This window comes from Pseudomonas psychrophila HA-4, assembly GCF_000282975.1.
In the GTDB taxonomy this organism is placed as follows: Bacteria; Pseudomonadota; Gammaproteobacteria; order Pseudomonadales; family Pseudomonadaceae; genus Aquipseudomonas; species Aquipseudomonas psychrophila_A.
Genome location: NZ_ALJC01000062.1, coordinates 1 through 55,749, shown reverse-complemented (window position 1 = coordinate 55,749; position 55,749 = coordinate 1). Strand labels below are relative to the sequence as shown.

Sequence of the window (55,749 nt, the reverse complement as noted above, 5' to 3'; positions counted from 1 at the left end):
GCAGTGAGCAAGCATGAGTTCGTGCATCACCTGGCGGCACGCGCCGCAGGGGGAAATGAGCGCCACTTTGGGTGCGTACACCAATATGGCCTTGAAGCTGCCAGGCTTATGCCCTTGGGCAATGGCGCTGAACAAGGCGCTGCGTTCAGCGCAATTGGTCAGGCCGTAGGACGCGTTTTCGACATTGCAGCCGCGAATGATTTGGTCATCTGCCGTGAGTAAGGCCGCACCGACAGGGAAGTCTGAGTGCGGGCACCAAGCGGCTTTCGAGGCGGCGATGGCCTCGGGTAGCAATCGATCGTAGAGCGCTTGCGCTTGCGGTGTACGGCTCATGGCAGGGTGCTCGCAGCGGCATTAGTCAGGCGGGTTTCGACCTGTTGGATGCGTTTTTGCGGCTGCAACTGGCCAACCGGCTCCCCGGCACGGTCGTTGACTTGCAGGTAGTCGATCAGTGCGTCGAGGTCGTTGAGCCCGGTGTCCAAGCGCTCGCTGGCATCCTTGAAGACGGTGAAGTTGTCGCCACCGCCTGCCATGAACGAGTTAACGGTGACCTGGTAGGTCATTTCAGGCACCACCTGCATGCCATCAATGTGCATGCTGCTGGCGATGATTCGCTGGCCTTGAGGCATGCTTGGGTCCCAGCGATAGGTCAGTGAAGAGGACGGCTGTAAGGGGTAGAAACCGAAGCCGTTGTTTTGCCATTGCTGTTCGAGCAGCTGTTTCAGTTGCGCGCCGCTCAAGGTCAGGATGTTTAGCGTGTTGTTGAACGGCTGCACCGAGGCCACCTGGCTGTAGGTCAATTGCTCTTGGCCGGGTTCGAGAATCAGGTCGGCACGAATCCCGCCCAAGTTAATGAACGCCACTTGTGCACCCAGTGAGCGGGTAGCTTTGAGTTGTGCGTCAGACACCAGATCGCCCATGGCTGATTCGCCTGCGGCATTGAGGGTCCGTTTCACTTCTGTATCGGCCATCCGCGCGATGGGTTTGCTCAGGTGTTCATGGCTGCGGGCTTCGACTTCGGCCTGTTGCGCGGCGATTTGCGGCAGCGGCGGATAGCGGTTGGGGTCGGCCACAATGTTCTGCGCCTTGGCATCCAGCAGTTGGTGTTTGACCGGGTCGACCGTCAAGGTGAGGTGAGTCACTAGACGCCCGAACGAACTGCCTTGAGTGACCAACTTGTCACCGAGGCGGCACAGGTAGCCCTGGTGAGTGTGAGCGGTAATGACCACTTTGATTTCTGGCGCTAGGCGATTCGCCACGTCGATGATGTCGCCTTTTAGCTGGCTGCAATCAGTCTGGTCGTAAGGTTCAACGGTTTCGCCGCCCTGGTGAATCACCGCGACGATGGCATCGACCCCCAGTTTATGCAGCGCTGGCAATTGCGCATTGATGGCCTCGGCTTCGTCGATGGCGTACAGGCCGTTCATGCTTTGGGTGCTGACATAGGCCGAGACATTGTTCAGCACGGCGCCCACGAATGCGATTTTCGCGCCGTTAGCCTCTTCGATTCGATAGGCCGGGAACAGTGGCTTGCCGGTTTGCGCATCCATCAGGTTAGCGGCCACATAGGGGAAGCGCGTGCCTGTGTAGTCTTTGCTGTACAGACAGGCTTTGTCGGGGCGCGGTGATTCGCAGCCGCCATTGATCTGGCGTTGCAGTTCGATCGTGCCCTGATCGAGTTCATGGTTACCGATCACACTGAATTTAAGCCCCAGTGTGCCGAGTGCTGTCAGGGTCGGTTCATCCGCCCACATGGCTGACATCGGCGGGCTGCCCCCAATCATGTCTCCCGCGCCGACCAGCAGTAGGTGCGGGTCGCTTTTGCGCAACTCGCCGACCACGCCGCTGAGGGCGTTGATGCCACCGGCCTTGAGTGTCACCTTGCCGCCCGGCGCCGATGCATCCGCGTAGGTAAACGGGGTGGCGGTGAGGTTGCCGTGAAAATCGTTGATTGCGGCAATGTTGACCTCGACCGGTTTACCGGGCGGGTGACAGGCGCCCAGCGCGAGCGCCACCGCACTCACCAGACTAGCGTTGCGCAGGCGCAAGAATACATTCGACATGGGGGCTCCTCGGGGTGGCTCAGGCGGTGCGTGGCTGACCAGCGATTGCAGCGCCAGGCGCAGCAGCCGGGATGTACTGAGTGCCTAGGCCTGCGCGCAGCAGAAGCATTTTCAGGTTGTCATTGATCGTTTCCAGACGGTCTTGCAGGTGGCTGTTGAACACCATGCCCACGAGTGCGATGGCAATCCCTAGAGCGGTGGCGTATAGCGCAGTGCCGATGCCGCGAGACACTTCGCCCGGATCCGAAACACCGGCTTCGGCTAGGGCCTTGAAGGTATCAATAATGCCCATGATGGTGCCGAGCAGGCCTAGCAACGGCGCACCGGCGACCACCGCTTCGAGGATCCACAAGCTGTGTGACAGCTTGCCGCGAATCGAAATGTAAATAGCTTGGCCCAGGTCTTCGAGTTCTTGGTGCGAGTGCAGTTGACGGCGGCCATCATAGATTTGCGAGAGCAGTTGCAGTGGCAGGCTGTCACGTTCGGTCAAGGCGGCTGGCAGGTCTTCGACGCTGCGGATTTTGCCGTTGATGGCCGGTAACAACTGACGTGCCTTGCGCAGCGAGTAACTGAAGAAAATGCAACGTTCAACGACCACAAACGCGGCCAGTGCAGCAGCGCCGTACATGACGTAGAAAGTGATGTCGTGCAGCAGGTTCATGTTCATCAGGTTCATCCTTTATGAGGGCACAGCCCAGGCCCGCTGTTCAGGCGGGCCTGGCTTACAGGGTCAAGTCAGAGGGTTAAAAGCTGGCTTCGAAAGAAACCATGGCGGTGCGTTCTTCACCGACGTTGTAGAACGGGGTGGCCGCGCTCACACCGTTGGCGGGTGCAGCGTTAACCACCACGGTGCGTGCCGATGACAGGTATTCCTTGTCGAAAACGTTGAGCATCGAGACGCGAATGGCAGCAGATTTGAGGATCTTCTTATCGACCGGCAGGCGTACACCGGCGTTAAGGTCGACGGTGGTGCGGCCAGCGATCTTCTGGTCGTTGGTCAAGTCGCCGAAGTAGCTGCCGACGTATTTGCCGGCGACGTTGGCGTAGTAGCGTTTGTCGTCCCAGCCGATGCTGGCGTTGAGCATGTTTTTGGGCACGTTAGCCAGTTGCTTGCCCGCGGTAGGCATGTCTTTGTTGCGGAAGACGATGTCGTCTTTTTGCTCGGACTCGGTGTAGGTGTACGAGGTGTAGTAGTTGAAGTTGTACGGCAGCAAGCCGCTCCACTCCAGTTCCAGACCTTTGTTGACGACGCTGCCGACGTTGAGCATTTCATAGTCGCCATCTGCGTTGGTGGTCGACAGTTGACGGTCGGTGTACGAGATACGGAACAGGGTTGCGCTCAGCGCCATGTTTTCTTGGGTGTAGCGCCAGCCCAGTTCCTGGTTCCAGCTCAGTTCAGGTGCGGTGCTGATCGAGTCACCCGCGTTGTACAGCACGTAGTTAGGCGGGGTACGCATGTTACGGGTGACGTTGTAAAACGCCTGGTTGGTATCGTTGACCTGGTAGCGCGCGCTGAAGCTTGGCAAGAACTGGTGGTACTTGGCATCACGCTTTTCAGGTTTGTTGTACAGGTCGCCGAGGTTGTCACCATCGCGCTCGACGTACTGATAGGCGATACCGCCCGTCAGGGTCAGGTCCGGGGTAAAGGACCACGTGTCCTGAATCCAGAGTTTTTGTGCCGGGGTTACGGTGTATTGATGGCGGCCCTGCACGGTGACGCCATTGTTGTCCTTAACCTGATCGCTTGAGTTGTAGTCGCCCCAGATATCAGACGGTGCGCCATTTGAGTCGATGCTGATAAACGGCTGGGTCTGACGCTGACGAGCACGCTCGTACCAGTAGCCAACGTCGACACTGTGGAACTCGTTCAAGTCCCACTTGAATTTGGTGTTGACGCCCGAGCGCCAGGTTTCGGTCCATGACGGCCGGTAATACGTGTCGTACGCCATGCCCTTGAGGTCGTAGTTGCCCGCTTTGCTCGTGGTAGACGACAAACCACTGGCCGTTTGGCCGCTGAAGCTGCCGCCGTTGGCCCAGAGGTAGTAAGGCGCAACGGTCAACGCCAAGTCGTCGCGCAGTTGGAAGCGCTGGGTCAGGGTGGCGGATACGTTTTCAAAAGGGTTGCGGTTAATTTTGTAGTACGAGTTCAACTTGCCGCTGCTGTTGTAGGTCGGTGTTTCTGCGTAGTCCAGGCGGCGGCCGGACTTCTCGAACTGGGCTTTGCTCAGCGTGTTGTAGTTATAGTTGTCTTGGCGGTTGTATTTGATGATGGCATTGGTCGAGTTGCCATTGCCGTCTTCAAATAATGTGTTCCATTCAACTTTGTCGGCACGCACAACGCCTTTGCCACGCCATTTGTCACCTTCGGTGTGGGACGCCGACACGTAACTTTTAAAACCATTTATATCGCCGGTATTAATACGGATAAATGATTTGTCCAAGCTGTTCGAACCGACCGATTGTTTAACAAAGACACCAAAGTCTTTGGTCGGGCGCATGGTCACCAAGCCAATGTTGCCACCGCTGGAGCCAATATGCGGGCCGTCAATTTCCGAAGAGCCCTGAGTGGCGAATACTTCACTGTAGTTCTCAGGGTCACCGAGCAAGTTTGGATAGATGTTGTAATCGCCCGAGTCGTTGATCGGGATACCGTCCGCAGAGACACCGATCTGGTCGGAGTTCATGCCGCGCATAGTGAAACTAGTGCCGCTGAGGCCCGAGGCGTCGGTGCTGGAGACGTTGATGCCCGGTGTGTACTTGAGCTTATCGAGGGCGTTGGCCGTAGGCGACATTTCCTCCATCGCTTCTTTGGTGACCGTCGAGCGGCCCTTGGGCGATTCTTCCTGAATCATGTGGCCATTACCTAGACTTTGCCCGGTTACTTTAACGTCGCCCATATCAACTGTATCGTCCGCCAGGGTCGATAAAGTCCAGCCGCCAACCCCAACGGCCAGCAACGTTGCAAATAAAGTATTCAGTTTCAAAACGCGTTCCCCCTAAACATCATGAGTGGAGCTGAAGTGGCTTTAGTTATTGCTCTATGTTGTATACAAGCGTGGCGCTGAAGCGGTATTTGTCCTTGCCCGAGAAACTTTCTTCAGGAAAAGGAACCACTTGATCGAGGCGTTTCAAACTGGTTTGTGCTGCGCGATTGAGCAGCATGTTTGTCGCCTTCTTTTCAATGCCCGAATCGAGCACCTTGCCGCTTCGGTCAACCAGCAACCACACCACCACATTGCCTTCCGGGCGTTGTAATGAAGCTTCGCGACCTCGCGGGTATTGCTTGTACTTTTCTAGCTCCGCCAACAGGCGAGCGATGTAACGGCTCTCCAGATCAGCCGGATTGGCACGTGGCGCCTGGGCGACAGGCTTGGCCACTGCAACAGGTGCTTGCGGCGCCGCTGTCGGGGCAGGCGCGGGTGCCTGGACCACGGGTTGTGGTTTGGGCGGTGTCGGGGCGGCCTTGACCACTTGTGGCTTGGGCTTGGGCGGCTGCGGCTTGGGGGCCGGTGGCTTGGGCTTAGGCGGTGGGGGTGGCTCAATAACGTGCTCTTCGACCACTTCCACGTCGGGCGGTGGCGGCGGCTCGTCGACAACAGGCTCGGGTTCGGGCTCCGGTGGTGGCGGTTGTAACTCTTCAGGATCAATCAGGGCGATTTCGACAGTGCTGTCGTCGTACTTGGGCGTGATCTTCAGGGGCGAATCCATGGCACTGTGCACGGCCACGGCCAGCAGGCAGATCGCTGGCAGACACGCGATGGCTCTGCGGGATTTGAAAAGAACCGACATGGCTTACAGCTTCCGGGTCGCGATGGAAACGGAGGAGAAACCGCTGCTTTTAAGCACGTCCATCACACTCACCAAGCGCGCTACCTCAACACCTTCATCGCTGTTGAGGATGATCACCATTTTTTGTTCAGGGTTTTCCATGGCCTTGAGTTGAACCACCAGTTCGGTCTGGTCCAGGTCTTTACCGTCCAGTTGCAGGCGATCGTCCAGGCCCAACGTGATCACGGCTTTGTTCTGCGGCTTGAGTTGTTGTGCGTGGGTAGCGCCTGGCAATTGAGTCTTGATCCCCAGCGCAGGAATAACGTTGAGACTGATCAACACGAAAAACACCAGCAGAAACATCATCACGTCGATCATCGGAATGATCTCGATGTGCAGGCGCTTTTTCTTAGGTTCTTCCCAGCTTCGCATCACACGTACTCCAGTCCACAGCGGCGATCAAAAGGCTGATCGCCCATTCAGATTCTCACTTGAGGTTTGCTGGGCACAGGGCATGCATAACCTGTCACAAGTGTCAGGTTGCAGAGACTAAGGGAGTGGTGTTTCAGAATGGTTGCAGAAAAAAGTATTTTTAAACGTGTTTCTAGTTTTGTTTTGGCGTGGTTTTTTTTGAATTTATAGGGGTTTAAGCCTGTAATTGATGGCTTTTACACGATTATTTCGAGAGGCGATGCGTAGCGCGTCATAGTTGAGCGAATCTTAATAAAACTGACATCTGTGACAGTTTTTTGATTATTGGCTCAAGGCCTGCTTGGATGCTGCGGGCAAACTCTCGACAAAGGCGGCAATCTGCCGGCTACCGCGCAAATGCACAGTGGGTACTTGAGGGCCTGTGGCCAAGCGTGCCGTTTCAATGCCTGGCCGGTCATTGCGGTCAAAGCAAGCACGCTTCCACAGGGGCTGAAGTGCTTATACAGCGCTGCTGTTTTGTGCCAACAAGATATTGATCAAGGTTCGGATTACCGTGGGCAGCGCTTCCAAGTCTCGTACCAGAACGCTTCGCTCTCGGACCCGCCAAGGTTCGTCGAGTTCGATAATCGACAAGCCCATGGTGCGTTGATGCCGGCGGGCTGATGATTCCGGCACGATGGCCAAGCCCACGCCCGCTTCGACCATTCGACACATCGCCTCGAAGCTGTAGACCTTGATACGCATGTTCAATGTTTGGCCGTGCAGGGCGACTTGTTCATTCAAGAAACGCAGCAGGGTGGTGCCTTCGTGCAAGCCAATGTGCGGGTAAGCCAGGGTTTCTGCCAGCTTGACCTTCTTGCGCCGGGCCAGCGGATGTTCAAGGGGGGTGACCAGCATCAGTTGGTCTGTGCTGAAGTGGATGACCTGCAAGCCCTCAGCCTTGACCGGGCCTGCAATGATTCCCATGTCGGTTGAGCCGTCCATGACCCCGCGCACGATATCCCGACTCAAACGTTCTTGCAGGTCGACGGTAACTCCCGGTCGTTCGGCGAGAAAACCGGCCAGCATTTCAGGCAAAAATTCGGTGGCTGCGGTGGTATTGGCAAAAATCTTGATATGCCCCGAGGCCTCGGTAGCGTATTCGGTGAACTCGTTTTTCATGTAGTCCACTTGGCGCATGATCACCCGCGCATGCTGCAAGAACAGCTTGCCTGAAGGGGTCAATTCGACGCCCCGGCTGTCACGGTATAACAGGCGATTGGCGAAGCTTTCCTCAAGGTGTTTGATCCTCGCACTGGCCGCTGCGGCGGACATGCAGGCTTTGCGCGCACCCTGGGTCAGGCTCGGGGATTCGGCGATGTGGATGAACAGTCGCAGGTCGACTAAATCGAAGTGCATGGCTGATTTCCGTTGAGCATGACGGCTGCTGTGTGGCGCCGGTGTTAAGCAAAGCCGAACGCCCCCTTACGAAAACGCAGATTCACAGACCGCCGGGCATTTGGCAATCATGGCCAAAATAACAAGCCACGGGGACATCACCGATGAGCGATAACGCACTGTCCGTCTGGGTCGGTCGCACTGAAGAAGTTCATGATCATTTGAGTCTGAATCTGGTCACTCGCATCGCCGCCACGCTGGGCGAAACTGCTCCACAAACCGGTGAGCCGTTGCCTGCGTTATGGCAATGGTGTTTCTTCCAACCGACGGTTGAAGCCGCAGGTCTGGGGGGTGATGGGCATCCGGCTCGCGGGGGCTTCCTGCCACCGGCCGACAACCGTAATCGCATGTGGGCGGGCGGCCGTGTTGAGTTCCACACAGCGCTTAAGGTGGGCGCTGAAGCGACGCGTATTTCCACCATCACCGATGTTCAGCAAAAGCAGGGCAAGACCGGTTTATTGCTGTTTGTCACGGTCCAGCATGACTATCTGCAGGACGGGCAACTGGCGATCCGTGAAGAGCAAGACATCGTTTATCGCGAACCCAGCCCTCCCAAACTGACGGGCAGCGGCCCCTTGCCTGAAGGCACCTGGCAGGCGCGCGTCACGCCCACTGCGACTCTACTGTTCCGCTACTCGGCAGTGACGTTCAATGGGCACCGGATTCACTACGACTGGCCCTACGCGACTGACGTCGAGGGCTATCCGGGCTTGGTGGTGCATGGGCCGTTAATCGCCACCCTGGCCCTCCGTGCGTTCTGCCGTGCGAACCCTGACGCGCGTCCTAGGCACTTCTCTTATCGCGGCGTTCGCCCATTGATTGCTCCGCATCCGTTCGAGGTGGGAGGCCGTGTGACGGCTCCTGGCAAAGCTGAACTGTGGGCCGGTAACGCAGACGGTGTCGCCCAGCAGGCCGAAGTGAGTTTCGACTGATCGCTGCATGGCGCCATTGAAGACGATAAATACAATAAGGATCTGCAATGAATCCGTATCTAAACGAAGACTACAACGCCATTCGCGAGGGCGTGCGTGCCCTGTGTGCGGAGTTTCCTGCTGAATATTGGCGCAAGATCGACGAGCAAAAGGGTTTTCCTGAAGCCTTTGTCACGGCCATGACTGAGGCGGGCTGGCTGTCGGCGATGATCCCTCTGGAATACGGCGGCTCGGGCCTGGGCTTGGCCGAGGCCTCGGTCATTCTCGAAGAGGTGAACCATTGCGGCGGCAATTCCGGCACGGTGCACGGCCAGATGTACAACATGTTTACGTTGTTGCGCCATGGCAGCGAGGCGCAAAAGCGCTTCTACCTACCCAAACTGGCCAGCGGCGAGTTGCGCTTGCAGTCCATGGGCGTGACCGAGCCGAGTACCGGCACCGACACCACTAAGATCAAGACCACCGCCGTGCGTGAGGGCGACAGCTACGTGATCAACGGTCAGAAGGTCTGGATCTCACGGGTTCAGCACTCTGACTTGATGATTTTGCTGGCCCGCACCACGCCGCTGGCCGAGGTGGCGAAGAAAGCCGATGGCATGTCGATTTTCCTCGTCGACCTGCGTGAAGCTATTGGGAGCGGCCTGACCGTACAGCCGATTGCCAACATGGTGAATCACGAAACCAACGAGTTGTTTTTTGACAACCTGCGCATACCGGCCAGCAGTCTGATCGGCGAAGAGGGCAAGGGTTTTCGCTACATTCTCGACGGGCTCAACGCTGAACGTACGCTGATCGCCGCGGAGTGCATTGGTGATGGTCGCTGGTTCAATGAAAAGTCTGCCCAGTACGCCCGTGATCGCGTGGTGTTTGGCCGCCCGATCGGGCAGAACCAGGGGGTGCAATTCCCGATTGCCGAAGCGCATATCGAGCTGGAAGCGGCCGATTTGATGCGCTGGCGCGCTTGCGAAGAGTACGACAGCGGGCGCAGCGCCGGAGCGGCGGCCAACATGGCCAAGTACCTGGCGGCCAAAGCCAGCTGGGAGGCGGCCAACGCGTGCCTGCAAACCCACGGCGGTTTCGGCTTTGCCAATGAATACGACGTGGAGCGCAAGTTCCGCGAGACCCGTTTGTATCAGGTCGCGCCCATCTCCACCAACTTGATTCTGTCGTACGTGGCCGAGCATCTGCTTGAGTTGCCGCGTTCTTTCTGAGTACGCCCTGGCATCATCTTTCATGGAGAACGCTGAATGAGTCAGCACACTCAAGCGCTTACTGATTTTTTGGCCACTCTGCGGTACGAGCAGTTGCCCGAGAGCGTGATTAGTCGTACCGAAGACCTGTTTCTCGACTGGCTGGGCTCGGCGTTGGCCAGCCAAGGCTCGCATCCCATCCCGCTGTTCGAGCGTTATGCGGCCTTGATGGGCCCCGCCAGCGGTCGGGCCGGCATTTTGGTCAGCGGTACCACCAGCTCTGCGTATTTCGCCGCACTGGTCAATGGCGCCAGCTCGCATTTGGTGGAGCAAGATGACTTGCATAACAGCTCCGTGCTGCACCCCGCTACAGTGGTGTTCCCGGCGGTATTGGCTGCCGCCCAAGACTTGGGCAAATCCGGGCGTGAACTGATCGTCGCGGCCGTGGCCGGTTATGAGGCCGGTATTCGAATCGGTGAGTTCCTTGGCCGCTCGCACTATCGCATCTTCCACACGACGGCCACGGTCGGCACGCTGGCGGCGGCAGTGGCTGTTGGCAAGCTGATGGGCTTTAACCAGTCGCAGTTCACTCATGTGCTCGGCAGCGCCGGGACTCAGGCGGCGGGTTTGTGGGAGTTCTTGCGCGATGCGGCGGACTCCAAGCAGTTGCACACCGCCAAGGCGGCGGCCGATGGTCTTCTGGCGGCCTATCTGACTGTCGAGGGATTGAGCGGCGCGCAGAACATTCTCGAAGGCGAGCAGGGCATGGCTGCGGGAATGTCCAGTGACGCAAATCCGAGCAAGTTATCAGAGGGCTTGGGCACGCGTTGGGCGTTGATTGAAACCTCGTTCAAGTTTCACGCTTCGTGCCGCCACACCCACCCGGCGGCGGACGCTCTGTTGGACCTGATGCAGCGTGAAAAACTGGGTTTTGAGGACATTGCCAGTGTCACCACGCGGGTGCATCAAGGGGCCATTGATGTTTTGGGCCGCGTGCAGATTCCGCACAGCGTGCACCAAGCCAAGTTCTCGATGGGCACGGTGTTGGGCCTGATCGCCGTTTACGGCAAGGCCGGGTTGCCTGAATTTCACCAGCACGCACTGACTGATTCGCGCGTTGGTGATTTGCGCGACAAGGTCAGCATGCTGCTCGACGAGGAAGTCGACGGCGCCTACCCGCAACGATGGCTGGGCCGGGTGGAGGTGGTCACGGTAGATGGGCGAACCTTGCATGGCCGCATTGACGAGCCCAAAGGCGACCCGGGCAATACCCTGAGCCGCGGCGAACTGGAAGACAAATTTCGCCGTTTGCTGGCCTTTTCCGGTGCGCGCAACGATCAACAGGCATCCGAGCTTATTGATCAAGTTTGGCACCTGCGCAGCCTGAACGACCTGAGTGTCCTGACCCGCCGCCCCGCTTGTGCAGAGAACGCATCATGAACGACATGACAACCAAACCTCGCCCGTTGGACGGCATCACCGTCGTTAGCCTGGAACACGCCATTGCGGCACCGTTTTGCACCCGGCAATTGGCTGACCTCGGGGCTCGTGTGATCAAGGTCGAACGCCCCGGTTCCGGCGACTTCGCCCGTGACTATGACGAACGGGTCAATGGCTTGGCCTCGCACTTTGTATGGACCAACCGCTCCAAGGAAAGCCTGACCCTGAACGTCAAACAGCAGGAGGCGGATCAGGTGCTCGACAAACTACTGGCCACGGCCGATGTGCTGGTCCAGAACCTGGCTCCGGGCGCAGCGCAGCGTATGGGGCTGTCTTTTGCGGACCTGCATAAGCGTTTCCCGAGGTTGATCGTTTGCGATATCTCCGGCTATGGAGAAGGCGGGCCTTATGAGCAGAAGAAAGCCTATGACCTGCTGATCCAGAGTGAAGGCGGCTTTCTGTCTGTGACCGGAGGGGCAGGCGAAAGTGGCATGGCCAAGGCCGGCTGTTCCATTGCTGATATTGCGGCAGGTATGTATGCCTACACCGGGGTGCTCTCGGCGCTGTTGCTGCGAGACAAGACGGGTGAGGGCAGCCGCATCGATGTGTCGATGCTGGAAAGTCTGGTGGAGTGGATGAGCTACCCCATGTACTACGCCTATGCGGGGGCGCCGCCGCCTCCGAGAGCCGGTGCAGCGCACGCCACTATTTACCCTTATGGACCTTTCCCAGCGGGCGACGGCGGCACAGTGATGCTGGGTTTGCAGAACGAACGTGAATGGCAGCAGTTTTGCGACAAGGTGTTGCTGCAGCCTGAACTGGCGAGCGATTCACGCTTTAATGCCAACGCACGGCGCTCAGAGAATCGCAGCGATTTGCGAACCATCATCGTCGAGAGCTTTGCCCAAATGAGTGCCGAGGAGGTGATTGTACGGCTCGACGCGGCGTCGATAGCCAACGCCCATGTCAACAACATGGCAGGGGTTTGGAATCATCCGCAGCTAAAGGCGCGTGATCGATGGCGCGAAGTGGACAGTCCTGTTGGCAAGCTGGCGGCGTTACTGCCGCCGGGACGCAACGCAGCGTTCGAGCCGCGGATGGAGGCGGTGCCAGATTTGGGCGAGCACACCGACAGTGTGTTGGTCGAACTGGGTTATGGCGCGGATGACATCCAGCGCCTTCATCAACAAGGAACGGTGTGAGGCTGGCGCCTCGCATCTTGAGCAAGGAGCCTGCTTATGCAAGAAGCCATCGTTCGCTCAGCGTTGTTTGTTCCGGGCACTCGCCCGGAGCGCATTTCAAAGGCCCTGGAGAGTGGCGCCGACGCTGTTATTGTCGACCTTGAGGACGCCGTAGCGGAACACCTCAAAGTTGAGGCGCGAGACAATCTGGATGCTTTCCTTGACGCCAACCCTAAGGTGCAGGTGCTGGTACGCATCAATGCGCCACAGCATGCACAACAGGTTGCTGACCTGGCCTTGTGCAGCCGTCAACCCGGTGTGGTGGCGGTATTGCTACCCAAAGCAGAAAGCGTCGCGCAGGTAGAACTGGCGGCGGCGTGCGGCAAGCCGGTGTGGCCCATCATTGAAAGCGCCAAGGGCTTGTTGGAATTGCCTGCCATTGCACAGTCCAAAGGGATCGAACGCTTGAGTTTCGGTGCTCTGGATCTGGCCCTAGATTTAGGCTTGATCAGCGGCACTGCCGCGTCGCAGCGCATGCTTGATCAGGCCCGATACGCCCTCTTGCTGCACAGCACAGTGGCCCGGCTGGCGCCGCCGCTGGACAGCGTATTCCCTGACATCAAAAACCCTGATGGCATGACCCGCATGGCCGCCGACGCTCGAGACATGGGTTTTGGCGGACTGCTGTGTATCCACCCGAGTCAGGTCGCGCTGATTCACGCGGTCTTTATACCCCGTCCTGAAGAGTTGGAGTGGGCGCAGCGGGTCTTGGCCGCGGTTGCCTCTGGGGGCGGAGTGTTTGTGGTCGACGGCCAGATGGTCGATGCCCCAGTGATCGAGCATGCCCGGCGCGTCTTGCGTCGGGCAGGCACGGTGTCTGCCTGAGTCGAAAGACAACAGGATTTGTAATTCAACGAGAAATAGGTATCCCGCAGTACTACCTAACTATAAAAACAAGAGGTACATACTTATGTTCAAACACACCCTCAAGGCTTTGGTTTGCGCCCTGCCTCTATTCGCCGGTCTGGCGAGCGCTGCAGATCCTATCAGTATTAAATTTGCCCACGTCGTTGCTGAACACACGCCCAAGGGGCAGGGCGCACTGATGTTCAAAAAACTGGCAGAGGAACGCCTACCCGGGCGGGTCAAGGTTGAGGTCTATCCAAACTCTTCGTTGTTCGGTGACGGCAAAGAAATGGAAGCGCTACTGCTGGGCGATGTGCAACTACTGGCACCCTCGTTGGCCAAGTTTGAGCACTACGCCAAGCCCATTCAGATATTTGATCTGCCCTTCTTGTTCAACGATATCAATGCGCTGGACCGTTTCCAGCAGAGCCCTCAAGGCCAAGATTTGCTCAAGTCCATGGAAAGCAAGGGCATTACGGGGCTCGGTTATTGGCATAACGGCATGAAGCAGTTATCCGCCAACAAAGCCCTGTACGAACCCAAGGATGCCCGCGGTTTGAAGTTCCGGGTACAGTCGTCTGCCGTTCTGGATGAGCAGTTCAAGGCCCTGCGCGCCGCGCCGCGTAAAATGAGCTTTGCCGAGGTCTATCAGGGGTTGCAGACCGGTGTGGTCAATGGCACCGAGAACACGTGGTCGAACTACGAGAGTCAGAAGGTGAATGAGGTGCAGAAATTCTTCACCGAGTCCAATCATGGGGCTATCGACTACATGGTGATCACCAATACCAAGTTCTGGAACAGCCTGCCCGAAGACGTACGCAGCTCGCTGGATGCGATCATGGCCGAAGTCACCGTCGAGGTGAACAAGCAGGCCGAAGCGTTGAATCAAAGCTCTCGCCAGACGATCGTCGACTCGGGTACCAGCGAAATCATCACCCTGACGCCTGAGCAGCGCGAGCAGTGGCGTGAAGCGATGCGCCCGGTATGGAAAAAATTTGAGAAGGACATTGGTGTCGACCTGATCAAGGCTGGGGAGCAAGCCAACCAAAGCAGTTAAGACCCTGAGTGCTGTTGGTGATTCGGTATTGGATCACCAACAGCAACGGTAGTGGTGAGCACGCCGGTCTGCAAAAAGCAGCTTCCGTGTCCTGACTTCATCGGTCTTATTCGTCGCTTTGCGACCGCTTATCAAGGGAGATAACCCATGCACGCCGTCCTTCGTGTCTGGAATCGTATGGAAGAAATGCTGGTGGCGTTCCTGCTTGCAGGGATGACGCTGGTCACGTTCGCGTATGTCGTGTTCAACAACCTGTATGGCATTTTCTATTCTTTGGGGGACTCGCTGCCTTTTGCCAACGCGGCCATGCACAGCATCGGCGACGGTATTCTCTTTATTGCACAAGAGATGACCTGGAGCGTGGCGCTGACCAAGGCCATGTTCGGCTGGCTGATTTTTGTAGGTTTGGCTTGGGGCGTGCGGATTGGTGCACACATTGGTATCGATTTGCTGGTTCGCCAGTTCAACCCCGCCAACCAGCGACGTGTGGCCATACTCGCGCTGGTGATCTGTCTTGGTTATTGCGCCCTTATGGCGTACTCCAGCGAGCAGTGGGTCGCCACGCTGTACAGCGTCAGTACAGGCGCTGAAGACCTAGATCGTTTCGGTATCCAGCAGTGGCACATCGTGATGATCGTACCGATCGGTTTTGCCCTGATGTTCTTGCGGTTTCTGCAAGTGTTCATTCGTGTTGTGCAAGGTAAACAGCAAGGGCTGGGCTTGCACAGTGAAGTGGATGACGCCGTAAAACTGGCTGAAAACGAACCATCGGAGACCGCCAAATGACCATCAGCTTCCTGTTTGTCGCACTCTTCGTGCTGATGTTTATCGGCATTCCTGTGGCTATTTCCCTGGGGTTGTCCGGGGCCATGACCATCCTGTTCTTCAGTAACGATTCGGTTCGTTCGCTGGCAATCAAACTGTTTGAAACCAGTGAGCACTACACGCTGCTGGCCATTCCGTTCTTCCTGCTGTCGGGTGCATTCATGACCAGCGGTGGGGTGGCACGACGGCTGATCGACTTCGCCAATGCCTGCGTTGGCCACATCAAAGGTGGGCTGGCAATTGCTGCGATCATGGCCTGTATGCTCTTCGCGGCGTTGAGCGGTTCATCGCCAGCCACAGTGGCGGCTGTAGGATCGATCGTCATCGCTGGCATGGTGCGCTCTGGCTACAAGCAGGAATTTGCAGCTGGCATTGTGTGTAACGCGGGTACGTTAGGCATCCTGATTCCGCCGTCGATTGTCATGGTGGTTTACGCCACTGCGACCGAGACCTCGGTGGGTAAGTTGTTTATGGCCGGTGTGGTTCCGGGGTTGCTGCTGGGTGTGGTGTTGATGATCACCATTTACATCTTGGCCCGGATAAAAAACATGCCTGCGCTGCCGCGTGCCTCGTTCAAGGAAATCACGACCGCAGGCCGTAAGGCTGGCTGGGGCCTGATGCTCATCGTGATCATTCTCGGTGGCATCTACTCGGGCATGTTCACCCCGACCGAAGCAGCCGCTGTGGCTGCCGTATACGCGGCTTTCGTGGCGATCTTCGTCTACAAGGACATGACTATTCGTGAATGTCCGAAGGTCATTGTCGAAGCAGGAAAGCTAAGCGTGGTGCTGATGTTCATCATCGCCAACGCCATGCTTTTTGCCCACGTACTGACTACCGAGCAGATCCCGCAGTCCATCACTGCGTGGGTGGTTGAACAAGGCTTCTCGCCGATTGAGTTTCTGTTGGTGGTGAACATCGTGCTGCTGGTAGCGGGCACCTTCATGGAGCCATCCGCGATCATCCTCATCCTGGCGCCGATCCTGTTCCCGATCGCGATGCAACTGGGCATCGACCCTATCCACCTAGGCATCATCATGGTGGTGAACATGGAAATCGGACTGATCACGCCACCCACCGGACTCAACCTGTTCGTTACCTCGGCCGTGACGGGCATGCCGCTCACTCGTGTAGTACGTGCGGTATCCCCGTGGCTGCTGGTGATGCTGGCATTCTTGATTTTGGTGACCTACGTGCCATACGTTTCACTGGCCCTACCAAACCTGCTCGGAATGTAACGGCGAAGGGCTTGCGCGCGAATGGTGTGCAGGCCCTTTTTTTCTTCAGACGCACTCTTTGGCTGTTTTTACAAAGTCAGGTGAGAAGAGGCTGCGTTGATAGATAACGACCTTTGCCCCGGTGCTGGCTTTAAACGTTTCAACAATATTGTCGGCGGCCAGTGAACTGGAGAGCACGATTCTATAGTGCCGATTGGTCTGGGATAGGTTCGGAGCAAACGCTTTACCCTGCAGCTTTGGCACTAAACAGGCGGCGTATGCTTCAGGGGTTTTTTCAGTTTCCAGCGTCAAAGTGGGCTGGTTGGGGGCACTGGCGCACCCTGCGAGTGATGAAAGCAGCAGTAAGACACTGGTAATGGCAGCAATACGCATGTACGGAAACCTTTTATTCGCCGGTAAACGGAATGGACGCAACTCAATGCTCGCCATTATCCAGCGCCGCCCGGTAAAACAAACTCAGCAGGCATGATGGTGACTATTGACATGACTGATGGGGCATACGATTAAGTGGACCATTGAAAAATCATTGCCTTTCAAACCACCCCATGAAAGCGGCGTCCCCGTTGCGTCTAAGTAACGGGGTCTTTCGAGCACGGTTGACCAGAACGTCCGGCTTTGCGTTTTTATCTGTCACTACACGGAGAGAATTCTGACGCGACTTAGCCGCTAGTTACCTAGCTCTCTGATTTATCGATAGTTTTAGCGAGAGTGGAAATTAAAAAATATCGCTCAAAATCCATTAAGCAACTTGCCTCATCGACGCAGGCTCTATATATTCGTCCACCTGTCACGCAGGCTCCTGATTGTTTTGCACGTCAAAACCGGTCCTGCATGACCCGCTTCACAGCGCTACCGCCCGAATGGCGAAATTGGTAGACGCATGGGACTTAAAATCCCCCGTTCGAAAGGACGTGCCGGTTCGATTCCGGCTTCGGGCACCAAACAAATCAAGGGCTTGCACGTTTTCAGCGTGCAGGCCCTTTGTTTTTTCCGGAATTCACTTTGTTAGCATGACCTTTTTGCCTATCCGCTTGCGGATATCGTTTTCGGTCAAGACGACAGTTGTGTGCCCTAATTGATCCCGTGCGCGAGAAGCCTGAGCCGTTGGCCGGTCTCGATGCGGCTAACCAGTGCTGGTCGATGGACTTCATGCACGATCAGCTAGCGGATAGGCGCAGCTTTCGGTTTTTCAATCTGATTGATGACTTCAACCGTGAAGCCCTGAGTATGGAAATTGATTTGTCGCGTCCGGCTGAGCGGGGAGTGCGGGCTCTGGATCAGGTCATTGAGTGGCGCTGGAAACCGCAGGCAACCCGCACGTCGAGCGCTATAACTGCACGGTGCGTTACGACTGGCTTGGGCATTACTTGTTTGAATCACTCCCAAACAGAAATTGGCCATGGTGGCCTGATCTCTATTTCTGGTGAATGTTAAAAATGGGGGGCATACCATGGGCGACGTATGAATGGTTGAGAAAGTGCTGCACGTTTTTCTGTGCCTTAGTAAGAATAGAATTAGTCAGAATAGAATTCGCTCTCTATAGTCAGCGTGCAAAGCAAGAAAAATCAAGAAGGTATTGGTATGAAAAGGGACTCTCTGCTTGTGCGGCTTCTGTTGTTGATTTTTTGTTGCTCACTAGCGTCACTGACTGTTTGGAAGGCTTTTGGATCAAGAGATCGTGCATTGACTGAGGTGAGTATTCATGGTTTAAACCTCGCGCAGGCGATATCTACTTACTCAGACAGTATCGTTAAACAAGGTTCCCAATTACTCATTGGGATTGTCGAGCGACTTGAAGCTGAAGGTTATGGTCCTGCAGAACTTGGGAGATTGCATGCGTTAGTAGAGCGCCAGGCAAAACTGATGCCGCAGCTGAGTAGTGTGAGTATCTACGATCGTGAGGGTGGATTGTTGATGTCTACAGCTAGTCAGATATCTTCTCTCACTAATGTTAGAGATCGAAGTTACTTCTCTCATCATCTTGGTGTGGATAGCCAGGACGCTTTTATAGGGCCGCCAATTCGTAGTAGGGCTAATGATGAGTGGGTTATAACTCTTAGTAGGCGGTTCAATGATGAGTCGGGTAGGTTTTTGGGCGTTGTGGTGTTAAGTCTTAGAATAGAAAATTTCTTAAGCTTATTTGGGCAGCTTGATGTTGGGCAGGATGGAGCAATAGGCTTGACCTTTGCGGATGGCAGGTTACTGGCACGTTATCCGTTCCGAGAGCAGGATATGGGGCGTGACTTCTCTAATTCTCCGATTTATAAGAAATATTTAGTTGATCGTTTATCTGGCACAACCTCCTATGTTTCAAGTCTCGATGGTGTCGAACGCATTTATGCTTTCCGCAAAAGCGAAAACTTTCCTTTAGTTGCAACTGTTGCAATGGGTAAGGATGAGGCACTGTCGGCATGGCGAGTGGAGACGGCGTTATCCGCTGTTGTGGTCTCAGGCCTGCTTGTTCTGGTCGGCATAATTGGCAGCTTTTTAATCCGCGACATGCGCAGGCGTGCCGAAGCGGAGGAAAGGTTGATAAATACACAGCGCGATTTGCTGTCGTCTAATAAGAAGCTCGAACTCATGGCCATGAGGGATTCGCTAACAGGGCTTGCTAATCGTAGGTGTTTTGATGAGGTTCTAATAAATGAAGCTCGCAGAGCTAAAAGGCATGGGGCCCCTTTGGGGTTGTTGATGGTAGATATTGACTATTTCAAATTGTTCAACGACTCTCAGGGTCATGTTGAGGGTGATAATTGCCTGAAGGCGGTATGTCAGTTAATCGAGCAGAGTGTGCGGCGACCTGGGGATATGGTTGCGCGGTATGGCGGAGAAGAAATAGCAGTGATAATGCCTAATACCGATAGGGCGGGGGCTGAAGCTGTCGCGCAAATTATTTTAAATAACCTAAGAGAAGAAAAAATTCCTCACGACTCAAGTCCGCTGGGGATAGTGAGTGTCAGTATTGGAGTTGCTAGTGCCATTGGCCCTCAGCTTGATGGGCTAAAACAGTTGGTTGAAAGTGCTGATGAGGCTCTATATAGAGCTAAAGTTCAAGGCCGGGACCAATTCTCATTTTGAAAGCTGCTCGTAGTGCTTCTACTTTTTAAGGAGAGGGCTATAGGTGTTTTGAGGTTTTGGGTGTTTTTCTTGGGTTGCAGGTAATGCTGGATAAATGATTGCTTCTTGTAGTAAATGAATCGGTTAGTGGCTTTTTAAGCTGTGTGTACCATGTGAAATGACTCGGGGTTTTGGCGCCAGTTATTAATTGCGCAAAATTAGAGTGCAAGGATTTAGTCATTAGGATGGCAGGTGACATATTCATGAGTTCATCATTCTTGTCGAGGATTTCAAGAGCTCCATGGATATACGCTTCGACGTCTAACATGCTTCGTTGCTAAACCCACTTTTTTTGCGCAGTTCACTTTGTTGGCGTGAATTTTTAACTTGCCCGCTTAAAGATAGAGTTCTCGGTCATCTCGACAGTTGTGTGCCCTAATTGATCCCGCCCTTGCAGGTTGTCTTTGCTCGATTCTGTCTTGTCGTTAGTGGCCGCTGTGCTGGAAACCAGCGTTGATATGGAGTATTACGGGTGACCGGCATGGCGTCGGATTAGGAAAATGAGAGCGTAAAAAATGTCTGAAAAATTTCCGGAGTTCTCTCTAGAGAGAGTCAAACTGAGAAAAATTCGGCCGGGGGATGTTGGAGCAGTTTATGCGGGACTGTCGGATCCTCGTGTAGTGGCTTACTACGGGGTTTCATATGGCAGCCTTGCTGCTACAGATGAGCAGATGACGTGGTTTGAGCACATAGTTTCTCAGGGGCAAGGCATCTGGTGGGCAATTGCTCTGCATGAAAACGATTTGATGATCGGCGCGTGTGGTTTGAATGATTGGTGCAATCAACACCGCAAGGCAGAAATCGGTTATTGGCTGATGCCTGAACACTGGCGCAAAGGTCTGCTAACGGAAGCCCTGCCTTCGATCCTTCGGTACGGCTTCCAGGATATGGGGCTCCATCGCATTCACGCAGATGTTGAGCCTGACAACGAATCCAGTTGTGCACTTCTCAGAAAATTTGGATTTCAACTTGAGGGAACGCTTCGCGATGTAGAACTGAAGGCAGGCAAATTCATAAGCCTTCACCAGTACAGCCTACTGTCGTCAGACGACCCAGCATCATGCCTACTAAGGTAAACGCCAAGCTGCATGCCCTTCAGTGATTCAGCCCTAGGTTAAATAATTGCTCTGCGCCTCCAGGCGCCTTTACCGCAAGGATTGCTTTCCCCGTGCAAGCTCGATAGCAGCAGTGATGGCCGCTCGAGCTTGAGGGCTGTTTTTCCAACATGTTGAACCCAGTGCCGCGCTGGCTTGTGCCAAGATGTCGCCCACATCTGATTTTCGAAGCTCATCCAGTGACTCGATACCCATCTGTTCAAGTCGAGTTATGACGGTAGGTCCTACACCTTTGACGGCGAGCAAAGCGGTTCTTTCTTCCAGTGAAAATGGCATGCATAAAATCCTTTTTTAATGCGTCTATTAAAGTGTTCCCAATGCTCGTCAGTGAGGATGCATGCTGCATAAGCAAAGGCACTTCGACCTTGATCAGAAAGAAGTTGCTATCGCTAACGCGAGTTGCTGGTCGGACATAAGGGGTTGACTGTAGGTCGCTCTGTAGTAGCGAGAAGCCTGCTCAAATTCTGCGCCACGTATTTCGCCATTCGAACCAACGAACGCCAGGGCGTCGCCCTTGGCTGACTTGAAAAGGTCGGGAATACTCGAGGTGGCCGCGGTGACTCCGGAGATGATGACAGCGGGAACTATGGTGGTAATCATGAGCGCGGCTTGGAACGGATTGTTGTTTTCTGCGGCTAGGGCCGTGGCGCTATTCAACACCATGACAGCGATAGCGAGAGTCTTCCAAGAGTCCATTCTGATCATTTCCGCTGTTTTGAGTGGACGTCACCTTAGCAGAGTGGTTGTGTTTCCATAAGCAACAATCCCGGCTCGCGATATCTGCATGCTGTAGAAAAATAGTGCTCAGCTCTATCGGCACGAACACCGTCACTGTGAAGCAAAGCCCCAAGAATTAGGGGCTAAAGTCTCGTTCACGGTTAGAGAAACAGTTGTCTTCAGTGAAGAGTGGTAACCCTGCGACTTTCGCTAATTCGGATCCTGTCCAATGCTCTGTTTAATGCGTCCAGGGCATCTAGCAGGGCTTTAGCCTCCGCCTCTCTACCATCTCCCCATAGCCGTTCTGCCATTTTGTTAAGGGTCAGAATGGACCGTTCTATATCAGCAGCAGTTGCTTGGGCTGACTGAGCAGCTAGTTTCTTTGGCATTGTCAAAATTTCCGCAGTGCCAGACCCATAAGCGCATCTTCGCGGCACAATTGCTGGTTGAGTAGGTTGATGGGCAGAGACTTTATGAGTCTTTCATTCCAAGCGAACAGGGTATGTCTCGTGCGTGCTGGATGTACAGAGGAGTGTTAGCATCGGCCTTTTTTACCGTGAGGGATCACACGATGACGAGCAAGATAATATCCATCGCTTTGGCAGGCGCCTGTCTGCTTGCGTGCTCTAACGCATGGTCCTGGTGGATGAACGGGGACACTGTTGAGTACAGCACTGCTGAGTGGGAGTACTGTAAGTTAGGTGGTACTGATGCTGCCTTGACCATGCTGAGCAGGCAGAAAGGCACGCCACTGTCCTATCCCTATGACAATGTTTACCCTCCATCCGAGACTCAAAAGAAGGTCAGGGTGTGGCTTGTCGGTTACGCCGAAACCTATCCGATAGAAAGCACGGAGGAGAAAAAAATGGCGGTTGCCGATAAGTTCTCCAAAGACATGCAGCGCGGATGTCTGCAGTACCTGAAGTTGGTTAAGCCAGAAGATTTGGCGAAATAAGCGTCAACACTTTTGGCGGGAGGGCGCGCTCATCTTAAAAGGCTCAATGAGGGAGAAATAGCTTTTTGTCCCATTACATTCAGTGCGTCTGGGGCGTTGATCACTTGATTTTGAAGTGTGCTGGGCTAACCTGATTTTTCGAGAGCCGCCTGGGTGAGCACTCACTGGATTTGAGCTTTTGGATGCATAGCACGAGCCTTTATCAGAAATAATGCCCATTGGCTTGAATGGGCGGTCAAAGGGAGTTGACTTATTTATGATGTTTTTCGTTTTTGCTCTGCTTGCGCTGGCACTTGGTGTTGGCTGGTATGGCAATAGAAAAGTCGCCTTGTTGTTGGTATTTGTTTTTTTGCATTGGCGGTGAAAGAGTTTCTTTGGGAAATCGACAGCCCGGACTATGGGTATCGAATGCCCTGGATCCAGGTGAACCATACCGTTGATGATTACCCGGCTCACACATGTGCCTGAGCTCGTGTTTAGTAAGTCTGCGATGGAGCGCAATTCGAAATGAAAAACTACTTCAATAAGGCCGCAGCTTTCTGGGCTGAAGCTGCGCCGCCGTTACTCTATGTCTACCTGCTCGGTATGATGGCGGTTATTGCAGGGATATTAACCACGGCTATGACCTTGCAGTATGTGGGTGGAGAGTTGCCGTGCCCATTGTGCCTGCTTCAGCGTGCCGCAATGCTCGGCGTCTGTTTTGGAATAATCCAGCAGTTTAGGCATGGATTCTCTTTCGCCAATACGGGCATCAGTCTGTTTTTTTCAGTGTTTTTACTGATCGTATCAGTGCGCCAAACCTTGCTTGATATCTATCCTCGCCCAGGCCATGAGTATGTCGGGAGTGCAGTGCTGGGGCTGCATATGCCTGTGTGGTCGGTGATTATTGCGGTTTGTCTGATCATCGCCTTTGCTCTCCAGTTGATTGTTTGGGGTGCCAATACACCGTCTAAGCTGAAGCCTCTTGCGCAGTACCGAGTGCTCAGCACAATTGCGCTGGTGCTGAGTCTCTATGTCATCGCGGTAGGGCTTATCAATTTTGTATCCGTGGGCGTCCAGTGCAAGTTTAATCAGTGCCATACCTTCAGCTATCAGTTACTGGATTGACCGCCGCAGAGAGTGGTCCAAGACGCAAAGCACAGTTCGTTCTTGACGCTGTCAAGGCTGCCCTTGTAACTTGATGGGATTGATTCTTAAAGGGGCTACGGGGTGGATAACGCGCTTAAACAGCCTGTCTTCGTCGCAGGGGCGATACTTCTTACTGTAGGCATCGGTACAGAAAGTCCTACTGTCTGGGCCTTGGGATGCTTTTACATAATCGTCGGATGGTCGAAGAGAACTAAACCTTAAAGCACGATGTTTATGCTTGGTGGGATTAAAAGGAGTGGGTGGATGAAGGCTTTCATGGCGTTAACGTTGATCGGCGCCTCAACGGCATTTATGTTATCTGACGCATTGGCGGATCAATATCTGTTCGATATTGCGAGTAAAGAACCCTATAAAGAAGCCTACCAGGCAATGTTTACCTTTCCTGACTGGGTTCGTAGTGGGCAAGGTACTTCAAGTCCTGTGGAGGAAGTGGTTCTCGGCGGGGAAACCTATACGTTGGGGCAAATGTGTAAGCCACATGATTGTGCCGACAATCAATTCATCGTTGTTTTCAGTCCGGATAAAACAAAGGCGTGGGGGCTTTTGGCAACGCGTACTTCAGACGGTCGCTCTTTCAACACGCAAGTATTGGGCGAGCCTGATAGCGCTATTCGGGATTTGCTGAACAAAACCTTGACCGATAATAACCCTCAAGATTAATGGCAGTCATTGAAACTGCGGCGTCCTCATCTGTGAATCCAAGTTGACTCTGTTTGTCATAAGGACGTTTCCATATCACCGCTGGCTCTTAAACATGGTCGGGCTGTCCCGACGAATTGCATGCGAGTGAGTGACACGCATAGGGGTGTAATCTGTCGGGTAGTTATAGCCCTTGGATCACACTCCGATGCGTCCTCTCTTGAGGGATCGGGCAGTTAGCGACAGGCTGTCGTTGGCGCTGGTTGTTCATTTCATTACCAATAAGTGAAGCTCGGCTACGTGGATTTGCACGCTTTTCCGCTGATTTATTTCAGGGCGCTGCTGTGCTCTACCGCCAGCCTTTCTATGTGCGACTTTAAAAGCTGGCAGATGTCACCCAGCGTTCAGATCCGTGTGAGTAAGCTAGGCTGCTGGAAGGGCTGATGCAGAAGTGGGCGAGATGAATACAAGCGTGATTTATGCCTTGGCAGCGGCGGCACTGTTCGGTGCCAGCACGCCGCTGGCCAAAGTATTGGGGACAGAAGTCCCTCCAGTGTTGCTGGCCGGGTTGTTGTATTTGGGCAGCGGCGTAGGCTTGTTGCTGGCACGTTGTATCCGCGACCGTGGCTGGAAGCGCTCGGGGCTGAGTGTCAGTGAATGGCCGTGGCTGGTTGGGGCGATTGTGTTTGGCGGGATATTAGGGCCGGTTGCGCTGATGTTTGGCTTGACCCAGACCAGCGGTGCCACGGCGTCGTTGATGTTGAACCTTGAACCTGTGCTGACGGCGCTCTTGGCCTGGGTGGTGTTTAAGGAAAACGCAGACCGCAGGATTGTACTGGGCATGTTGGCGATTATCGCGGGCGGGATTGTGCTGTCATGGCCGTCGGGTCAATCGTCAGGCGTTTCGCAATCCCTACTCGGACCGCTTGCTGTGGCGTTTGCCTGCTTTTGTTGGGCGGTGGACAACAACCTGACGCGCAAAGTATCGGCTTCTGATGCGTTGTATATCGCAGGCGCCAAAGGCCTGTTTGCCGGGCTTGTGAATTGCACGATTGCGTTGATGCTAGGGGCGCAGTGGGTGCCTGTTCAGGTGTTGACCCCTACGTTGTTGATTGGCTTTTTGGGGTACGGCGTCAGTCTGGTGCTGTTTGTGTTGGCACTGCGAGGCTTGGGGGCTGCTCGCACCGGAGCCTACTTTTCTACTGCACCTTTCTTGGGGGCGGCCATCTCTATTCTGGTGTTGGGAGAATCGGTTTCGTGGCTGTTTTGGCTGGCCGCAGCGTTCATGCTAGTGGGCGTATGGCTTCACTTGACCGAATCGCATGACCACACTCATCAACATCAGCCGCTAGAGCACACCCATCGTCATACGCATGACGAGCATCATCAGCATGAGCACGTCGGGGATGAAACCGCTGGCGTTGCGCACAGTCATACGCATCAGCATTTGCCGATTCGGCATAACCATCCGCATTTTCCGGATATTCATCATCGTCACACGCATTGAGCGTGGACGATGTGGGTACGTGCTCTAGTGCGCGGCAGTAAGCCCCCGCAGGATGCCGTAAGACTTTTCGATTGCTGGGAGCGACAGAGCGCACATGTTTGAACACATCGACTTCAACTACTTGCTGGCAACCTATGGTTACTTGGCCATATTCATTGGCTGCTTGCTAGAGGGTGAAACCATTCTGATTTTAGGCGGCATGGCGGCACACCAGCATGTCCTCAAGCTGTTACCCGTCATTGGTTATGCCAGTTTGGCCGGGATGCTGGGGGATCAGTTGCTGTTCTGGGCTGGTCGCTACTTTGGGGCGCGCATAATGCCGCGCTTGCACAAGCAGCAAGCCACCATCGATCGGGTGACACAGTTGGTTAATCAACATCCGACAGTGTCGATTTTTTCCGTACGTTTTTTGTATGGTATGCGTCTGGTCGGGCCAATGGTGATTGGTGCGTGCAAGGTTTCGCCTTTGAAATTCACCTGTATCAATCTGTTGGGCGCAGTGACGTGGGCAACCTTATTTGCCAGCGGCGGGTATTGGGCCGGCGAGTTTCTGGAAGGCGTGTTGGGCGACCTCAAGCCGTACCGGCTGCCGATTGTGTTGTGCGTGATTGCCCTGACGCTGGTGCTGGCGGTGGTACGTCATTACCGGACCAAAAGCCGGGCAGGGGTCAAATCACTTTGACGGCGCGGCCGATAAATTGAATCGGCCCGGTAGGTTTGCCTATTGGCGAACCGTTGGGGCCTTCAAGGGTCAGCTCAAAGAGTTGATTGGGCTCAAGCGGCGGAAGGCTATCCAGCGGTACCGATAAGGTTTGCCCGGGCTTGACCAGCCCCAGAGAAACCGGGCCATCCCAGCCTTCTGCCTTGGTCCAGAACTCCAGCGCCTTATCGGATGGGACGTGAGCAACGCCAAGCGGAATAAGCTGAATGTTCTGACGATTGCTGGCCTGAATCACCCACCCTGGCGCCTGGTTCTGCGGCGCTACCAACACCACAACGTAAGCCGGCGGCGAAACCTTAGGTGAGGCGCTAAGCAATACCGTGCCCAGCACTACTGTCGCAGCCAAGCCTGCTGCTGACAGACCGCGCCAGAGCGGCAACAGGTTCCACCAGCCATGTTGTTCTTTGGCTTTATCGGGAGAGGTCGCGGCATTCAGGCTGCGTTCGATACGCGGCCACAGCCGGGCCGAAGGAGGGTGTGGCGGCACCAGATCGTTAAGCGGCACCAGACGTGCCTCCCAGCGATCGACCGCGGCTTGCAGCATAGGGTCCTGTGCCATGCGCTGCTCAACAGCTTGCCGCTGCTCAGCGTTCAGAGTGCCCAGCACGTATTCACCTGCTAGCGCGTCGAGCGCGTTCGGGTCGTTTTGGTCAGGCTTGAAAGTCATCCCATACACTCGCGCAAGGCGCTCAAACTACGTTTTATCCAGGCTTTGACTGTGCCCAAAGGGGTAGCCAGTTTTTCGGCGATTTCGGCGTGGGTATAGCCGTCGACATAGGCATGCACGATGCAACTGCGTCGAGCAGGCTCAAGCTGTTCAAGGCAGCCGTGAATACGCTCGGTACCGGGTTGCCATTGCAGGTCATCCTGCGGCGCAGCTTGGCCATCCAGTGATGCTAAAGGGTGCAACAGCATCTCGCTGTCCTCACTGACTTGAAGCGCGTGGCGGTTATTACGAACGAAGTTCAAGGCTAAATGCCGGGTTACGGTGAAAATCCATCCACGTGCGGACCCGCGCTCAGGGTCGAAGCTGGCAGCGCGGGTCCAGATTTTGATAAAAGCGTCATGCACGATGTCCTCAGCCAGAGCGTTGTCGCGGGCGATACGTTTCGCTACGCCCAGCAACCGTGCGCTTTCTTTTGCATACAAAGCCACTAGCGCCTGTCGCTCGCCGCGGGCGCAGGCGAGCAGGCAGGCTTCGTAGTCAAAAAAGGGCTCAGGTAACGTCACTGTTTTCAATCGTCATGGGGAGGCATTCCTACGTGCATAAGGCTTTACGGGTTTAGCGGTCGGCCCAGAAGATGTAGTCCGCCTGATACTTGACCACTTGTTGCTGCCCCTTATTGGTGGCTGAACACTCGCTGCTCGGCGCGACACCGCCTTTAAGTGCGACACGCTGGATATAAGTCACGCCGCTCATAGTGCCTTTGCCTTCGGCTGGGTTGGCTTTGACCAGTTGATACGGCAGGTTTCCAGCACCTGCCGGAGCAACCGCGAGCTGGGTGCCAGTGACTTTAGATCCATCCAGCGCCTGCCATGTGGCAGGAGGGCCAAAATAGGTCCCGATTTGTTTACCATTTGTGTCATTCAACTGGGCTTTCGGGCCTACAAATGTCCACTCCATTTGGCTGGGCTCATTGGCTTTTTCTTTGCATTCGTAGGTTATTTCGCCGACACCCACGGCCTTCATCGCCACCTTGTGGCCTTCGGGTACGCGGATGTTTTCTGGCAGTTGGGACTGCGCGTAGGCGCTCGGAGCTGCCACACACATCGCGGCGGCCATAGTCAGTAAGGTTTGGCTGAGCAAGCGTTTTGCGTTCATGCAATTCTCTCCAAAGGGAAGTAACACGCTTAACAGCGAAGTGGCTGTTACAGGTACTACCCCTGAGCGAGCGATTTGGATGCAGTTGCAAAAAATAAACGTGGCGGGCAAAGTCCGAGGGCCCGGTTGCGTGATGGAACCCTTGGCCTACGCTTTGTCCAAGAGGCTCAGCGTCAAGTGTTTCAAGCCCTTGACGGTACGTTCGCGGACCCGGTCCGATAATAAAAGGAGATCTGGATGTTTATCCGTTTATTGATCCTCGCCAGTGTACTGATGACGAGTGCGGCGCAGGCTGTTGAAGTTCCAAGCCCACTTGAACAGGATCGCGGGAAGTTTCGCCCATTGATCATCGTTGCTCGTACAGAGGTTGATCCCACCCTGGTCACGCTCAAGCAGGCACTCGAAGACCCGGCCAACCGACAGGGGTTTAATGAGCGCAATATGGTGCTCTACACGATTGTTGGTATTTCCGGTAAACGTGATGGCAAAGACCTCGAACCGCAGTCCACGATGTCGCTGATTCGAGGGCTCAAGCCGGGCATGATCATTGATAAGGCCAAAGTGATTTTGATTGGTAAGGATGGCGAGAAAAAGCTTGAGGATGAAGGCGACGCCGACCTTAAAAAGCTTTTCACCACCATAGATGCTTTGCCAGCCAGTGAAAAAGAAACTCAGGCACAGGCTGATGTGGCCACACCCGACAAAGCCAGCGCCTCGAACAAGGCTGCCAAACCTACAAAACTTTCCAAGGCCCCCAAAGCGCTGGAGGACTAAAGCCCCTAAATAGCAGACAAAAAAAGGCCTGCTGGGGGGAGCAGGCCAAATGGGATTCACTAAAGGAGTGGATCCAATCTAGGCCTGTTGATGTGAAAGTGGCGTGAAAACCATGTAGTCAAAACGCAAACCAATCTCAAACCTCTCTTTAATGTGTGTGGTCGAAATTACGCTCAGCTGTAGTGCAATTCCAGCTTGGTAATCCGATAGGGTAGATAGACTCTTCAGATTGCCGGATGCCACCATGCCGTTCTCCCTCGAACTACTGTCTGCCTTTGCGCTCTTCGCGTTTGTGTCATCAATCACGCCGGGCCCTAACAACACTATGTTGTTGGCCTCTGGGGTTAACTTTGGGTTTCGCCGAACCATTCCTCATGCGCTAGGCATCAGCTTTGGCTTTATGTTTTTGGTGCTGGCCGTCGGCTTGGGGCTGGGCGGGCTGTTTAAAGCTGTGCCCGTGGCCTACACGGTTTTGCGCTATGTCGGGGCTGCGTACTTACTGTATCTGGCTTGGAAGGTCGCGACTTCAGGGCCGATGTCTGCATCCGACTCATCTCATGGCAAGCCTTTGGGCTTTTGGGGGGCGGCGGCTTTTCAATGGGTCAATCCCAAGGCTTGGGTCATGGCCGTTGGAGCGATCACCACCTATACCCCGTCACAGGGATACATCGCCAATGTGTTCATCATCTCCTTGGGCTTTGCCATCATCAATTTACCCAGCGTCTGTGTGTGGGCGGGCTGTGGTAGCGCCTTGCGCAGCGTGTTGAGCAAACCCAAGTGGCTGCTGGCGTTCAATGTGTCGATGGCGCTTTTGCTGGTGGTGTCGTTGTATCCAATCCTCTTTGACAATTAAGACTGGGCGTCGCTTTCGTTGAGCCACTCTTGGTTCAGCGTCGGAGTATCGCCTAGATACTCCAGCAGCCAGCCCATGGCTGGTGAGTGATTATTTTGAGCCCATGCAATGCACGAAGGGCTAGCCGGGAAGGGGCGCTGCAACTGCAAGGCAATCAGGTGGCCTAGTTCAATCAAAGGTTGCGCCAAATGCGCCGGCACCATCCCAACGCACAGCCCGTCGCTCAGGCAAGCCAGCCCCGCAGTCCAATCGGGCACCATCATTCGTCGCTGGTTATCCAGGGTCCAGGTGTCGCGTTTGGGCAGGTTTCGCGAAGTGTCGTCCATGCACAGCGAGGGATAGGGGCGCAGTTGTTCGTCGTTGAGCGTGCCTTCGATTGAGGTCAATGGATGTGATGGGCTCGCCACGCACAGCCAGTGCAGAGAGCCCATGTCGCGGAACGCAAAACTGCCGGCTACCGGCACTGCGCGCGTGGCGCCAATAACGATGTCAGTGCGCCCGTCGACCAGCGCATCCCACACGCCGTTGTACACCTCGTAATGCACGATCAGTTCCACATCTGAAAAGTGCCGATAGAAATCGAGCACCATTTGCTGGCAGCGCGGATGTTTCACGATCGAGTCCACGCCCACCCGCAATTGACCGCTCCAGCCATTGGCCACTTGCTGGCATAGGCGTCGGGTGCCAAGCATTTTTTTTATCACGTCGCGGGCTTCTTTGACAAAAACCCGCCCGGCAGGGGTCAGTTCGACATCACGGTGTCGGCGCACAAACAATGGCACAGCGAGCCACTGTTCGAGTTGACGCACGGTGTAGCTGACCGCTGATGGCACGCGATGCAGCTCCTGAGCAGCACCGCTGAAACTGCCGTGGCGAGCCACTGCGTCAATGACGTCCAGAGAGTATTCAGACCACATACGTTGCCTTCAAAATATTTGATGCCTTAGGGCAATTATTCTCGCTTCACAAGCCAATGCTCAACTGGATAATGCGCGTCAGTCAACAAATTGTTTGATGGCAGATTTTGGATGCGCATGAAGAATTCTTTTGGTTTTACCTGTTATCTCGCCGGGCTGAGCATGCTGGGCTACTTGGCGATGGACATGTACCTGCCGGCTTTCGGCACGTTGCGCAGTGAGCTAGGCCTCTCAGCCGGCGCGGTGGGGGCGAGTCTGAGCATTTTTTTGGCAGGCTTTGCGTTCGGTCAGTTGGTGTGGGGGCCGCTCTCGGACCGCCTGGGGCGCAAACCCGTGTTGTTGATGGGGTTGTCGATGTTTGCGCTGGGCTGCCTGGGCATGCTGTGGGTCGACAATACCGCGCTGTTGCTGGGTTTACGGTTTATCCAAGCAATCGGTATTTGTGCGGCAGCAGTCACCTGGCAAGCGCTTGTAATCGACCGTTATCCAGCCGATCAGGCCAATCGGGTCTTTGCGGGCATTATGCCTTTGATGGGGTTGTCACCTGCGTTGGCCCCGCTGCTAGGGGCTGTGGTGCTCAATCACCTAGGCTGGCAGGCGATTTTCGGCGTGTTGCTGGGCTTATCGTTGCTGCTGATCGTGCCAACCCTGCTGCTTGAAGAAAAATCCCGCAGTATCAATGTTGCTAAGCGTGCAACGGCGCAGGTGAGTTACTGGAAGTTGCTGGGCTCGGCTACTTTTAGCGGCAACGTGATGATTTTCGCCGCGTGCTCGGCCAGTTTCTTCGCCTGGTTGACTGCTTCGCCGTTCATCTTGGGTGACATGGGCTACAGCCCGAGTGACATTGGTCTGAGTTACGCGTTACCGACCTTGGCCTTTATGGTGGGTGGGTACGGTTGCCGCAGCGCCTTGCAGCGCATCAAGGGCCGCACGTTGCTGCCATGGCTGCTGTTCGCTTATTGCGCAAGCATGATCGGGCTGTATTGGGTTGCCGCGCACACCGAGCCGACACTGGCGACCTTGCTGATTCCGTTTTGCCTGATGGCGTTGGTGAACGGGGCGAGTTACCCGATTGTGGTGGCCAGTGCCTTGATGCCGTTTGCGGAGAATTCGGGCAAGGCAGCTGGGTTGCAAAATACCTTACAGCTTGGATTGTGTTTTCTGAGCAGTTTGCTGGTGTCGACCTACATCAGCCAGCCGTTGCAAATCACCGTCGAAGTGATGCTGGCCACAGCACCGTTGGCCGTGCTGGGATACGTGATTCAGCGACGCAAGGCCAACGCCGAGGCACTGGCAGCGTCCTGAAACTTTACTTCCTTGTGTAGGCGCGAGCTTGCCTCGCGATCTTTTGATCTTAAAAGATCGCGAGCAAACTCGTTTCTACACGGCAGTGGTCTCTATCAGGCGACATCTACCAGCACGATTTCGCTGTCGTCAATCGCCGTCACCCGCAGCACAGTTTCGTCGACCGCAGCCACGCCATCGCGGGCTTGGGCACGTAAACCATTGACCTCAATCAAGCCTGTCGCCGGGACCAAATAGGCTCTGCGGCCGCTATCAAGGCGGTACTCAGCGCTTTCTCCAGCCTTGAGGTTAGCCGCGACTAAACGTGCATCAGCACGAATGGTCAGGCTTTCGTGGTCGCCTTGCTTGCCGCTGGCCAAGGTGACGAATCCTTCGCGCTGACCTTTAGGGAACGGCTTGGCGCCCCACGAAGGTGCGTCGCCTTCCTGATTGGGAATGATCCAAATCTGGAAGATTTTGGTCGGCGTCGACTCCCTGTTGTATTCGCTGTGGGCAATCCCGGTGCCTGCGCTCATGACCTGCACGTCGCCTGCCTCGGTACGGCCTTTGTTGCCTAAGTTGTCTTCATGGCTGATAGCACCTTCACGTACATAGGTGATGATCTCCATGTCGCGATGCGGGTGTTTCGGGAAACCCGTGCCGGGGGCGATCACGTCGTCATTCCACACGCGCAGGTTGCCCCAGTTCATGCGTTTAGGGTCGTAGTATTCTGCGAACGAAAAGTGATGATGGGCATCCAACCAGCCGTGGTTTGCGCCGCCCAGGGTGTTGAAGGGTCTGAGTTCAAGCATGATTCTTCTCCTGTTCAGGTCGCCCGTGCGCTGTGTACGGTCACCCAGTTGATGATGGGGCTGATTTTCCATCAGGAATATATCGATAAAAAGCGCAAATAATGGCTAAAAACAATCAGCTAAGTTGATGTTTCTGTTTGTCAGTCAATCGCTAACTACTTTCACAACGCGGCCTAAACAACTGACGCTCAAGCAATTAGCTAGATCTCTGCGTGTAATGCAGCGACCATAGCCTTCCGCCCGAACAGCCTCACACCCTGGAGTCAGCGTGCCGCAACACATTCCTGAACAACCTGAACACCTTGTCCCCGATGCCCAGTTGCCCTGGCTTAAACGCCTGGCTGCGCGACTGTTTGGCAGCGGTTTAAGCCGTTTGCGTGCCCAACATGCCGCCTCTTGGTTGCAAGGGCAGGCAGACGGATTTCGTAGTGGGCACAGCGCTGGGGTCGATTACGGCTTTCAGGAAGGCCACGCCGAAGGGCTGGAAGAGGGGCGCCAAGTGCTGTTGATAAGTGACACGCGCCCACAGGTGCTTCGTGCGCCAGGCATTGATGACAACCTATTCGACGACTGGCACCTGCCGCTGGGCCCCGAGCTGAAAAAACAGATCAAGGCCGATGTTTCGCGTCTGTTGCCCGAGCACGCGCAGCCGAGCGTGGCGCAGTGGAAGATGATTTTCAGTGATACCCCATCAACGTCAGTGGTCGCGGGTGCCGGGGCGGGCAAATCGACCTCGTTGGTGCTGCGCATACTGTTGCTGAACCACTATCTGGGGTTTGAGCTCAGTTCGATGACGGTGGTGACCTTTACCCGTGAGTCGCGCAAGGACTTCATCAGCAAGCTGCAAGAGATTTTTGCCCTGTGGGGTCGCACCCTAAGCCTTAAAGAAGCCCGTGATGTGGTGCGTACTTTCCACTCGCGCATTTTGCCGATGGTGCGCAGCTTGCCGGGTTATAGCCAACTGCAAGCGTTTGAAACCCTCAACTCGCGCAGCCTGCTGAGCGACGATGAAAGCGACAGTAACCCGTTTGACCTGCGCATCAACGATGCTCAGCGCCAACAGCTCAATGCCTGTTATCACGCCCTCTATACCTGTAATGAACGCTTTCGTGAGACGTTGGCACCGCTTTGTCGCCATGCCTTGCAGCTCAAGGAACTGGAGCGCGATCACCCGGATGTGCAAAAGCGCATGGCAGTGACTGAGTTGGCCGCTAAGCGTGACGAAGAACTGTGCGACACCCTTGAAGACTTATGGTTTGCGGCGGGCGCCTGGCCCATCAAAGGCATTGAGCCCAACCGCGAAACGCTAGAGATCAATGGCTCGCCGTTCCATTGCCATGGTTATATTCCGCAACTGGATGCCTGGGTAGTGCTAGGGTTCGATCCGCGTGAGAACCCGCAAATATGCCGCCCAGGCGCCAAGTTAAGCGTGCGTGCGGAATGGGCTGTTAAGCGCACACTGTTTCGAGCTTTTTGTAATAAGCCATTGATTTGGTTAGAAACCTACGCAGATGCCAAACGCGTTATCGCTTCGCTGGCAGGGGATGCCAGCGCCGGTCCTGGCTTTGATTACAAGCTCAAAGGTGAGCTAAGTTCCGCCCCGTTGCTGGACTGTTTCGTCGCCGCGGCGAGCTTTATCGAGAACATGGGCTTGGATGTGGCCGCTGCTGTGGGTGACATGCGGTTTGCCAAGGAGGATCCGGACCGGTTTTTCTTCGAGGCCTTAAGCCTGTTTTGGCGAGCGCTCGAAGACCACCTATTGGCGCAAACGCCCCCAGTGATGACCTACAACCGTATGTTCTCGCTGTTCAGCGAAAACACCCCGCAAAACTTCAAATTGTTGAGCCACGAGCAATTGCGGCCGTTGTCGCACTTGATGATTGACGAGTTTCAGGACGTGTCGCCGCAAATCGTCTCGTGGTTGCGGGCCAGCTTGCGTGAGATCCGCAGCCGGGGTCCGGCGATGCACGTCGGGCGCGGAGCCCAGCGTTCATCGTTGCTGTGTGTCGGCGATGATTGGCAATCGATCTATGGCTGGCGTGGCAGTTCGCCCAAATTCTTTATGGAGTTCAACAAAGAATTCCCGTCGCCTGCTACCACGCGGGTGATGCTCAGTGACAACTTTCGAAGCCACCAGCACATCATCGATGCGGCTGAACACATCGTGCGTGCGGCGCCGTCCATCGCGGGAAAACGGGCCAAGGCCAGCGGCGCGCCTAAGGAGCCAGTGCCGGTTAAGGTCTTGAACAGGGACGATCAAGACGTGGTCGCACGCTTGACCGAGCACTACAACGCCGGTGATCGCATCTTAATGTTGTATCGAAAAAGCAGCGATAAACAATTGATAGAAAAGGAAATACAGTCAGTAGTTAATGTGGATTCTAGATTGGCGCCAGAAGACCGCAGACTCAAACAACTGACCTATCACAGTTCAAAGGGCTTACAGGCGGATGCGGTATTCCTGTTAGGCGATTGCCAGCATCTGACCTCATCGCCATACAAAAATCAGGTATACCGCATGGCGGGTTTGGGCAAGGACGGTGACCCAGATCCGTACGACAACGCGCAGAAAGACGAAGTCTTGCGCTTGGCGTATGTCGGTATCACCCGGGCGGTGAAGCATTGCTATTGGTATCTTGAAAGCCAGGACGGCCAAGGCCCGAATATCCCTAAAGCTTCGGACCGTATTCCTAAGGGTAGAGCGTTTTTTGAGGATCTACGCGGTGCCAAGGCCGAAGCCGGCCAGCCCTTATAGGTGCGAACTGCCTCGCGATCTTTTAAAAGAGCGCGAGGCAAGCTCGTTCGTACAAGATTTGAGGCTGCTTTAAGCTTGCCAAGCCATGGGTGGGACGAAGCTCTCCAACTCGTCTTCAACGGCTTGGATGATCCGTGCCACTTCGCCAGTGCTCATGCTGGTGGCGCAGGGGATGCCTGCGATGGCAATCATGGTTTCGCCCGTGGCGCGGTCAAAGAGCCGGGCAACCATACTTTTTGGCGCATCCATGGTCGCCTCGAAGCCGATTGGGTGAAAGTGCCAGCGCATCAGTTGGCAGGCGTTAAGGAAGCTGAATTTATCGACGGTGCCTATGGGTTTCATGAGAGCGATTCCTTTTGCTCTGGAGGGATGGCAAGGCAACAACCTTGGCGTATGTGTTTGCGAGCGTTTCGTGTTCAACCTAGCACCCATGACTGGTGGCGATAAGCCTTTTCTTGCGCTTCAGGCATTTGATTGCGGTGGCTTTGATGCGAATCATGTAATGAACCGATTCTGCGTGTAGAAAACCCGACACGCAGTGTTTTTGTCAGTGAGCGTTTTATGTCATTACCAGACGACGATGGCCCCGAGCAAACTCGCGCCACTGGCGAAACCGTCATGCGTTATCACGTGTGCTGGAAGCATCGGGATCTGGAGGGGGTCATGGCGCTTTATCATCCTGATGTGCGCTATCACGACTTCTTTCAAAACCGGGTGATGGCCCTCGATGAGCTGCGTGAGTACGTGCAATTGTCGATGCCCAGAGCCCCGGATGAAGCGCTGGAGCACAGTGACCGGATTCGTCTGGACGGTAACACGGCGTTTATTCAATACCGCATGACCTTACGTGGCAGCCAAGGATTAGTCTCGTTCCGTGCCAGTGAGGCCATTACCGTGCGCGATGGCTTGATATGGCGGGTTAACGAATACGCCTCGCTGGTGCATGAGGCCGCTTCAAACAGCGACCAGCAACCTTCGTCGCGGCCTGCGGTCAGCCGCCTTGGGCTGTCGGCGCGGCAATTGAGCTTTATGGCGCAAGACCTGCAAAGCTACTTTGAACGCCAGCAACCCTACCTTAACCCCGGTCTGGACCTACAACAGGTCGCCAAAGACTGTGGTTACACGCGCAATCAGATGTCGTACTTGCTCAATCAGGTATTGGGACAAAGCTTTTATCGATATGTGAATCAGGCCCGGCTGCGGCATGTGCTGGCGGCGATGGATGCCGCGGTGTCACCGATAAAAATCGATGACGTGGCTTTTTCGGCGGGGTTCAATTCGATGTCGGCGTTTTACAGTTGTTTTCGTCAGCACACCGGCCAGTCACCCAAGGCTTATGCCAAACACATTTCTTTGCGGGTACGCACGCAAGCCATTTCCTAAGGAAAGGCGCTAGGATCGCCCCATTCTTGAACACACGTTGGAGCCGGTAATGCCAGCATGGCGCACGATCAGTTTATGGATGGACCAGTTGGAGGAGACGCTGACGCCTCGGCCGTCGCTTGAGCACGACCTAGATGTTGACGTGCTGATCATTGGCGCTGGCTACACTGGGCTGTGGACCGCGTACTACCTCAAACGCCATGCGCCTGAGCTGAGCGTCGCCATTGTTGAGGCGCAGACCGCAGGTTTCGGCGCTTCGGGCCGCAACGGTGGCTGGCTAATGGGCAACCTTTTAGGCGAAGACCGTTTGCTGGCGGACCTCTCTGCCGAGCAGCGGCGTGTGTCGTTTGATCTGTTGCACGGCATTCCAGATGAAGTGAAGCGCGTGATTGACCGCGAAGGTATCGACTGCGACTACCGCAAAGGCGGCGCCTTGTACTGTGCCGCGCGCTACCCCGAGCAAGAGGCCACGATGCGCAGCTATCTGGCCAAGCTGTATGCCCAAGGCTTGAATGACGCCGATTATCGCTGGCTGAGTCGGGGCGAGTTGGCGCAACAGATCCGAGTGGCTAAACCCTATGGCGGCATTTTCTCGACGCATGTAGCGACCATTCATCCGGCCAAACTGGTGCGTGGGTTGGCCCGCGCTGTTGAGCGCATGGGTGTGCAAATCTTTGAGCAATCCCCGGTTATCCAGTGGCAGCCCGGGGGTGCCCGCACCGCAAAAGCACAGGTGCGCAGCCGTTGGGTGGTACCGGCGGTGGAGGGTTATGCCAACACCTTGGCGCCCCTGGGGCGTTATCAGTTGCCGGTACAAAGCTTGATTGTGGCCACCGAGCCGTTGTCGCCAACCCTGTGGCAAGCGATTGGCCTTTCGCAGGGCCAGGCCTTTAGCGAAAGCAGTCGCCAGGTCACCTATGGCCAGCGCACGGCCGATAACCGCCTGGTGTTCGGCGCACGCGGTGGCTACGAGTTTGGTGGGCGCCTGCGCGAGAACTTCGACCTCACCGACAGTGAAGTCGAGTTGCGTCGTTACCTGCTTGGCGAACTGTTTCCGCAATTAAAAAACGTCCAGATTACTCATGCCTGGGGCGGCAATTTGGGCATGTCACGGCGTTTTCAACCGCATATGCTCTGCGACCGTCAGCACGGTATTGCGCTGGCCGGGGGCTATGGTGGCGAGGGCGTGGGGGCCAGTCATTTGGGCGGCCGTACCTTGGCCGATCTGATTCTGCAGCGTGACACGCAAGAGGTAAAACAGCCGTGGGTGCTGACCAAGGGCGGGCTGGATGCGCTCAAAGCCTGGGAGCCAGAGCCCTGCCGCTGGTTGGGGTACAACGCGATTATTCGCAGCTTTGTGTACGAAGACAAAACCCTAGCCAACCCCGACAGCCCACCGTGGCGTCGGCACTTTGCCAGTCGGTTGGCCGGTTTTATGGAAGGGTTTATGCAGTAACCCCTGTTGTCTCAGTAAGGACATACATCCTGTAGGGCCGAGCTTGCCTCGCGATCATTTAAACGATCAACGATAGCGAGACAAGCCTGTGCCTACACAGTTCGCCGGTTAATTGACTAAGTTGGGCGGGCGTTTGCCTGCCAGCGCAGCCAACAGGTTATCCACGGCACAGCGGGCCATGGCTTCGCGGGTTTCGACGGTGGCCGAACCCATGTGCGGCGTGGCCACTACGTTATCCAGTTGTGTCAGCGGCGAGTTCACATCCAGTGGCTCGCGCTCGAATACATCGAGCCCGGCGCCGCGAATCTGCCCTTGCTGCAAGGCCTGAATCAGCGCTGCTTCGTTCACCACTTTGCCCCGTGAAATATTGATAAAAATACTCTCGGGGCGCATCAGCGCAAATTGCTCAGCGGCGATCAAACCCTCTGTTTGTGCGGTCAGAGGCAGCGTCAGGCAGATAAAGTCAGCCTCTTTGAGCAAGTCGTCCAACGTGCGGTATTGCGCGTTGAAGCGTGCTTCGACCGCAGGCTTTGGCGAGTTGCTGTGGTAGATCACCGGCATCCCGAAGCCAAAATGCCCACGCTGGGCTAAGGCTTCACCGATACGGCCCATGCCGATAATGCCCAGGGTTTTGCCATGTACGTCAGTGCCGAAGTGCTCGGGGCCGATGTTTTTTTGCCATTGACCATTACGCACCCGATTGGCTAACTCCACCACGCGGCGAGCGCTGGCCAGAATCAATGCGAACCCCGTGTCTGCGGTGGTTTCGGTGAGCACGTCAGGGGTATTGGTGAGCATAATCCCACGCTTGGTGAGGTAGTCGATGTCGTAGTTATCTACTCCCACCGACACGCTGGCCACCGCTTCCAGCTCGGGGGCCAAGTCCAGAAGCTGTGCATCCAGTTTCAGGCTCGCGCCCAATAAGCCCTGAGCCTGAGGCAGGGCGGCGCGCAACTGTTCAAGCCCTTGTGCGTCCAGACGCTCAATGAGTGTGACGTGCGCGTGCTCTTCAAGGCGCTGCATCAGTGGGGCGGACAATGTTTTGTACAACACGACATGTTTTTTCAAGGTGATCACCTGCGTTGAACTCAGGAATGAGCCAGGCGCTGTGGGGCGCTGGCTTTAGGGGTGACAGGGTCTTTGGCTGTTGGGGTGAGCATCAGGGTTAACAGCACCGAGATCAGTAAAGCCCCGCTCATCAACAGGTAGGAAGCACCCGGCGAGCCGGTTTCGCTGTTTAGGTAACCCACCAGGTAAGAACCGCCAAATGAACCCAGCGCGCCCATGCTGTTGATCAGCGCCATGGCGCCACCCGCCACGTTGGCGGGCAGTATTTCTGGAATGATCGCGAAAAACGGCCCATAAGGGGCGTACATGCAAGCCCCCGCAATGACCAACAGTGCGTAGGACCACCAGAAATGTTCAGCACCTAACGCGTAGGATCCATAGAACGCGATGGAGGCGATCAGCAACGGTGGCCAGACGAAACGTTTACGCTTTTGCAGTTTGTCCGAGCCCCACGACACCGCGAGCATCGCAATGACCGCTGCAAGGTAGGGCAGGGCCGACAGCCAGCCGGCCTCGACCATGTCCATCTGTGCACCCTTTTTGAGAATCGACGGAAGCCACAGTACAAAGCCGTACACGCCAATGCTCCAGCAGAAAAACTGCATGGCCAGCAGGATGACTTTCGGCGAACGGAAGGCTGCCGCGTAGTTTTTCACGGGCTTCATACCGACTTGCTCGGCATCCAGCGCGCTTTGCAGGTCTTGTTTCTCCTGCTGACTGAGCCATTTCGCATCGCTCGGACGGTCATCGGCCAGACGCCACCAGATAAACGCCCACAATACGGCAGGCAAGCCTTCGACAATGAACATCCAGCGCCAGCTGTAATGCTGAACCAGATAACCCGAGACCACGGACATCCACAGCATGGTCACCGGGTTGCCGAGAATCAGGAAGGTGTTGGCGCGAGAGCGTTCGGCACGGGTGAACCAATGACACAGGTACACCAGCATCGCAGGCATGACGGCGGCTTCAACTACCCCAAGCATGAAGCGAATCACGATCAGGCTATAGGCGTTGGACACCACGCCCGTGAGTGTGGCCAGGCTGCCCCAGAGAATCAGGCTGACAAAGATTAGCTTTTTAACGCTATTGCGTTGCGCATAAACCGCACCGGGAACCTGAAAGAAGAAATACCCGAGAAAGAACAACGCGCCTAACAATGACGACAAACCTGGGGTGATGTTGAGGTCTTCGGCCATGCCGGAGGCCGCGGCAAAACCGTAGTTGGCGCGGTCTAGGTAGGCCAGGCTGTAGGTGATAAACACGATCGGCATGATGTACCACCACCGGCGGGTGGCGAGTTTTAGCGAGTTCATGGTGTGGCTCCTGAGCTTGTTGTTTTTGTCGCAGCAGGTAACGGGTGAAGCAAAAGAATCAGACGGCAGCGGTGTATTGGTTCAGTTCGTCACGGGTTGGCAGGCCCTCCATGTCGCCACGGCTTTGCACGGCGCGGCTGCCAATCCAATTGCCGCGTTGAACGGCGTCATTAAGGCCGAGGTTTTCCAGTAGGGCGCTGATCACGCCGACAGCAAAACCATCACCCGCGCCAACGGTATCGACGACGTTGGCGACAGGGATAGCGGGTACGAATTGTTCAGTTTTTTCTGTGCGAAAGTAGGCGCCTTTGGCCCCCAGCTTGATAACCACCGCCTCGGCGCCTTGGTCGAGATAGAACGCAGCGATGTCAGCCGGTGCCTCGTAGCCGGTCAACAACTGGCCTTCGCTCAAACCTGGCAACACCCAGTGCGCGTGAGCGGCGAGGGCGTTGATGTCACGGACCATCTGCTGTTCGCTGGCCCACAATGAAGGCCGCAGATTGGGGTCGAACGACACGCTATTGCCCGCGGCGCGCATGGACTTCATCAGTTCAAACGACAGTTCGTTGCAACTGGCCGACAGCGCAGCCGGGATGCCTGTGGCGTGCAAGTGGCGGGCGCGGAGCAGTTGTTCGGTGATGGCTGAGCAGTTCAGGCGGCTGGCGGCTGAACCACGGCGGAAATACTCGACCTTTGGGTCGCTGCCGTCATCGACACGGGATTTAAGCTGAAAGCCGGTCGGGTGCAGCGGATCGATGTCGACGTGCCGGCAGTCCAGCCCTTCGGCTTGAAGCGTGTTGAGGATAAAGCGTCCAAGAGAGTCTGCGCCCACCCGGCTCAACCACGTCACATTAAAGCCCAAGCGCGCTAGGCCAATGGCCACATTGCTGTCAGCCCCGGCAATGCGTTTATGAAACAGCTCGACCTGTGCCAGATCGCCGGTCTGCTCGGCTACCCACATGGCCATGGTTTCGCCAAACGACAAGACATCTACGTTAGACATGGCTCAACTCCTGTTGTGCGTGGCTGAGTCTGGCTAAAACCTGCACGTGTTGCCGTGTCAGCCAGGTCAGGTCGTTGCCTTGCAACGGGTATTCAACGGCACGGGTCAGGCCATGCGGCATGTGGTTCATGAGGTCTGCCCAACCCTGCAAGTCTGTGGCCGTAGGCGGGATGGCAATCAACTTGCCATCTGGACGCCGAGCAACCCCTTTGCAATGCAAATAGCTCACATGGCGGCCCAACAGGCGGGCAGCGGTGCTGGCTGATTGGTCTTGCCACTGCCAGTTACCGATGTCGAACGTCATGCTGATGGGGGCTTGCTGCTGCTCGACCGCGTCGAAGAAACGCAGCATGGGCTCGATACGGCCGCCCTGTGAGGTTTGATCGTTTTCCACCAGCAGGCGTACCGGCTGCTGGTCCAGGCAGGCGCTCAGGTTTTGCAGGTCGCAATGCTCGGTGAAATAGCCAAGTGAGACTTTCAGCCATTTGGCGCCAAAAGCATGAGCGCGCTGCAAAGTAGGAATCAGTTGCGGATTAGGCCGCGACTGTCCGGCGTCCCATAGCTCCAGAGGTGAGGAAAACACGCATTCGAGACCGTGTTGTTGCACCGCCAGACTGAAACTGACCGGGTCTTCAAGGGTTAGCAGTTCTTCGCGCAGTTCGATACGCGTTGCTCCGGCCTTGGCCAGTACCTCAATGAAACTGCCTTGCCCGCGTTGACGAACGAGGTCGGCGCCGTAGCTGGAGAGGCTGATGGAAACGGGAAATGTGCTCATTGTTATTAGTCTCTGAAACCGGTTTCATTTTGTTGTGAAATAAAGGGCTAGGACCTGAGAGCAGGTTGCCAGCCCTTAGAGCGTCAGGTGGTAAGGCGCTGCGTTGAACCGCGAATGATTAACTGGGCGTGAAAACCCAAAGCCCGGACGGGGCCGGTATCGCCCTTTAGGCGTTTGAGCAGGCAGTCGAACGCGCTGGCGCCTATTTGCTGTGTCGGTTGGGCGAGGGCAGTGATGCCGCTGCCCACTAAAGGAAACCAGTCCAGATCATCGAGGGCAATCAGGCCGAGGTCTTCGAACAGGCGGCAGTTCAGCTCGCGCAACACTTGGGTGCAGGCCAGGGCGGACACACCGTTTGCGCAAAATACAGCCTTGGGGCCGGGGCCTGCTGCGTTCAGAAAGGACTGTATTTCGGCGCGCAGAAGCGGGCCGGTTAACACCATCGCGCCTTTGAGTGCGGGGTGTTGCGCCACATGCTGATTAAAACTGTGCATGCGCTCGCTACGTGAACTGGTGCCGTCAGTGGGCTCGCTCACCATCAGCAGGTCGCAATAACCTTGTTGTTGCAGGTGTTCCAGCGCCATGCGCACGGCCCCGGCATTGTCGAGGCCGACCAGATCGCTGTGCAGTTGCTCAACTTTTCGGTCGATGAGGACGATGGGCATTTCCTGATTCAGCTCTTGCAGCGCGTCGGGGTGATGCCCGAGGGTGTTAAGAATCAGGCCTTCGATGTTGTAAGAGCGCAAGGCACAAAGGTGTTGACGTTCTTGCTCATCATTGCGGTCGGTGTTGCACACCACCAAGTTGTAGCCGTGCTGGCGGCAGGCGGTTTCGACACCGTGCATGACTGCAATCGAGTAAGGGTTGCGAATGTCGGCCACCAGCATTCCGATCAGCCGCGTGCGTCCGCGTTTCAGGCCACGGGCCATTTGATTGGGCCGATAACCCAACTCGTTGATAGCCCGCTCGATACGCTCGGCGATGGCCTCTGAGAGCAAGGCGCGGTCTTCGCCAATAAAGCGCGACACGCTGGCCTTGGACACGCCGGCACGTTGAGCGACATCGAGCATGGTGACGCGGGTGCGCTGGGCAGCAGAAAAACTGTTCACGGCCTGAAACCTTTTATTGGAGTTATCACAGGCGGTTTCGCTGAAGAGCGATGAAACCGGTTTCAGGAAAACCCGAAAACCGGTTCTCGTCAAGTGTCGTGTGTCAGTGCGCGTTTAAAAAAACAGGCTCAGCCATGCCGAAATCAATAGCAACAGGGCCATGCACCGATTGAACCGCCGCATGGCGCGCGGGGTGTGTAATAACCGCGCGGAGCCTGCGCCAAGCAGTGCCCACATCCCCAGGCAAGGCAGCGATACCAAAAAGAACGCCAGTGCCAGTACCTGAACATGGGTTTGCTGCCCTGCGCCCTGGCTGGCAAACACACTGACCACGGCCAGCGCCATCATCCAGGTCTTGGGGTTGATCAGTTGCAGGCTGGCGGCACCCCACAAGCCCAATCGGTGTTGTGTGTCGCCGGTTTCTGGAGGGGCGCTGACGGGGGCATTAAAAATTTGCCACGCCAGGTAGCTTAGCCATGCGATGCCGCACCCTTGCAGGGTGTGTTGCACCCAAGGCACGCCGCTGATCGATTGACCGAATCCACTGCCGACCACCAGTACCAGAGTGGCGGCACTGGCGCTGGCGCCAAAAATGATAGGCACTGCAGCTTTGACGCCGTAACGGTGGCTGTTGCTCAGAACCAGAATATTGGTGGGGCCCGGGGTAATCGAGGCGACAAAGGCAAACAGCAAGAAGGGCAGCAAGCCGGTGATAGACAGCAGCATAAACAAGGCTCCGCAGGAAGATGAGGGGTGAGTCATCTTCCCGCGCGTGCAATCAGGCGTCTGGAACGTTTGAGCAGCGTTTGCGGTACAGCGCAGGTGTCAGCCCGTAAGCGCGGACAAACCAGCGGCCCAGATGACTTTGATCGGCAAAACCCAGAGCCGTAGAGACATCGGCGCAGGTTTCGCCCTGTGCCAGCAAGCGTCTGGCTTTGGCCAATCGCAGTTGTACGAAGTACGCATGCGGAGCCAGCCCGTAAGACGATTTGAACGCCCGATTCAAGCGATAACGATCAACACCGGTGACAGTGGCCAGGTCATCGATCCCCACGTTGTGGTGCATATGGTCATGCAGGTAGTCCCGTGCTAGCCGCGCCACGCGCGGCAACCGCGGGTCTTGCGAGTATTTTTTGCGCCATTGCAAGGTGTTCGTCAGGGTGTGCAGCAGAGTGTTCAAGGCATTTTGCCGGACAATCCGCAGTTCCGGCCGGTGCATGACCTCAAACGCATGGGCCGTAGCGTGGGCAAGTCTGGGGTCTGTGCTCAAAGTGCTGGCGAAGGACAGGCACGTATTGGCGGGGGCTTCTTGAAACACGGCGCTTAATTCGCGTTCAAGCCACTTTGGGTCGAGGTAGAGCATGCGGTAGGTGAAGCCGCCCGCCTCGGGAGCGTCCCCGTCGTGGATTTCACCAGGCTCCAGCAAAAAAACGTTGCCGGGTGTGCTTTGGTGCTGATTTCGACGGCAATTGAACTGCTGGACGCCTTGTTCAGTGACCCCGACCAGATAACTGTCATGCCAGTGCGGGTCATAGGCATGGCCTTCGAAATGCGCGCGCAAGGTTTCGATGCCGGTTTCATCGTCCTGAGCCAGATTGATCCAGTTGTTAGACATCGTGCTGGGTACTCGTACCAATGCAAGGTGCGTTTTAGCATGCCCAGGGCAGGGGATGTCTAGAAGGTTTGTGCAGCTCTATATTGTGTAGTCGCTGCCGAAGGCTGCGATAAGGGCCGCAAAACCGGCGACTCAGGACCGCTTGGCGCCCCATCGCAGCCTGCGGCAGCGACTACAGTGTTTTACACCTTGAATTGACGCAACAGGCCATTGAGCTGGATGCTCAGTTCCTTGAGATGAACGCTGGCGGCGCTCGACTGTTCAGCGGCCACGGCGGTACTTTGTGAAAGCCCGGCGGCTTGGGTCACGTTTTGGTTGATGTCTTCCACGACATGGGCTTGTTGCAGGGTTGCACTGGCGATGGAGGCATTGAGGTCGTTCAGGTTGTTCAGGGCTTGGCCAATGGTGGTCAGGCTTTGCCCGGCTTGGGTGGCTTGTTCAATCGTCAGTTGTGAAGCGTGGCTGCTGCTGGCGATCACAGAGACGGCGGCTTCGGAATGCTTTTGCAGGCTCTCGATCATGGTCTGGATCTCTGCCGTAGAGCGTTGTGTGCGCTGGGCCAGCAGTCGGACCTCATCAGCGACCACGGCAAAGCCACGGCCTTGTTCGCCCGCCCGCGCAGCCTCTATCGCGGCGTTGAGGGCCAGCAGGTTGGTCTGATCGGCAATTGAACGGATGACTTCAAGCACGCTGCTGATGCCACTGCTTTGGGTTGCCAGGGTACGAATGACCTCGACCGCCTGATCAATGGTGCCCGACAACTGGTCGATCTGCTGCAGGCTGCTGTCGATGTTTTTCTGGCCAAGGTCGGCTTGCGTCTGGGCGCCACGCATCTCGCCTGCGGCGTGTTCAGCATTTTTGGCCACCTCATGCACCGCGTAGGTGACTTCATTGATCGCCGTCGCCACTTGATCCATTTGCGAGGCTTGCTGCTGACTGCGTTGCTGAGCTTGGGTGGCGTTGTTTCCCAGCTCTGTCGATGACTGTTCCAGCGCGATCGCGGTTGACTGCAAATGGCTGACCACCGTGCGCAGCTTGGCGGTAAAGGTGTTGAAGTGCTGCGCCAGTTCCGTGACTTCATCCCGGCCGTGGGTGTCGAGGCTGCGCGTCAGGTCGCTTTCGCCGCTGGCGATATTGGCCATGGCGTGCACCGCATCTTGCAGTGGGCGGGCGATGCTGCGGGCAATCAGCACGACCAGAGCGGCCATGATCAGGGCGATCACCAGGCCAGCCCAACTGGCTTTCCAGACTTGTGACTGGAACTCGGCTTGCATGTCATCGATGTAAACCCCAGAGCCGATGACCCAGCCCCACGGTTCGAACAACTGGACGTAGGAGGTTTTTTGCACCGGGGCTTCGGCGCCCGGTTTTGGCCAGCGGTAATTCACCATGCCCGCGCCTTTGTTTTTTGCCAGTGCGACCATCTCGTTGAAAATCGCAAAACCGTCGGGGTCTTTGATGGCTGACAAGTCTTTGCCGTCGAGCGCGGGGTTGGTCGGGTGCATGACCATGCTAGGCCGCAGATCATTGATCCAAAAGTAATCGCCGTGGTCGTAACGCAAGTTGCTGATTACCTTTAGCGCCTGCTCTTGTGCGGCTTCGCGGCTTAACGTCCCGACTGTTTCCAACTGGTGGTAATAGCCCAAAATGCCGCTTGCGGTTTGCACCACGTGCTGGGTTTTCTGCGCCTTTGCATCATATAAATCGTCATGTATCTGTTTTAGCATCAACAAACCCAACGCCAGCAGCATGGCCATGGCCACAATCAAAATCAGCCACAGACGTCGGCTAATGGACAACCTGCGTAAGGTATTCATACAACGCTTACTCCTTTTTTCTTGTTGTCATCGCTCAGTACGACCACAGGGCGTAGTCATAGCAGCGAAAGTGGAACGTGTCTGATAGGATCTCGGCCGGAATTCAGAAAGCTGAATCTTTATTGATTTCTGACAGTTATTTCACATCGCATTAGTGAACATTACGCACTGCGACTTACTTCGTGGCAGCGGTTGTACACACTCAAAATTAATTAATCAGTGCTGCATGATGCAGCGCTTCAATGGGGGAATGATGGATCTTTGGACTGCCGCACAGGCGTTGATACTCGGCGTAGTTGAAGGCCTTACGGAATTCTTGCCGGTATCAAGTACTGGCCACCAGATTATTGTGGCGGACTTGCTGAACTTTGGCGGCGAGCGCGCCATGGCGTTCAACATCATTATCCAGTTGGGTGCCATCTTGGCTGTTGTCTGGGAATTTCGCCGCAAGATCATCGACGTTGTCGTCGGCTTGCCTACGCAGCCCAGCGCACGACGTTTTACGACCAACCTGATTATTGCGGTGATGCCCGCAGTGGTGTTGGGGGTGATTTTTGCCGACATGATCCATGAATACCTGTTCAACCCGATTACCGTGGCCACTGCGCTGGTCATCGGCGGTGTGATCATGTTGTGGGCTGAGCGTCGCCAGCATGTGATTCGCGCTGAAACCGTGGATGACATGACCTGGAAAGACGCGGTTAAAATCGGTTTTGCTCAGTGTCTGGCAATGATCCCGGGTACTTCGCGTTCGGGGTCGACCATTATTGGCGGTCTGTTGTTTGGTCTGTCGCGTAAGGCGGCCACCGAGTTTTCATTCTTCCTCGCGATGCCAACCATGGTCGGTGCCGCGGTGTACTCAGGTTACAAGTACCGTCACCTGTTCCAGCCTGACGATTTGCCGGTGTTCGCGATTGGTTTTGTGACGGCGTTCATCTTCGCCATGATTGCTGTGCGCGCGTTGCTGAAGTTTATCTCCAACCACAGTTATGCAGCGTTTGCCTGGTACCGCATTGCATTCGGGTTGTTGATTCTCGCGACCTGGAAGTTTGGCTGGATTGACTGGTCGGCTGCAGCGTGAAAAAAACGGCAAATGATCGGCGCGAGTCTGTCGGGATGCCAGCTCACGGTGCGTCAATCCGTGGCTTGAAATTCAAACTGCTGGTGCTGGCACTGCTGTGCGCAATGCCGCTGGGTGGCTCATTGAGTTTGATGTTCACGGGCATTACGCGGGTGCCCTTGCTGCTGTATGGGCTGGCTAGCGTAGTTGCATTTGGCTTGTACTGGTACGACAAGCAGCAGGCTAAAAACGGCCAGTGGCGCACCCCGGAGAAGGTTCTGCACGGGGTTGAGTTGCTGGGCGGCTGGCCGGGTGCACTGGTGGCGCAACAAGTGTTTCGCCACAAAACGCGTAAGGTGTCGTACCAAGTGTGGTTCTGGTTGATCGTGGTCGTGCATCAAGCGGTCTGGGTTGACGTGCTGTTCTTGAAGCTGACTTTTCTAAACCTGTAAGCGGACTGCGGATTACGTCAGATCAACAAACCGATCTGACGTATTTTTGGCAGTTTGGCGACCACCAATTGGTGGGAACGGCGCAACAAGTCCTGTAGTTCCTCAGCACCCATAGGGTAGGGCGCCTGCATATTGATCCAGTACGCCCGCGCCAGATAAGGCGATGGGCGTATGCCGGGGCGATCGATGTAACCCAAAAACAGTTCTTTTTCGACTTTGAATGAAAGCCCGTTGCTGTTGAGGTTGAACAGCGCAAACATTTTGCTCTGATCGATATAAAACACCTCGACCCCGCCCCATTTAACGTCCTCCTTCACGCCAGGCAGGCTGCGGCAGAATTCGGCGACATCGGCTTTAGTCATGGTTTTTTGGGTACTCGAAGTGCGGGTCATAGGGTTTTGTCTCCACAGCGCTCAAACGCTTCAGCCAAATGATCAATCCAGGCACGTACGGCTGGCATTACGCCGCGACGGTGCGGGTATACAGCGTGCAACCAGCCTCCGGGCAATGACCACTTGGGCAGCAGTTGCACTAACTGCCCAGTGGCTAATTCCTGCTCGCAATACAGCATGGGCAGTACGGTAAAGCCAAGGCCGGACAGGGTGCAGGCTTTGCGTACCACGAAGTCATCAATGCCCAAGCGCGCTTCCAGCACCAAATCACAGGCTTTGCCGTGCTCATCGAGCATACGCAGGTGCACCATGCGATCCGCCTCAATCGCCCCCAGTACCGGTACATGTTTAAGGTCGTCGGGGGTGTTGATCGTCCATTGCCGGGCAAACTCGGGGCTTGCGACCATCACGGTGACGGCTTGGCGCAATCGCCGTGTGACCAATAGCGGGTCTTCATCCCCCAGTTCGCGTACCCGCATGGCAACATCAATGCCTTCAGTGACAAGGTCGACGCGTCGGTTAAGCAGGCTGACTTCCAACTGAACATGCGGGTAGGCCCGTAGAAAAGAACTGATGACCTCGGGCATAAACTCATGGGCCAAGCCTACAGGGCATGACACCCGCAGGCGGCCTCGTGGCTCGCTGGACATGCTGGCCACTGCCTCATCGGCCATTTCGGCCTGCAGTAACATGGCTTGGCAATGGCTTAAGTAGCGTTCGCCTACGGCGGTGAGTTTCAGTTGCCGGGTAGTGCGCTGTAACAGGCGGGCGCCCAGACGTTCTTCGAGCTCGGCCACTCTGCGCGACAAGCGTGACTTTGGAATGCCCAGGGCACGCCCGGCCGCGGCAAATCCACCGGCTTCGACCACTTTGGCGAAGTAGTACAGATCATTAAGGTCCTGCATGGGGTGTTCTCACTGTCCTACTGATGGGACGAACTATCGCATGCTGGCTGACTTATCGTCGATTGCTTTGATCGGTAGCATCGTCTCCACTTGATCGCCCAGCGGCGGTCCCTACTTGGAGATCAGCATGAAACTGTTGCACATCGATTCGAGCATCTTGGGCGACAACTCGGCTTCGCGTGAGTTGAGCGCTGAAGTGGTCAAGGCTTGGCAGGCTGCTGATCCGAGTATCGAAGTAAGCTATCGCGATTTGGCCAGCGAAGGCATTCAGCACTTCTCGGCGGCCACCTTGGTGGCGGCGGGTACACCGGCTGAGCTGCGTGATGCGGCACAAGCACTTGAAGCGCAGTTGAGTGCCGACACCTTGGCCCAGTTCCTGGCTGCGGACGCAGTTGTGATCGCGGCGCCGATGTACAACTTTACAATTCCTACGCAGTTGAAAGCATGGATCGACCGTATTGCGGTCGCTGGTCAGACCTTCCGCTACACCGAAACCGGGCCTGTAGGCTTGTGCGGTAATAAGAAAGTCGTGGTGATCTCGACCTCTGGCGGTCTTCATGCTGGCCAAGCGAGCGGTGTTGCGCACGAAGATTACTTGAAACTGCTGCTGGGTTTCTTGGGCATCACGGACATTGAATTCGTTCGCGCCGAAGGTCTGGGCTATGGTGAAGAAGTTCGTAGTAAAGCCCTGAGCGACGCACATCAACAGATTAAACAGGATCTGTTCAGCGCTGCGTAAGACTTCGCGCAACGCTACACCGACTAAACTCTGTATTCTGGACACCGAAATTGGCCAGAGTACGGAGTTTTTTGCATCTGGCCTTAGAGGCGCTGGCTTGGGTTATGCAAGTGAGGTTACGGACCGACCTTCTGTCATTGCCTGCTGCAAGCTGTGCGCTATTAAAGGTATGCCGCCATGATGCGTTTGTGCGCTGTTGTGTTTCTACTAATGGCTAGTTGCCCTCTGGTGGTGCAGGCCGAGCCTGTCAATCAATGGAGTGTGGGCTTTCATCGCCTGAGTTTTCTCGACCCGGTTGATGGACAGCCGATGCATGCCATTGCTTTCTATCCCTCGACGGAGGATGACGCGACCAGCAAGATTGGCATCTACGACATTGATGCGACTGAGGACGCAAAAATCGCCATGGGTCATTACCCTATGCTGGTGCTGTCGCATGGCAACGTAGGCACGCCGTTAGCGTTACATGACCTTATTACCGAGTTGGCTCGCAAAGGGTTTGTCGTGGTAGCGGTGCTGCATCCTGGCGATAACTTCAAAGATCACAGCCGTTCCGGGACGCTGAGTAACCTGTATGGCCGCCCCATGCAAATCTCGGCTGCCATCAGTGCCGTGCTTGGCGAAAACACCTTGTCACCCTACGTCAATGCAGAGCAGGTCGGTGTCATCGGCTATTCGGCAGGGGGCGAAACTGCACTTATTTTGGCGGGTGCCGAGCCCGATTTGGACCGTTTGCGGCGTTACTGCCAAGAGCGACCGGATGACCGCGATGCGTGTACTACTCAAGGTGAGTTGATTGCAGACCGTGATGACTTACTGCCAGCCGCTGACCCGCGCGTACATGCGTTGCTGCTTATGGCACCGCTGAGCCTGATGTTCGGGCGCCAGACGTTGACCGATGTGCAGGTGCCGGTGCTGCTGTACAGCGGGGATGGCGATAAAACCGTATTCCCGGATAAAAATGCCGAAGCCCTAGCGCGCAAATTACCCATGGCTCCTGAGTTCAATCTGATACCCGGCGCCGGGCATTTTGTGTTTATGGCACCCTGTACCGATTCACAGCTAGCAGCGATGCCCGGCGTGTGTACGGATGCGGAAGGGGTCGATCGAGAAGACATTCACCGTGATTTGATTTACGAAGCGGGGCGTTTTTTCAGCAAGGCCCTAGAGAGCAATCCGCACACAGGGCTGCGCACGGTTAATCAGTGATCTAGTCGGGGTGTCGTCGCGACAACCCGAGCGTCAACAGCAAGCCCACTACGCAGAGCAGTGCGGCGGTGAAGAATATCCAGGCGTAACCCAGGTTCAAGGCGATGGCACCCATGATAGGGCCGGCGATGGCCAGCGCCAGATCGAAAAACACCGCGTAAGCACTCAATCCGGCACCTCGGCTGGATGTTGGCACCTGCTTGACCGCTTCCACGCCCAGTGCCGGATACACCAGTGACAAGCCAAACCCGGTCAGCCCAGCACCTATCAAGGCGTAGGCCGTTGAGGGCGCAAGCCACAGCAGTGTCAGGCCAACGGTTTCCATGGCCATGCACGTCATTGCAACGGTGTAGCCACCTAAACGGTTGATGCTATTGGTGAATAGCAGGCGGGCAAGAATAAAGCAGATGCCAAACACAGACAGGCAATAGGCAGCGCCCGTCCATCCGCGGTCAATGTAAAACAAGGTGATAAAGGTGGTCAGCGTGCCGTAGCCAATGGAGGCCAGTGTCAGGCTGACGCCATAGGGCGCGATAAGGCCCAGCACTGACCAAAAAGATAAACGAACGCCAGCGATAACAGCGATTGATGTTTTTTTGCGGATAAGCAACAGCGCCAACAGTGCCAGCACAAACAGCGCGAAACCCAGGCTGATGAAGCCCAGTGTGTCGATCATCAGAACACCCAAGGGTGCGCCAATGGCGATGGCGCCATAAGAGGCGATGCCGTTCCAGCCAATGGCACGGGCCGTGTGATGTGAGCCGACTAGCGCGATGCCCCAACTGATCGTACCGACCCCGATCAGCCCTTGAGCAATGCCCAGAAAAATGCGCCCGATGATCAAAATCCCCAGGCTTAACAGCGGCGAGCTTTGCAGCATGACGGCCAGCGAGGTGAGCGCGCCGCTGATGGCAATCCCGATCAAGCCATACACCACTGCTGGCTTGGTTCCGTGCTTATCGACAATCCGTCCGGCAGAAGGGCGGCTGAGCAAGGTGGCGAGGTATTGCGAAGCTATCGTCAGGCCTGCAACCACGGCACTGAAGCCCAACTGGTCATGGACATAGCCGGGCAAAACCGCGATGGGCAAACCAATGCAGATAAACGCAATAAAGGTATAAAACACGACTGACAGGATGTGCAGGGTAACCGTCAGAGAGCGCTCGCGGGGAGGGTGTTGCGCAGGCATGAGCATCGGTTCCGCAGGGGGGGCCATGCCCGGCATGATGGCGTGGCTTCAGCGTAAAGGAAAGCAGGCTAACGATATTGTTTGTGCTGCAGAAACAAAAAACCCCGTCATGACTAGGACGGGGTTTCTAGTTAAAACGTCTAACTTAGCGCTAGGCGGTGTCTGAAATCAGAACACGACGCCTTGGCTGCGCAGGTAGTCATCGTAAGTGCCGCTAAAGTCGATCACACCGCTTGGGCTCAACTCGATAATACGAGTGGCCAGCGACGATACGAACTCGCGGTCGTGGCTGACGAAGACCAACGTGCCAGGGTAGTTCTCGAGTGCCAAGTTCAGCGCTTCGATGGATTCCATGTCCAAGTGGTTGGTCGGTTCGTCCATGATCAGCACGTTTGGCTTTTGCAGGATCAGCTTGCCGAACAGCATGCGGCCTTGCTCACCACCGGAGATCACTTTGACCGACTTGAGGATTTCATCGTTCGAGAACAGCATGCGACCCAAGGTGCCGCGAATCATTTGCTCGCCTTGAGTCCATTGACCCATCCAGTCGAACAAGGTCACGTCATCTTCAAAGTCATGAGCGTGATCCTGAGCGTAGTAGCCCAGTTCAGCGGACTCAGTCCACTTGATCGTACCGGCGTCCGGAGTTAGCTCATTGACCATGGTGCGCAGCAGAGTGGTTTTGCCTATACCGTTCGGACCAATGATTGCGACGCGCTCACCGGCTTCGATGGTAAAGCTGAAGTCTTTAAACAGCGTCTTTCCATCAAAGCCTTTAGCCATGCGTTCAACGATGACGGCCTGGCGGTGCAGCTTTTTAGTCTGCTCGAAACGGATGAACGGGCTGACACGGCTTGAAGGCTTGACCTCGGCCAGCGTGATCTTGTCGATCGCCTTGGCGCGGGAGCTGGCCTGCTTGGATTTCGAGGCGTTGGCCGAGAAGCGGCTGACGAACGCTTGCAGTTCGTTGATCTGAGCTTTCTTCTTGGCGTTTTCAGACAGCAGCTGTTCGCGCGATTGGGTCGCGACGGTCATGTACTCGTCATAGTTGCCCGGAAACAGGCGCAGTTCGCCGTAGTCCAGGTCGGCCATGTGTGTGCAGACGCTGTTCAGGAAGTGTCTATCGTGAGAGATGATGATCATCAGGCTGTTACGCTGAGTCAGAACGTTTTCCAGCCAACGGATAGTGTTGATATCCAAGTGGTTGGTGGGTTCGTCGAGCAGCAGCACTTCAGGGTCGGAGAACAATGCCTGAGCTAGCAGAACACGCAATTTCCAGCCGGGCGATACTTCGCTCATTGGGCCGTTGTGTTGCTCAATGCCAATACCTAGGCCCAGAAGCAGCTCGCCTGCGCGGGATTCAGCGGTGTAACCGTCCATTTCAGCGAACTCGGTCTCGAGTTCGGCAACGGCCATGCCGTCTTCTTCGGTCATTTCTGGCAGCGAATAGATGCGATCGCGCTCAGCTTTGACCTTCCACAACTCTTCGTGGCCCATGATCACGGTATCGATCACGGTGAATTCTTCGTAAGCGAACTGATCCTGGCGCAACTTACCCAGACGCACGTTCGGCTCCAGCATGACCTGACCGCCGGACGGTTCAAGGTCGCTGCCGAGGATTTTCATGAAAGTAGACTTGCCGCAGCCGTTGGCACCGATCAAACCATAACGGTTACCTGCGCCAAATTTTACTGAAACGTTCTCGAATAGCGGCTTTGCGCCGAACTGCATCGTGATGTTAGCTGTAGAGATCAATTACTTTACCTATCAATAGCTTAGAAAGCGCGTATTTGGGCTGGGACCATTTTGATACCCATTTGGAGCTTTTCAAGCTCACTCCAATCTGAGCTTGAGTTGATCCATCGCGCATACATCGACAGCAACATTTGGACGCTGAGGCCAAGCTGCTGAGAAATAAATGCGGGGTTCATGCCAGACATGGCGCGCATTGTCGCATAGGTGTGACGACAGTTGTATGGCGCTCGATGCCGGATATTCAGCAGCTTGGGGAGCGATATGCATATTTTGGGAAGGTCGGGCATCTACCCTACGTGCTCTGCGTTCTTTGCCGGGAGCTAAACGAAGAGCCTTTGCGGCTACTTTTCAGGGCCATTTTCCGACGCTCTGCATGCCGTCATACAAATTCAAGCGCCTGCGATGTTCGCTCAACGAACAAAAAGCCAGTTGCACTGACCCCGATTATGAGTGTTCAACGGTTTGTTCAGGCCTGGGTCAATGCTGCTAGGGCATAGAGTTCTATTGATGATGGCCAAATGGTATCTTTGGGGCTGTTTGCCACTCATTCAACGGTTCAGACGATGAGCTTAATAATCAGTTTTGAGCAAATGGCTTTAATTCTTGAAGCCTTGCCTGACCCGGCTTTTATCCTGTCCCGCAGCGGAAAATACGTTGCGGTGCTCGGTGGGCGTGATGCGCGCTATTACCACGATGGTACCGGCCTCGTTGGTTTGTACATTTCAGATCTGATTAAACCTGAAAAGGCTAACTGGTTTCTGGAACAGATTGCTAAGGCACTGGCCTCGCAAGAGCTATTAGTGGAAGAGTACGAGTTAAGTAATCTGGATGTTAAGGGGCTGCCAGATGAAGGTCCTGAACGAGCCCCATGAAAGACAGGACACCGTTTCCCCCTTACGA

55 protein-coding genes, 1 tRNA gene and 3 pseudogenes (1 of these 59 only partly in view) are annotated in these 55,749 nt (G+C 55.6%); 28 read left to right on the top strand and 31 right to left on the bottom strand.

The window, feature by feature from the left end; genetic code table 11:
* The 8 genes and pseudogenes from cdd to B347_RS0107185 all read right to left on the bottom strand — a co-directional run.
* A protein-coding gene (gene cdd / locus B347_RS0107215; protein WP_019409029.1) for a cytidine deaminase crosses the window boundary here: on the bottom strand, positions 1-333 show its 5' portion. The gene continues 84 nt to the left of window position 1, outside the view; only the first 333 of its 417 coding nucleotides appear in the window; the start codon lies at positions 331-333; its stop codon lies beyond the left edge, outside the window.
* Positions 330-2,063, bottom strand: a complete 1,734-nt coding sequence (locus B347_RS0107210) for a bifunctional metallophosphatase/5'-nucleotidase (RefSeq protein WP_019409028.1) — start codon at positions 2,061-2,063, stop codon at positions 330-332. Before B347_RS0107210 ends, cdd begins: the two co-directional genes overlap by 4 nt.
* Positions 2,064-2,082: 19 nt before the next feature.
* Positions 2,083-2,730: a MotA/TolQ/ExbB proton channel family protein gene (locus B347_RS0107205; protein WP_019409027.1), complete on the bottom strand. Its 648-nt coding sequence runs from the start codon at positions 2,728-2,730 to the stop codon at positions 2,083-2,085.
* A gap of 76 nt (positions 2,731-2,806) precedes the next feature.
* Positions 2,807-5,047, bottom strand: a complete 2,241-nt coding sequence (locus B347_RS0107200) for a TonB-dependent receptor family protein (protein ID WP_019409026.1) — start codon at positions 5,045-5,047, stop codon at positions 2,807-2,809.
* Positions 5,048-5,093: 46 nt separating this feature from the next.
* Positions 5,094-5,852, bottom strand: coding sequence for an energy transducer TonB family protein (locus tag B347_RS0107195; protein WP_019409025.1), 759 nt, complete (start codon positions 5,850-5,852; stop codon positions 5,094-5,096).
* Positions 5,853-5,855: 3 nt separating this feature from the next.
* Positions 5,856-6,263, bottom strand: coding sequence for an ExbD/TolR family protein (locus B347_RS0107190; RefSeq protein WP_019409024.1), 408 nt, complete (start codon positions 6,261-6,263; stop codon positions 5,856-5,858).
* 321 nt (positions 6,264-6,584) lie between these two features.
* Positions 6,585-6,731, bottom strand: a pseudogene (locus B347_RS26875) (AAA family ATPase); the annotation flags it as partial.
* Positions 6,732-6,761: 30 nt separating this feature from the next.
* The gene (locus B347_RS0107185; RefSeq protein WP_019409023.1) at positions 6,762-7,661 is read right to left on the bottom strand and encodes a LysR substrate-binding domain-containing protein; all 900 of its coding nucleotides are present in this window, start codon (positions 7,659-7,661) and stop codon (positions 6,762-6,764) included.
* 143 nt (positions 7,662-7,804) lie between these two features.
* On the opposite strand from B347_RS0107185, the gene B347_RS0107180 reads away from it, so the two are divergent.
* From B347_RS0107180 to dctM, 8 genes are all read left to right on the top strand, one after another.
* Positions 7,805-8,632, top strand: coding sequence for an FAS1-like dehydratase domain-containing protein (locus tag B347_RS0107180; RefSeq protein WP_019409022.1), 828 nt, complete (start codon positions 7,805-7,807; stop codon positions 8,630-8,632).
* Between the two features lie 47 nt (positions 8,633-8,679).
* Complete coding sequence (locus tag B347_RS0107175; RefSeq protein ID WP_019409021.1) at positions 8,680-9,843, top strand: acyl-CoA dehydrogenase family protein; 1,164 nt, start codon at positions 8,680-8,682, stop codon at positions 9,841-9,843.
* Between the two features lie 36 nt (positions 9,844-9,879).
* Positions 9,880-11,262: an MmgE/PrpD family protein gene (locus B347_RS0107170; RefSeq protein WP_019409020.1), complete on the top strand. Its 1,383-nt coding sequence runs from the start codon at positions 9,880-9,882 to the stop codon at positions 11,260-11,262.
* Positions 11,259-12,464 carry a CaiB/BaiF CoA transferase family protein gene (locus B347_RS0107165; protein WP_019409019.1) on the top strand — a complete coding sequence of 402 codons (1,206 nt, stop codon included), beginning with the start codon at positions 11,259-11,261 and terminating at the stop codon, positions 12,462-12,464. The genes B347_RS0107170 and B347_RS0107165 overlap by 4 nt, the downstream gene beginning before the upstream one ends.
* Positions 12,465-12,500: 36 nt before the next feature.
* The gene (locus tag B347_RS0107160) at positions 12,501-13,328 is read left to right on the top strand and encodes an HpcH/HpaI aldolase/citrate lyase family protein (protein WP_019409018.1); all 828 of its coding nucleotides are present in this window, start codon (positions 12,501-12,503) and stop codon (positions 13,326-13,328) included.
* Between the two features lie 85 nt (positions 13,329-13,413).
* Positions 13,414-14,406 carry a TRAP transporter substrate-binding protein gene (locus B347_RS0107155; protein ID WP_019409017.1) on the top strand — a complete coding sequence of 331 codons (993 nt, stop codon included), beginning with the start codon at positions 13,414-13,416 and terminating at the stop codon, positions 14,404-14,406.
* Between the two features lie 147 nt (positions 14,407-14,553).
* The gene (locus B347_RS0107150) at positions 14,554-15,192 is read left to right on the top strand and encodes a TRAP transporter small permease (RefSeq protein ID WP_026014038.1); all 639 of its coding nucleotides are present in this window, start codon (positions 14,554-14,556) and stop codon (positions 15,190-15,192) included.
* Complete coding sequence (gene dctM, locus B347_RS0107145) at positions 15,189-16,469, top strand: C4-dicarboxylate TRAP transporter large permease protein DctM (RefSeq protein ID WP_019409015.1); 1,281 nt, start codon at positions 15,189-15,191, stop codon at positions 16,467-16,469. Before B347_RS0107150 ends, dctM begins: the two co-directional genes overlap by 4 nt.
* 45 nt (positions 16,470-16,514) lie before the next feature.
* Here dctM and B347_RS0107140 read toward each other — a convergent pair whose 3' ends face one another.
* Positions 16,515-16,841 carry a hypothetical protein gene (locus B347_RS0107140; protein WP_019409014.1) on the bottom strand — a complete coding sequence of 109 codons (327 nt, stop codon included), beginning with the start codon at positions 16,839-16,841 and terminating at the stop codon, positions 16,515-16,517.
* Positions 16,842-17,323: 482 nt separating this feature from the next.
* Here B347_RS0107140 and B347_RS0107135 point away from each other — a divergent pair.
* The 4 genes and pseudogenes from B347_RS0107135 to B347_RS0107120 all read left to right on the top strand — a co-directional run bounded on the left by B347_RS0107135 (position 17,324) and on the right by B347_RS0107120 (position 20,662).
* A tRNA-Leu gene (locus tag B347_RS0107135) sits at positions 17,324-17,410 on the top strand.
* Between the two features lie 100 nt (positions 17,411-17,510).
* Positions 17,511-17,872: pseudogene (locus B347_RS25425) on the top strand (DDE-type integrase/transposase/recombinase); the annotation flags it as partial.
* A gap of 178 nt (positions 17,873-18,050) precedes the next feature.
* A complete protein-coding gene (locus B347_RS0107125; protein ID WP_019409013.1) occupies positions 18,051-19,547 on the top strand; it encodes a sensor domain-containing diguanylate cyclase in 1,497 nt (498 codons plus the stop codon).
* 554 nt (positions 19,548-20,101) lie between these two features.
* Positions 20,102-20,662, top strand: a complete 561-nt coding sequence (locus tag B347_RS0107120) for a GNAT family N-acetyltransferase (protein ID WP_019409012.1) — start codon at positions 20,102-20,104, stop codon at positions 20,660-20,662.
* Positions 20,663-20,731: 69 nt separating this feature from the next.
* On the opposite strand, the gene B347_RS0107115 is transcribed toward B347_RS0107120, so the two are convergent.
* The 3 genes from B347_RS0107115 to B347_RS26865 form a co-directional block, all read right to left on the bottom strand.
* Complete coding sequence (locus B347_RS0107115) at positions 20,732-20,977, bottom strand: Pathogenicity locus (protein ID WP_019409011.1); 246 nt, start codon at positions 20,975-20,977, stop codon at positions 20,732-20,734.
* A gap of 93 nt (positions 20,978-21,070) precedes the next feature.
* Positions 21,071-21,397, bottom strand: coding sequence for a DUF2388 domain-containing protein (locus tag B347_RS0107110; protein WP_019409010.1), 327 nt, complete (start codon positions 21,395-21,397; stop codon positions 21,071-21,073).
* A 200-nt stretch (positions 21,398-21,597) separates the two neighbouring features.
* Positions 21,598-21,807 (bottom strand): hypothetical protein, encoded by a 210-nt coding sequence (locus tag B347_RS26865; protein WP_019409009.1) that lies wholly within the window; start codon positions 21,805-21,807, stop codon positions 21,598-21,600.
* A 182-nt stretch (positions 21,808-21,989) separates the two neighbouring features.
* On the opposite strand from B347_RS26865, the gene B347_RS0107100 reads away from it, so the two are divergent.
* From B347_RS0107100 to B347_RS0107075, 5 genes are all read left to right on the top strand, one after another.
* Positions 21,990-22,373: a hypothetical protein gene (locus tag B347_RS0107100; RefSeq protein WP_019409008.1), complete on the top strand. Its 384-nt coding sequence runs from the start codon at positions 21,990-21,992 to the stop codon at positions 22,371-22,373.
* A 507-nt stretch (positions 22,374-22,880) separates the two neighbouring features.
* The gene (locus tag B347_RS0107090; RefSeq protein WP_019409006.1) at positions 22,881-23,480 is read left to right on the top strand and encodes a disulfide bond formation protein B; all 600 of its coding nucleotides are present in this window, start codon (positions 22,881-22,883) and stop codon (positions 23,478-23,480) included.
* A gap of 285 nt (positions 23,481-23,765) precedes the next feature.
* Positions 23,766-24,182: an Ivy family c-type lysozyme inhibitor gene (locus B347_RS0107085; protein ID WP_019409005.1), complete on the top strand. Its 417-nt coding sequence runs from the start codon at positions 23,766-23,768 to the stop codon at positions 24,180-24,182.
* A gap of 439 nt (positions 24,183-24,621) precedes the next feature.
* Complete coding sequence (locus tag B347_RS0107080; RefSeq protein ID WP_019409004.1) at positions 24,622-25,668, top strand: DMT family transporter; 1,047 nt, start codon at positions 24,622-24,624, stop codon at positions 25,666-25,668.
* A 94-nt stretch (positions 25,669-25,762) separates the two neighbouring features.
* On the top strand, positions 25,763-26,350 hold the full coding sequence (locus tag B347_RS0107075; protein WP_019409003.1) for a DedA family protein: 588 nt from the start codon (positions 25,763-25,765) through the stop codon (positions 26,348-26,350).
* Here B347_RS0107075 and B347_RS0107070 read toward each other — a convergent pair.
* Genes B347_RS0107070 through B347_RS0107060 form a run of 3 tightly spaced genes read right to left on the bottom strand, consistent with a single transcriptional unit; the run spans position 26,337 to position 28,211 of the window.
* Positions 26,337-27,056 (bottom strand): anti-sigma factor, encoded by a 720-nt coding sequence (locus tag B347_RS0107070; RefSeq protein ID WP_019409002.1) that lies wholly within the window; start codon positions 27,054-27,056, stop codon positions 26,337-26,339. The genes B347_RS0107075 and B347_RS0107070 overlap by 14 nt on opposite strands.
* Positions 27,053-27,619: a sigma-70 family RNA polymerase sigma factor gene (locus B347_RS0107065; RefSeq protein WP_019409001.1), complete on the bottom strand. Its 567-nt coding sequence runs from the start codon at positions 27,617-27,619 to the stop codon at positions 27,053-27,055. Before B347_RS0107065 ends, B347_RS0107070 begins: the two co-directional genes overlap by 4 nt.
* 52 nt (positions 27,620-27,671) lie before the next feature.
* Positions 27,672-28,211 (bottom strand): DUF3455 domain-containing protein, encoded by a 540-nt coding sequence (locus B347_RS0107060; RefSeq protein ID WP_019409000.1) that lies wholly within the window; start codon positions 28,209-28,211, stop codon positions 27,672-27,674.
* A gap of 237 nt (positions 28,212-28,448) precedes the next feature.
* On the opposite strand from B347_RS0107060, the gene B347_RS0107055 reads away from it, so the two are divergent.
* Positions 28,449-28,985: a DUF4174 domain-containing protein gene (locus tag B347_RS0107055; protein WP_019408999.1), complete on the top strand. Its 537-nt coding sequence runs from the start codon at positions 28,449-28,451 to the stop codon at positions 28,983-28,985.
* A gap of 244 nt (positions 28,986-29,229) precedes the next feature.
* Positions 29,230-29,838, top strand: coding sequence for a LysE family translocator (locus B347_RS0107045; protein WP_019408997.1), 609 nt, complete (start codon positions 29,230-29,232; stop codon positions 29,836-29,838).
* Here B347_RS0107045 and punR read toward each other — a convergent pair.
* The gene (gene punR / locus B347_RS0107040) at positions 29,835-30,755 is read right to left on the bottom strand and encodes a DNA-binding transcriptional activator PunR (RefSeq protein ID WP_019408996.1); all 921 of its coding nucleotides are present in this window, start codon (positions 30,753-30,755) and stop codon (positions 29,835-29,837) included. The genes B347_RS0107045 and punR overlap by 4 nt on opposite strands.
* Before the next feature lie 117 nt (positions 30,756-30,872).
* Between punR and punC the strand changes: the two genes are divergently transcribed.
* Positions 30,873-32,060, top strand: coding sequence for a purine nucleoside transporter PunC (gene punC / locus B347_RS0107035; protein WP_026014036.1), 1,188 nt, complete (start codon positions 30,873-30,875; stop codon positions 32,058-32,060).
* A gap of 95 nt (positions 32,061-32,155) precedes the next feature.
* On the opposite strand, the gene B347_RS0107030 is transcribed toward punC, so the two are convergent.
* Entirely contained in the window at positions 32,156-32,851 is a 696-nt protein-coding gene (locus tag B347_RS0107030) for a pirin family protein (RefSeq protein ID WP_019408994.1), read from the bottom strand.
* Between the two features lie 268 nt (positions 32,852-33,119).
* On the opposite strand from B347_RS0107030, the gene B347_RS0107025 reads away from it, so the two are divergent.
* A complete protein-coding gene (locus tag B347_RS0107025) occupies positions 33,120-35,606 on the top strand; it encodes a UvrD-helicase domain-containing protein (RefSeq protein WP_019408993.1) in 2,487 nt (828 codons plus the stop codon).
* Positions 35,607-35,675: 69 nt separating this feature from the next.
* On the opposite strand, the gene B347_RS0107020 is transcribed toward B347_RS0107025, so the two are convergent.
* Positions 35,676-35,948 (bottom strand): DUF1652 domain-containing protein, encoded by a 273-nt coding sequence (locus B347_RS0107020; protein WP_019408992.1) that lies wholly within the window; start codon positions 35,946-35,948, stop codon positions 35,676-35,678.
* A gap of 219 nt (positions 35,949-36,167) precedes the next feature.
* Between B347_RS0107020 and B347_RS0107010 the strand changes: the two genes are divergently transcribed.
* Together B347_RS0107010 and B347_RS0107005 are read left to right on the top strand one after the other, a co-directional pair.
* The gene (locus B347_RS0107010; RefSeq protein WP_019408990.1) at positions 36,168-36,989 is read left to right on the top strand and encodes a helix-turn-helix domain-containing protein; all 822 of its coding nucleotides are present in this window, start codon (positions 36,168-36,170) and stop codon (positions 36,987-36,989) included.
* A 49-nt stretch (positions 36,990-37,038) separates the two neighbouring features.
* Positions 37,039-38,445, top strand: coding sequence for an NAD(P)/FAD-dependent oxidoreductase (locus B347_RS0107005; protein ID WP_019408989.1), 1,407 nt, complete (start codon positions 37,039-37,041; stop codon positions 38,443-38,445).
* A 108-nt stretch (positions 38,446-38,553) separates the two neighbouring features.
* Here the strand turns inward: B347_RS0107005 and B347_RS0107000 are convergent, their stop codons facing one another.
* The 8 genes from B347_RS0107000 to B347_RS0106965 form a co-directional block, all read right to left on the bottom strand.
* Complete coding sequence (locus B347_RS0107000) at positions 38,554-39,513, bottom strand: 2-hydroxyacid dehydrogenase (RefSeq protein WP_026014035.1); 960 nt, start codon at positions 39,511-39,513, stop codon at positions 38,554-38,556.
* Positions 39,514-39,533: 20 nt separating this feature from the next.
* On the bottom strand, positions 39,534-40,829 hold the full coding sequence (locus B347_RS0106995) for an MFS transporter (protein ID WP_019408987.1): 1,296 nt from the start codon (positions 40,827-40,829) through the stop codon (positions 39,534-39,536).
* A 58-nt stretch (positions 40,830-40,887) separates the two neighbouring features.
* A complete protein-coding gene (locus B347_RS0106990) occupies positions 40,888-41,832 on the bottom strand; it encodes a sugar kinase (RefSeq protein ID WP_019408986.1) in 945 nt (314 codons plus the stop codon).
* Positions 41,825-42,607 carry a sugar phosphate isomerase/epimerase family protein gene (locus B347_RS0106985; RefSeq protein WP_019408985.1) on the bottom strand — a complete coding sequence of 261 codons (783 nt, stop codon included), beginning with the start codon at positions 42,605-42,607 and terminating at the stop codon, positions 41,825-41,827. The genes B347_RS0106990 and B347_RS0106985 overlap by 8 nt, the downstream gene beginning before the upstream one ends.
* An 83-nt stretch (positions 42,608-42,690) precedes the next feature.
* Positions 42,691-43,716 carry a LacI family DNA-binding transcriptional regulator gene (locus tag B347_RS0106980; protein ID WP_019408984.1) on the bottom strand — a complete coding sequence of 342 codons (1,026 nt, stop codon included), beginning with the start codon at positions 43,714-43,716 and terminating at the stop codon, positions 42,691-42,693.
* A 114-nt stretch (positions 43,717-43,830) separates the two neighbouring features.
* A complete protein-coding gene (locus B347_RS0106975) occupies positions 43,831-44,442 on the bottom strand; it encodes a LysE family translocator (protein ID WP_019408983.1) in 612 nt (203 codons plus the stop codon).
* 52 nt (positions 44,443-44,494) lie between these two features.
* Positions 44,495-45,331: an AraC family transcriptional regulator gene (locus tag B347_RS0106970; RefSeq protein ID WP_019408982.1), complete on the bottom strand. Its 837-nt coding sequence runs from the start codon at positions 45,329-45,331 to the stop codon at positions 44,495-44,497.
* Between the two features lie 182 nt (positions 45,332-45,513).
* The gene (locus tag B347_RS0106965; RefSeq protein WP_019408981.1) at positions 45,514-47,148 is read right to left on the bottom strand and encodes a methyl-accepting chemotaxis protein; all 1,635 of its coding nucleotides are present in this window, start codon (positions 47,146-47,148) and stop codon (positions 45,514-45,516) included.
* A 253-nt stretch (positions 47,149-47,401) separates the two neighbouring features.
* Between B347_RS0106965 and B347_RS0106960 the strand changes: the two genes are divergently transcribed.
* A complete protein-coding gene (locus tag B347_RS0106960) occupies positions 47,402-48,229 on the top strand; it encodes an undecaprenyl-diphosphate phosphatase (RefSeq protein ID WP_019408980.1) in 828 nt (275 codons plus the stop codon).
* A 35-nt stretch (positions 48,230-48,264) separates the two neighbouring features.
* Complete coding sequence (locus B347_RS0106955) at positions 48,265-48,660, top strand: DUF1294 domain-containing protein (protein WP_026014034.1); 396 nt, start codon at positions 48,265-48,267, stop codon at positions 48,658-48,660.
* 17 nt (positions 48,661-48,677) lie between these two features.
* Here the strand turns inward: B347_RS0106955 and B347_RS0106950 are convergent, their stop codons facing one another.
* Positions 48,678-49,022, bottom strand: coding sequence for an MmcQ/YjbR family DNA-binding protein (locus B347_RS0106950; RefSeq protein WP_026014033.1), 345 nt, complete (start codon positions 49,020-49,022; stop codon positions 48,678-48,680).
* A 26-nt stretch (positions 49,023-49,048) separates the two neighbouring features.
* The gene (locus tag B347_RS0106945; RefSeq protein ID WP_019408977.1) at positions 49,049-49,957 is read right to left on the bottom strand and encodes a LysR substrate-binding domain-containing protein; all 909 of its coding nucleotides are present in this window, start codon (positions 49,955-49,957) and stop codon (positions 49,049-49,051) included.
* Positions 49,958-50,084: 127 nt separating this feature from the next.
* Between B347_RS0106945 and B347_RS0106940 the strand changes: the two genes are divergently transcribed.
* Positions 50,085-50,696: an FMN-dependent NADH-azoreductase gene (locus B347_RS0106940; protein WP_019408976.1), complete on the top strand. Its 612-nt coding sequence runs from the start codon at positions 50,085-50,087 to the stop codon at positions 50,694-50,696.
* 177 nt (positions 50,697-50,873) lie between these two features.
* Positions 50,874-51,905: an alpha/beta hydrolase family protein gene (locus B347_RS0106935; protein ID WP_019408975.1), complete on the top strand. Its 1,032-nt coding sequence runs from the start codon at positions 50,874-50,876 to the stop codon at positions 51,903-51,905.
* A gap of 1 nt (position 51,906) precedes the next feature.
* Here the strand turns inward: B347_RS0106935 and B347_RS0106930 are convergent, their stop codons facing one another.
* The 3 genes and pseudogenes from B347_RS0106930 to B347_RS27145 all read right to left on the bottom strand — a co-directional run.
* Positions 51,907-53,094 (bottom strand): MFS transporter, encoded by a 1,188-nt coding sequence (locus B347_RS0106930; RefSeq protein WP_026014032.1) that lies wholly within the window; start codon positions 53,092-53,094, stop codon positions 51,907-51,909.
* 168 nt (positions 53,095-53,262) lie between these two features.
* Positions 53,263-54,849, bottom strand: coding sequence for an ABC-F family ATPase (locus tag B347_RS0106925; RefSeq protein ID WP_026014031.1), 1,587 nt, complete (start codon positions 54,847-54,849; stop codon positions 53,263-53,265).
* A gap of 20 nt (positions 54,850-54,869) precedes the next feature.
* Positions 54,870-55,166, bottom strand: a pseudogene (locus tag B347_RS27145) (site-specific integrase); the annotation flags it as partial.
* A gap of 246 nt (positions 55,167-55,412) precedes the next feature.
* On the opposite strand from B347_RS27145, the gene B347_RS0106915 reads away from it, so the two are divergent.
* Entirely contained in the window at positions 55,413-55,721 is a 309-nt protein-coding gene (locus B347_RS0106915; RefSeq protein ID WP_272942645.1) for a hypothetical protein, read from the top strand.
* Positions 55,722-55,749: the final 28 nt, after the last annotated feature.

Bases quoted from the DNA above. Each gene is read 5' to 3' on its own strand.
- B347_RS0107110 (WP_019409010.1), bottom strand. From the start codon at position 21,397: ATGGACTCTTGGAAGACTCTCGCTATCGCTGTCATGGTGTTGAATAGC.
- B347_RS0106985 (WP_019408985.1), bottom strand. From the start codon at position 42,607: ATGAGCACATTTCCCGTTTCCATCAGCCTCTCCAGCTACGGCGCCGAC.
- B347_RS0106950 (WP_026014033.1), bottom strand. From the start codon at position 49,022: ATGACTAAAGCCGATGTCGCCGAATTCTGCCGCAGCCTGCCTGGCGTG.
- B347_RS26865 (WP_019409009.1), bottom strand. From the start codon at position 21,807: ATGCCAAAGAAACTAGCTGCTCAGTCAGCCCAAGCAACTGCTGCTGAT.
- B347_RS0106945 (WP_019408977.1), bottom strand. From the start codon at position 49,957: ATGCAGGACCTTAATGATCTGTACTACTTCGCCAAAGTGGTCGAAGCC.
- B347_RS0107170 (WP_019409020.1), top strand. From the start codon at position 9,880: ATGAGTCAGCACACTCAAGCGCTTACTGATTTTTTGGCCACTCTGCGG.
- punR (WP_019408996.1), bottom strand. From the start codon at position 30,755: ATGTGGTCTGAATACTCTCTGGACGTCATTGACGCAGTGGCTCGCCAC.
- B347_RS0106955 (WP_026014034.1), top strand. From the start codon at position 48,265: ATGCCAGCTCACGGTGCGTCAATCCGTGGCTTGAAATTCAAACTGCTG.
- B347_RS0107045 (WP_019408997.1), top strand. From the start codon at position 29,230: ATGCCGTTCTCCCTCGAACTACTGTCTGCCTTTGCGCTCTTCGCGTTT.
- B347_RS0107060 (WP_019409000.1), bottom strand. From the start codon at position 28,211: ATGAACGCAAAACGCTTGCTCAGCCAAACCTTACTGACTATGGCCGCC.
- B347_RS0106935 (WP_019408975.1), top strand. From the start codon at position 50,874: ATGATGCGTTTGTGCGCTGTTGTGTTTCTACTAATGGCTAGTTGCCCT.
- B347_RS0107005 (WP_019408989.1), top strand. From the start codon at position 37,039: ATGCCAGCATGGCGCACGATCAGTTTATGGATGGACCAGTTGGAGGAG.
- B347_RS0106960 (WP_019408980.1), top strand. From the start codon at position 47,402: ATGGATCTTTGGACTGCCGCACAGGCGTTGATACTCGGCGTAGTTGAA.
- B347_RS0107190 (WP_019409024.1), bottom strand. From the start codon at position 6,263: ATGCGAAGCTGGGAAGAACCTAAGAAAAAGCGCCTGCACATCGAGATC.
- B347_RS0106970 (WP_019408982.1), bottom strand. From the start codon at position 45,331: ATGTCTAACAACTGGATCAATCTGGCTCAGGACGATGAAACCGGCATC.
- B347_RS0107210 (WP_019409028.1), bottom strand. From the start codon at position 2,063: ATGTCGAATGTATTCTTGCGCCTGCGCAACGCTAGTCTGGTGAGTGCG.
- B347_RS0107165 (WP_019409019.1), top strand. From the start codon at position 11,259: ATGAACGACATGACAACCAAACCTCGCCCGTTGGACGGCATCACCGTC.
- dctM (WP_019409015.1), top strand. From the start codon at position 15,189: ATGACCATCAGCTTCCTGTTTGTCGCACTCTTCGTGCTGATGTTTATC.
- B347_RS0107030 (WP_019408994.1), bottom strand. From the start codon at position 32,851: ATGCTTGAACTCAGACCCTTCAACACCCTGGGCGGCGCAAACCACGGC.
- B347_RS0107185 (WP_019409023.1), bottom strand. From the start codon at position 7,661: ATGCACTTCGATTTAGTCGACCTGCGACTGTTCATCCACATCGCCGAA.
- B347_RS0107075 (WP_019409003.1), top strand. From the start codon at position 25,763: ATGTTTGAACACATCGACTTCAACTACTTGCTGGCAACCTATGGTTAC.
- B347_RS0107180 (WP_019409022.1), top strand. From the start codon at position 7,805: ATGAGCGATAACGCACTGTCCGTCTGGGTCGGTCGCACTGAAGAAGTT.
- B347_RS0107010 (WP_019408990.1), top strand. From the start codon at position 36,168: ATGTCATTACCAGACGACGATGGCCCCGAGCAAACTCGCGCCACTGGC.
- B347_RS0106915 (WP_272942645.1), top strand. From the start codon at position 55,413: ATGAGCTTAATAATCAGTTTTGAGCAAATGGCTTTAATTCTTGAAGCC.
- B347_RS0107080 (WP_019409004.1), top strand. From the start codon at position 24,622: ATGAATACAAGCGTGATTTATGCCTTGGCAGCGGCGGCACTGTTCGGT.
- B347_RS0106940 (WP_019408976.1), top strand. From the start codon at position 50,085: ATGAAACTGTTGCACATCGATTCGAGCATCTTGGGCGACAACTCGGCT.
- B347_RS0106990 (WP_019408986.1), bottom strand. From the start codon at position 41,832: ATGTCTAACGTAGATGTCTTGTCGTTTGGCGAAACCATGGCCATGTGG.
- B347_RS0107195 (WP_019409025.1), bottom strand. From the start codon at position 5,852: ATGTCGGTTCTTTTCAAATCCCGCAGAGCCATCGCGTGTCTGCCAGCG.
- B347_RS0107020 (WP_019408992.1), bottom strand. From the start codon at position 35,948: ATGAAACCCATAGGCACCGTCGATAAATTCAGCTTCCTTAACGCCTGC.
- B347_RS0107090 (WP_019409006.1), top strand. From the start codon at position 22,881: ATGAAAAACTACTTCAATAAGGCCGCAGCTTTCTGGGCTGAAGCTGCG.
- punC (WP_026014036.1), top strand. From the start codon at position 30,873: ATGAAGAATTCTTTTGGTTTTACCTGTTATCTCGCCGGGCTGAGCATG.
- B347_RS0107070 (WP_019409002.1), bottom strand. From the start codon at position 27,056: ATGACTTTCAAGCCTGACCAAAACGACCCGAACGCGCTCGACGCGCTA.
- B347_RS0107155 (WP_019409017.1), top strand. From the start codon at position 13,414: ATGTTCAAACACACCCTCAAGGCTTTGGTTTGCGCCCTGCCTCTATTC.
- B347_RS0107140 (WP_019409014.1), bottom strand. From the start codon at position 16,841: ATGCGTATTGCTGCCATTACCAGTGTCTTACTGCTGCTTTCATCACTC.
- B347_RS0107160 (WP_019409018.1), top strand. From the start codon at position 12,501: ATGCAAGAAGCCATCGTTCGCTCAGCGTTGTTTGTTCCGGGCACTCGC.
- B347_RS0107055 (WP_019408999.1), top strand. From the start codon at position 28,449: ATGTTTATCCGTTTATTGATCCTCGCCAGTGTACTGATGACGAGTGCG.
- B347_RS0107100 (WP_019409008.1), top strand. From the start codon at position 21,990: ATGACGAGCAAGATAATATCCATCGCTTTGGCAGGCGCCTGTCTGCTT.
- B347_RS0106975 (WP_019408983.1), bottom strand. From the start codon at position 44,442: ATGCTGCTGTCTATCACCGGCTTGCTGCCCTTCTTGCTGTTTGCCTTT.
- B347_RS0106930 (WP_026014032.1), bottom strand. From the start codon at position 53,094: ATGCCTGCGCAACACCCTCCCCGCGAGCGCTCTCTGACGGTTACCCTG.
- B347_RS0107150 (WP_026014038.1), top strand. From the start codon at position 14,554: ATGCACGCCGTCCTTCGTGTCTGGAATCGTATGGAAGAAATGCTGGTG.
- B347_RS0107205 (WP_019409027.1), bottom strand. From the start codon at position 2,730: ATGAACATGAACCTGCTGCACGACATCACTTTCTACGTCATGTACGGC.
- B347_RS0106995 (WP_019408987.1), bottom strand. From the start codon at position 40,829: ATGAACTCGCTAAAACTCGCCACCCGCCGGTGGTGGTACATCATGCCG.
- B347_RS0107125 (WP_019409013.1), top strand. From the start codon at position 18,051: ATGAAAAGGGACTCTCTGCTTGTGCGGCTTCTGTTGTTGATTTTTTGT.
- B347_RS0107085 (WP_019409005.1), top strand. From the start codon at position 23,766: ATGAAGGCTTTCATGGCGTTAACGTTGATCGGCGCCTCAACGGCATTT.
- B347_RS0107120 (WP_019409012.1), top strand. From the start codon at position 20,102: ATGTCTGAAAAATTTCCGGAGTTCTCTCTAGAGAGAGTCAAACTGAGA.
- B347_RS0106965 (WP_019408981.1), bottom strand. From the start codon at position 47,148: ATGAATACCTTACGCAGGTTGTCCATTAGCCGACGTCTGTGGCTGATT.
- B347_RS0107115 (WP_019409011.1), bottom strand. From the start codon at position 20,977: ATGCCATTTTCACTGGAAGAAAGAACCGCTTTGCTCGCCGTCAAAGGT.
- B347_RS0107175 (WP_019409021.1), top strand. From the start codon at position 8,680: ATGAATCCGTATCTAAACGAAGACTACAACGCCATTCGCGAGGGCGTG.